The organism is Caballeronia sp. GAFFF1 (assembly GCF_023630705.1).
Lineage (GTDB): Bacteria > Pseudomonadota > Gammaproteobacteria > Burkholderiales > Burkholderiaceae > Caballeronia.
Genome location: NZ_JALQEM010000018.1, coordinates 170,656 through 226,492, shown reverse-complemented (window position 1 = coordinate 226,492; position 55,837 = coordinate 170,656). Strand labels below are relative to the sequence as shown.

55 protein-coding genes and 4 tRNA genes (2 of these 59 running past the window's edge) are annotated in these 55,837 nt (G+C 64.7%); 40 read left to right on the top strand and 19 right to left on the bottom strand.

All coding sequences use genetic code 11. The annotated features are described in order from the left end of the window. Together NCR37_RS09420 and NCR37_RS09415 are read left to right on the top strand one after the other, a co-directional pair. Positions 1–1,138: the 3' portion of a lactate utilization protein B gene (locus NCR37_RS09420; RefSeq protein WP_250472752.1), read on the top strand. 254 nt of this gene lie to the left of the window's left edge; 1,138 of the gene's 1,392 nt are visible here — the last part of the coding sequence; its start codon lies beyond the left edge, outside the window; the stop codon is at positions 1,136–1,138. Continuing rightward, positions 1,135–1,716: a LutC/YkgG family protein gene (locus NCR37_RS09415; protein WP_250472751.1), complete on the top strand. Its 582-nt coding sequence runs from the start codon at positions 1,135–1,137 to the stop codon at positions 1,714–1,716. Before NCR37_RS09420 ends, NCR37_RS09415 begins: the two co-directional genes overlap by 4 nt. Here the strand turns inward: NCR37_RS09415 and lpxO are convergent. The 4 genes from lpxO to fdxA all read right to left on the bottom strand — a co-directional run bounded on the left by lpxO (position 1,710) and on the right by fdxA (position 3,427). After that, positions 1,710–2,612 carry a lipid A hydroxylase LpxO gene (lpxO, locus tag NCR37_RS09410; protein WP_250472750.1) on the bottom strand — a complete coding sequence of 301 codons (903 nt, stop codon included), beginning with the start codon at positions 2,610–2,612 and terminating at the stop codon, positions 1,710–1,712. The genes NCR37_RS09415 and lpxO overlap by 7 nt on opposite strands. 159 nt (positions 2,613–2,771) lie before the next feature. Beyond that, positions 2,772–2,847, bottom strand: a tRNA-Asn gene (locus tag NCR37_RS09405). A 62-nt stretch (positions 2,848–2,909) separates the two neighbouring features. Next, a tRNA-Asn gene (locus NCR37_RS09400) sits at positions 2,910–2,985 on the bottom strand. Positions 2,986–3,103: 118 nt separating this feature from the next. Further along, complete coding sequence (gene fdxA / locus NCR37_RS09395; RefSeq protein ID WP_175944513.1) at positions 3,104–3,427, bottom strand: ferredoxin FdxA; 324 nt, start codon at positions 3,425–3,427, stop codon at positions 3,104–3,106. A 275-nt stretch (positions 3,428–3,702) separates the two neighbouring features. Here fdxA and pncB point away from each other — a divergent pair, with 275 nt between their 5' ends. The 5 genes from pncB to NCR37_RS09370 all read left to right on the top strand — a co-directional run bounded on the left by pncB (position 3,703) and on the right by NCR37_RS09370 (position 9,554). After that, positions 3,703–4,893 carry a nicotinate phosphoribosyltransferase gene (pncB, locus tag NCR37_RS09390; protein WP_250472749.1) on the top strand — a complete coding sequence of 397 codons (1,191 nt, stop codon included), beginning with the start codon at positions 3,703–3,705 and terminating at the stop codon, positions 4,891–4,893. A gap of 130 nt (positions 4,894–5,023) precedes the next feature. Then, a complete protein-coding gene (locus NCR37_RS09385) occupies positions 5,024–5,695 on the top strand; it encodes a LutC/YkgG family protein (protein WP_250472748.1) in 672 nt (223 codons plus the stop codon). A 5-nt stretch (positions 5,696–5,700) separates the two neighbouring features. Further along, the gene (locus tag NCR37_RS09380; protein WP_250472747.1) at positions 5,701–7,110 is read left to right on the top strand and encodes a sodium:proton antiporter; all 1,410 of its coding nucleotides are present in this window, start codon (positions 5,701–5,703) and stop codon (positions 7,108–7,110) included. Between the two features lie 9 nt (positions 7,111–7,119). Next, on the top strand, positions 7,120–8,100 hold the full coding sequence (locus NCR37_RS09375) for a 2-hydroxyacid dehydrogenase (RefSeq protein WP_250472746.1): 981 nt from the start codon (positions 7,120–7,122) through the stop codon (positions 8,098–8,100). Next, positions 8,097–9,554, top strand: coding sequence for a DNA recombination protein RmuC (locus NCR37_RS09370; protein ID WP_250472745.1), 1,458 nt, complete (start codon positions 8,097–8,099; stop codon positions 9,552–9,554). Before NCR37_RS09375 ends, NCR37_RS09370 begins: the two co-directional genes overlap by 4 nt. Before the next feature lie 7 nt (positions 9,555–9,561). Here the strand turns inward: NCR37_RS09370 and NCR37_RS09365 are convergent, their stop codons facing one another. The 6 genes from NCR37_RS09365 to NCR37_RS09340 all read right to left on the bottom strand — a co-directional run bounded on the left by NCR37_RS09365 (position 9,562) and on the right by NCR37_RS09340 (position 17,104). Beyond that, entirely contained in the window at positions 9,562–10,050 is a 489-nt protein-coding gene (locus NCR37_RS09365) for a GNAT family N-acetyltransferase (protein ID WP_250472744.1), read from the bottom strand. Beyond that, positions 10,047–10,322, bottom strand: coding sequence for a hypothetical protein (locus NCR37_RS09360; protein ID WP_049655276.1), 276 nt, complete (start codon positions 10,320–10,322; stop codon positions 10,047–10,049). The genes NCR37_RS09365 and NCR37_RS09360 overlap by 4 nt, the downstream gene beginning before the upstream one ends. An 84-nt stretch (positions 10,323–10,406) precedes the next feature. Further along, positions 10,407–11,711: a molybdopterin molybdotransferase MoeA gene (moeA, locus tag NCR37_RS09355; RefSeq protein ID WP_250472743.1), complete on the bottom strand. Its 1,305-nt coding sequence runs from the start codon at positions 11,709–11,711 to the stop codon at positions 10,407–10,409. A 100-nt stretch (positions 11,712–11,811) separates the two neighbouring features. Beyond that, on the bottom strand, positions 11,812–12,366 hold the full coding sequence (mobA, locus tag NCR37_RS09350; RefSeq protein WP_250472837.1) for a molybdenum cofactor guanylyltransferase MobA: 555 nt from the start codon (positions 12,364–12,366) through the stop codon (positions 11,812–11,814). An 85-nt stretch (positions 12,367–12,451) separates the two neighbouring features. Beyond that, positions 12,452–13,558, bottom strand: coding sequence for a GTP 3',8-cyclase MoaA (gene moaA / locus NCR37_RS09345; protein ID WP_250472742.1), 1,107 nt, complete (start codon positions 13,556–13,558; stop codon positions 12,452–12,454). 189 nt (positions 13,559–13,747) lie between these two features. Then, positions 13,748–17,104 (bottom strand): Rne/Rng family ribonuclease, encoded by a 3,357-nt coding sequence (locus tag NCR37_RS09340; RefSeq protein WP_250472741.1) that lies wholly within the window; start codon positions 17,102–17,104, stop codon positions 13,748–13,750. 894 nt (positions 17,105–17,998) lie between these two features. Here NCR37_RS09340 and NCR37_RS09335 point away from each other — a divergent pair. From NCR37_RS09335 to NCR37_RS09320, 4 genes are read left to right on the top strand one after another with little or no spacing between them, the layout of a single operon-like run. Next, positions 17,999–18,994 carry an RluA family pseudouridine synthase gene (locus NCR37_RS09335; RefSeq protein ID WP_250472740.1) on the top strand — a complete coding sequence of 332 codons (996 nt, stop codon included), beginning with the start codon at positions 17,999–18,001 and terminating at the stop codon, positions 18,992–18,994. Then, complete coding sequence (locus NCR37_RS09330) at positions 18,995–19,654, top strand: HAD-IA family hydrolase (protein WP_250472739.1); 660 nt, start codon at positions 18,995–18,997, stop codon at positions 19,652–19,654. Further along, complete coding sequence (locus tag NCR37_RS09325; protein ID WP_250472738.1) at positions 19,651–20,037, top strand: Rieske (2Fe-2S) protein; 387 nt, start codon at positions 19,651–19,653, stop codon at positions 20,035–20,037. Before NCR37_RS09330 ends, NCR37_RS09325 begins: the two co-directional genes overlap by 4 nt. A gap of 48 nt (positions 20,038–20,085) precedes the next feature. Beyond that, positions 20,086–21,054, top strand: coding sequence for a S49 family peptidase (locus NCR37_RS09320; protein WP_250472737.1), 969 nt, complete (start codon positions 20,086–20,088; stop codon positions 21,052–21,054). Positions 21,055–21,067: 13 nt separating this feature from the next. On the opposite strand, the gene NCR37_RS09315 is transcribed toward NCR37_RS09320, so the two are convergent. Both NCR37_RS09315 and NCR37_RS09310 read right to left on the bottom strand, forming a co-directional pair. Further along, complete coding sequence (locus NCR37_RS09315) at positions 21,068–21,787, bottom strand: SAM-dependent methyltransferase (protein WP_250472736.1); 720 nt, start codon at positions 21,785–21,787, stop codon at positions 21,068–21,070. After that, entirely contained in the window at positions 21,784–22,395 is a 612-nt protein-coding gene (locus NCR37_RS09310; protein ID WP_250472735.1) for a Maf-like protein, read from the bottom strand. Before NCR37_RS09310 ends, NCR37_RS09315 begins: the two co-directional genes overlap by 4 nt. A 304-nt stretch (positions 22,396–22,699) precedes the next feature. Between NCR37_RS09310 and NCR37_RS09305 the strand changes: the two genes are divergently transcribed. From NCR37_RS09305 to nagZ, 22 genes are all read left to right on the top strand, one after another. Then, positions 22,700–23,317 carry a DUF177 domain-containing protein gene (locus tag NCR37_RS09305; RefSeq protein WP_250472734.1) on the top strand — a complete coding sequence of 206 codons (618 nt, stop codon included), beginning with the start codon at positions 22,700–22,702 and terminating at the stop codon, positions 23,315–23,317. 133 nt (positions 23,318–23,450) lie between these two features. Beyond that, positions 23,451–23,630, top strand: coding sequence for a 50S ribosomal protein L32 (rpmF, locus tag NCR37_RS09300; protein WP_159836666.1), 180 nt, complete (start codon positions 23,451–23,453; stop codon positions 23,628–23,630). 139 nt (positions 23,631–23,769) lie between these two features. Further along, positions 23,770–24,930, top strand: a complete 1,161-nt coding sequence (gene plsX / locus NCR37_RS09295) for a phosphate acyltransferase PlsX (protein ID WP_250472733.1) — start codon at positions 23,770–23,772, stop codon at positions 24,928–24,930. Further along, positions 24,930–25,919, top strand: a complete 990-nt coding sequence (locus NCR37_RS09290) for a beta-ketoacyl-ACP synthase III (protein ID WP_250472732.1) — start codon at positions 24,930–24,932, stop codon at positions 25,917–25,919. The genes plsX and NCR37_RS09290 overlap by 1 nt, the downstream gene beginning before the upstream one ends. A 133-nt stretch (positions 25,920–26,052) precedes the next feature. Continuing rightward, positions 26,053–26,985, top strand: coding sequence for an ACP S-malonyltransferase (gene fabD, locus NCR37_RS09285; RefSeq protein ID WP_250472731.1), 933 nt, complete (start codon positions 26,053–26,055; stop codon positions 26,983–26,985). An 11-nt stretch (positions 26,986–26,996) separates the two neighbouring features. After that, positions 26,997–27,737: a 3-oxoacyl-ACP reductase FabG gene (fabG, locus tag NCR37_RS09280; RefSeq protein ID WP_250472730.1), complete on the top strand. Its 741-nt coding sequence runs from the start codon at positions 26,997–26,999 to the stop codon at positions 27,735–27,737. Between the two features lie 239 nt (positions 27,738–27,976). Then, on the top strand, positions 27,977–28,216 hold the full coding sequence (gene acpP / locus NCR37_RS09275) for an acyl carrier protein (RefSeq protein ID WP_004197638.1): 240 nt from the start codon (positions 27,977–27,979) through the stop codon (positions 28,214–28,216). 146 nt (positions 28,217–28,362) lie between these two features. Continuing rightward, a complete protein-coding gene (fabF, locus tag NCR37_RS09270; protein WP_250472729.1) occupies positions 28,363–29,601 on the top strand; it encodes a beta-ketoacyl-ACP synthase II in 1,239 nt (412 codons plus the stop codon). Between the two features lie 20 nt (positions 29,602–29,621). After that, on the top strand, positions 29,622–30,095 hold the full coding sequence (locus NCR37_RS09265; RefSeq protein WP_250472728.1) for a protein YgfX: 474 nt from the start codon (positions 29,622–29,624) through the stop codon (positions 30,093–30,095). A gap of 95 nt (positions 30,096–30,190) precedes the next feature. Next, entirely contained in the window at positions 30,191–30,790 is a 600-nt protein-coding gene (rpoE, locus tag NCR37_RS09260; protein ID WP_159836660.1) for an RNA polymerase sigma factor RpoE, read from the top strand. Between the two features lie 83 nt (positions 30,791–30,873). Next, positions 30,874–31,518, top strand: coding sequence for a sigma-E factor negative regulatory protein (locus tag NCR37_RS09255; RefSeq protein WP_250472727.1), 645 nt, complete (start codon positions 30,874–30,876; stop codon positions 31,516–31,518). Positions 31,519–31,575: 57 nt separating this feature from the next. Further along, positions 31,576–32,562, top strand: coding sequence for a MucB/RseB C-terminal domain-containing protein (locus NCR37_RS09250; protein WP_250472836.1), 987 nt, complete (start codon positions 31,576–31,578; stop codon positions 32,560–32,562). A 23-nt stretch (positions 32,563–32,585) separates the two neighbouring features. After that, the gene (locus NCR37_RS09245) at positions 32,586–34,145 is read left to right on the top strand and encodes a DegQ family serine endoprotease (protein WP_250472726.1); all 1,560 of its coding nucleotides are present in this window, start codon (positions 32,586–32,588) and stop codon (positions 34,143–34,145) included. Between the two features lie 37 nt (positions 34,146–34,182). Further along, entirely contained in the window at positions 34,183–34,416 is a 234-nt protein-coding gene (locus tag NCR37_RS09240; RefSeq protein WP_250472725.1) for a glutaredoxin family protein, read from the top strand. A gap of 124 nt (positions 34,417–34,540) precedes the next feature. Next, positions 34,541–36,331: a translation elongation factor 4 gene (gene lepA, locus NCR37_RS09235; RefSeq protein ID WP_244846913.1), complete on the top strand. Its 1,791-nt coding sequence runs from the start codon at positions 34,541–34,543 to the stop codon at positions 36,329–36,331. A 57-nt stretch (positions 36,332–36,388) separates the two neighbouring features. Then, a complete protein-coding gene (gene lepB, locus NCR37_RS09230; RefSeq protein WP_250472724.1) occupies positions 36,389–37,282 on the top strand; it encodes a signal peptidase I in 894 nt (297 codons plus the stop codon). Positions 37,283–37,421: 139 nt separating this feature from the next. Continuing rightward, a complete protein-coding gene (gene rnc / locus NCR37_RS09225; RefSeq protein ID WP_250472723.1) occupies positions 37,422–38,516 on the top strand; it encodes a ribonuclease III in 1,095 nt (364 codons plus the stop codon). 73 nt (positions 38,517–38,589) lie between these two features. Continuing rightward, positions 38,590–39,489: a GTPase Era gene (gene era, locus NCR37_RS09220; protein WP_250472722.1), complete on the top strand. Its 900-nt coding sequence runs from the start codon at positions 38,590–38,592 to the stop codon at positions 39,487–39,489. A 16-nt stretch (positions 39,490–39,505) separates the two neighbouring features. After that, positions 39,506–40,390 carry a DNA repair protein RecO gene (gene recO / locus NCR37_RS09215; RefSeq protein WP_250472721.1) on the top strand — a complete coding sequence of 295 codons (885 nt, stop codon included), beginning with the start codon at positions 39,506–39,508 and terminating at the stop codon, positions 40,388–40,390. After that, on the top strand, positions 40,387–41,160 hold the full coding sequence (gene pdxJ, locus NCR37_RS09210; RefSeq protein ID WP_250472720.1) for a pyridoxine 5'-phosphate synthase: 774 nt from the start codon (positions 40,387–40,389) through the stop codon (positions 41,158–41,160). The genes recO and pdxJ overlap by 4 nt, the downstream gene beginning before the upstream one ends. Before the next feature lie 8 nt (positions 41,161–41,168). Further along, on the top strand, positions 41,169–41,573 hold the full coding sequence (gene acpS / locus NCR37_RS09205; RefSeq protein ID WP_250472719.1) for a holo-ACP synthase: 405 nt from the start codon (positions 41,169–41,171) through the stop codon (positions 41,571–41,573). Positions 41,574–41,623: 50 nt separating this feature from the next. Beyond that, the gene (gene nagZ, locus NCR37_RS09200; protein ID WP_250472835.1) at positions 41,624–42,652 is read left to right on the top strand and encodes a beta-N-acetylhexosaminidase; all 1,029 of its coding nucleotides are present in this window, start codon (positions 41,624–41,626) and stop codon (positions 42,650–42,652) included. 73 nt (positions 42,653–42,725) lie between these two features. On the opposite strand, the gene NCR37_RS09195 is transcribed toward nagZ, so the two are convergent. From NCR37_RS09195 to earP, 4 genes are all read right to left on the bottom strand, one after another. Then, positions 42,726–44,117, bottom strand: a complete 1,392-nt coding sequence (locus NCR37_RS09195) for a sigma-54-dependent transcriptional regulator (protein ID WP_175944445.1) — start codon at positions 44,115–44,117, stop codon at positions 42,726–42,728. A gap of 185 nt (positions 44,118–44,302) precedes the next feature. Beyond that, a complete protein-coding gene (locus NCR37_RS09190; protein ID WP_250472718.1) occupies positions 44,303–44,635 on the bottom strand; it encodes a BON domain-containing protein in 333 nt (110 codons plus the stop codon). Positions 44,636–44,934: 299 nt separating this feature from the next. Continuing rightward, entirely contained in the window at positions 44,935–45,492 is a 558-nt protein-coding gene (efp, locus tag NCR37_RS09185; RefSeq protein ID WP_175944441.1) for an elongation factor P, read from the bottom strand. A 240-nt stretch (positions 45,493–45,732) separates the two neighbouring features. Continuing rightward, complete coding sequence (gene earP / locus NCR37_RS09180; protein WP_250472717.1) at positions 45,733–46,899, bottom strand: elongation factor P maturation arginine rhamnosyltransferase EarP; 1,167 nt, start codon at positions 46,897–46,899, stop codon at positions 45,733–45,735. Positions 46,900–47,020: 121 nt separating this feature from the next. Here earP and uvrC point away from each other — a divergent pair, with 121 nt between their 5' ends. The 5 genes from uvrC to NCR37_RS09155 all read left to right on the top strand — a co-directional run bounded on the left by uvrC (position 47,021) and on the right by NCR37_RS09155 (position 50,896). Then, a complete protein-coding gene (gene uvrC, locus NCR37_RS09175) occupies positions 47,021–49,183 on the top strand; it encodes an excinuclease ABC subunit UvrC (protein ID WP_250472716.1) in 2,163 nt (720 codons plus the stop codon). A 118-nt stretch (positions 49,184–49,301) separates the two neighbouring features. Next, positions 49,302–49,898 (top strand): CDP-diacylglycerol--glycerol-3-phosphate 3-phosphatidyltransferase, encoded by a 597-nt coding sequence (gene pgsA, locus NCR37_RS09170; protein WP_250472715.1) that lies wholly within the window; start codon positions 49,302–49,304, stop codon positions 49,896–49,898. Positions 49,899–50,056: 158 nt separating this feature from the next. Further along, positions 50,057–50,132, top strand: a tRNA-Gly gene (locus tag NCR37_RS09165). A gap of 80 nt (positions 50,133–50,212) precedes the next feature. Then, positions 50,213–50,286, top strand: a tRNA-Cys gene (locus NCR37_RS09160). Between the two features lie 115 nt (positions 50,287–50,401). Continuing rightward, positions 50,402–50,896, top strand: coding sequence for a GNAT family N-acetyltransferase (locus NCR37_RS09155; protein WP_250472714.1), 495 nt, complete (start codon positions 50,402–50,404; stop codon positions 50,894–50,896). On the opposite strand, the gene NCR37_RS09150 is transcribed toward NCR37_RS09155, so the two are convergent. Then, positions 50,891–51,754, bottom strand: coding sequence for a cytochrome c oxidase assembly protein (locus NCR37_RS09150; RefSeq protein ID WP_250472713.1), 864 nt, complete (start codon positions 51,752–51,754; stop codon positions 50,891–50,893). The genes NCR37_RS09155 and NCR37_RS09150 overlap by 6 nt on opposite strands. 2 nt (positions 51,755–51,756) lie before the next feature. Then, positions 51,757–52,389: an SCO family protein gene (locus NCR37_RS09145; RefSeq protein ID WP_250472712.1), complete on the bottom strand. Its 633-nt coding sequence runs from the start codon at positions 52,387–52,389 to the stop codon at positions 51,757–51,759. 287 nt (positions 52,390–52,676) lie between these two features. Here NCR37_RS09145 and otsB point away from each other — a divergent pair, with 287 nt between their 5' ends. Further along, the gene (gene otsB / locus NCR37_RS09140) at positions 52,677–53,429 is read left to right on the top strand and encodes a trehalose-phosphatase (protein WP_250472711.1); all 753 of its coding nucleotides are present in this window, start codon (positions 52,677–52,679) and stop codon (positions 53,427–53,429) included. After that, entirely contained in the window at positions 53,426–54,808 is a 1,383-nt protein-coding gene (gene otsA / locus NCR37_RS09135) for an alpha,alpha-trehalose-phosphate synthase (UDP-forming) (protein ID WP_250472710.1), read from the top strand. The genes otsB and otsA overlap by 4 nt, the downstream gene beginning before the upstream one ends. Before the next feature lie 56 nt (positions 54,809–54,864). Here the strand turns inward: otsA and NCR37_RS09130 are convergent, their stop codons facing one another. Then, positions 54,865–55,837, bottom strand: partial view of an ABC transporter ATP-binding protein gene (locus NCR37_RS09130; protein WP_250472709.1) — the 3' portion only. Its footprint extends 908 nt past the window's final position; 973 of the gene's 1,881 nt are visible here — the last part of the coding sequence; its start codon lies beyond the right edge, outside the window; it ends in the stop codon at positions 54,865–54,867.

Genomic DNA, 55,837 nt, shown 5'->3' with positions numbered 1-55,837 from the left:
CGCGGCGGACGCGGAAGAGCACAACGCGCTCGTCTACAAACTGATGAGCGAGCGCGGCATGACCACGCTCGTCAAAAGCAAGTCGATGCTGACCGACGAATGCTACATGCGCGATTATCTGGAGCCGCGCGGCATCACGGTGATGGAAACCGATCTGGGCGAGCGCATTCAGCAGCTCGATCATCAGGACCCGAGCCATATGGTCGTGCCGGCCGTCCACAAGCTGCGCGCGGACGTGGCCGAACTGTTCGGCAAGACCATTGGCACCGATCCGAAGAACAGCGACATCCACTATCTGGCGGAAAGCCAGCGCATGAACACGCGGCCGTACTTCGTGCGCGAAAAGACGGCGGGCATGACGGGCTGCAACTTCGCGGTCGCGGAGACGGGCACGGTCGTCGTCTGCACGAACGAGGGCAACGCGGATCTCTCCGCGAACGTGCCGCCGCTGCATATCGCGTCCATCGGCATTGAGAAGCTGATTCCGACGATTGCCGATCTCGGCGTGTTTGTGCGCATGCTCTCGCGCAGCGCGCTCGGCTCGCCGATCACGCAATACACGTCGCACTTTCGCGCGCCGCGGCCGGGGACGGAGATGCACTTCATCCTCGTCGACAACGGGCGCTCGGAGCGGCTCGCGCTCGACGACTTCTGGTATTCGCTCAAGTGCATCCGCTGCGGTGCGTGCATGAACACGTGTCCGGTTTATCGGCGAAGCGGCGGGCTGTCGTACGGGGGCACGTACTCGGGGCCGATCGGCGCGATCATCAACCCGACCTACGACCTGAAGCGCTACAGCAGCCTGCCGTTCGCCTCGACGCTCAACGGCAGTTGCACGAACGTCTGCCCGACGAAGGTCAACATCCACGAGCAGATCTACAAGTGGCGCGCGGTGATCGCGGAGCGCCACGAAGTGCCGTTCGTGAAGCAGGAAGTGCTGAAGATGGCGGGGCGTCTGCTCGCGAGTCCGACGCTGTATCGCGCGACGGTCGCGTCGCTCGGCGGCGCGTTGAAGCGGCTGCCGAACTTCGTGCTGTACAACCCGCTCAACATCTGGGGACGCGGGCGCGACCTGCCCGAAGCGCCGGCCGAGACCTTTCACGAGTGGTACAGGAAAAACCGGAAGCCCGCCAAATGACGACCCGTGACGCCTTTCTCGCGAAGATTCGCGCCGCGCAGCCCGCAGCGCGTCCGCGCCCTGAACTGCCGATTTTCCCGTCGCCTGAAGGTGATCTGCAGACGCGCTTCATCGCCGCGCTGACCGCGATGGGCGGCACGACGGCGCATGCGCACAGCCTGGACGAAGTGAAGGAGATGATCGCCGCGCGTTTCGGCGCGGATGCGGTGGTGGCCTCCGCCGTGCCGGGTATCGAAGGCACGCGTGTCCTCTCGCCGGATACGGCCCCCGCGTCGCTACAGAATGTCGATGTGGGCGTCGTGCGCGGGCGCTTCGGCGTCGCGGAGACGGGTTCCGTCTGGTTCAGCGAAGAGGAGTACGTCGTCAATTCGATCGGCTATCTCGTGCAGCATCTCGTCGTGCTGCTCGATCCCGCGCAACTCGTCGACGGCTTGCAGCAGGTGTATCGACGGCCCGACTTTCAGTCGGCGCGCTATGCCGTGCTGGTGACAGGTCCGTCCGCGACGGCGGATATCGAAGGCGTGCTGATTCGCGGCGCGCAGGGCGTGCGTTCGCTGACCGTCGTGTGGATTCAGTAGCGCCAGAATATTGCCACCGCGATGCCGCCGAACAGCAGCCACTTCACGATGTAATACACGGTCCGGTTCCACGTCTTCAGCCGCTTGCCGACGAGCCGGATCGAATAGAGATACTTGAACGCGCGATTCAAGCCGCCCGTGCGGTCGCCGGTTTCGTTCGGCGAGGCCGCCGCGCGCATCAGAAAGCCGCCGACCGCGTTGTTCACCGCCTGCGCCCAGCGGTACTTCATCGGCCGCTCGATGTCGCAGAACAGAATGATGCGGTCTTCGTCCGTCCTGTTTTCGGCCCAATGCAGATAGGTTTCGTCGAAGACGACTTCCTCGCCGTCGCGCCACGAGTACCGCTCGCCATCCACGACGATCGCGCAGCCGTCGTCGTTCGGCGTCACGAGCCCGAGGTGATAACGGAGCGACCCGGCATACGGATCGCGATGCAGCGTGAGCGTCCCGCCGGGCGGCAGCATGGCGAACATTGCGGCTTTGACGCTCGGAATGTTCTGGAGAATGGAGAGCGTCTTTGGGCAAACGGCGACCGCCGACGGATGCGGCCGGTCATACCACTTCAGATAAAAGCGCCGCCAGCCGCGCCGGAAGAACGAGTTGAAGCCGATGTCGTTGTACGCGCCGGCCGCCTGAATCTTGCTCGCTTCGTGTAAGGCGAGGGCTTCGGCGCGAATCGTCTGCCAGTGCGCCTTGATCGGCGCCAGGTCCGGAAAGAGGGAAGGGCGAAGGTACGGCGTGGACGGCACGCGCGAAAAAAGATACACGAAGCCGTTTACCGGCGACATGAACGTCGAGTGGTCGGATAGCTGCCGAAAGAAACCGTGGCGGACCTTGCCCCGCCAGTGCGTGTACGCGGCACACGCGATGAACAGCATGAGAATCAGCCAGCGCATCTGCGTTCCCCTTGCGTCACTGTCGCCGTTAGCGTCAACAAAACGTGACGAAATTATCGAACGGAAACGCAGTGTCTGCTTAAACCGCGCGTTGAGGCACGAGGATGGCCACAAAGCAAAAAGCCCAGTCGCATGACTGGGCTTTTTGCTTTGTGACTTTGGCTCCCCGACCTGGGCTCGAACCAGGGACCTACGGATTAACAGTCCGGCGCTCTACCGACTGAGCTATCGGGGAACATCTACTACAGTGAAGCTGACTAAAAAGCCCAGTGACTGACTGGGCTTTGCTGAATTTTTTGGCTCCCCGACCTGGGCTCGAACCAGGGACCTACGGATTAACAGTCCGGCGCTCTACCGACTGAGCTATCGGGGAACATCTACAGCAGAGAAGCGGAATTATAGGGAGCGGCTCTTACCCTGTCAACGCCGATTCTTCACTCAAAACACCTTTTTGCACTGACGCGAACTCGTCCTAATGACGTGCGTGTGCCTCAACGCTCGAGCAGATTCAGCTTGTCCTTCACGTCCTTGAATTCGTCGGCTTCGGGCAGCGGCGCCTTCGTCTTCGTGATGCTCGGCCAGTTGCGCGCGAGATCGGCGTTCAGTTCGATGAACTGCTGCTGGTCGCCGGGCACGTCTTCTTCGGCGTAAATGGCATTCACCGGGCACTCGGCCACGCACACGGCGCAGTCGATGCACTCGTCAGGATCGATCGCGAGAAAGTTGGGACCTTCACGGAAGCAATCCACCGGGCACACATCCACACAGTCGGTGTAGCGGCACTTGATGCAGCTTTCGGTCACAACGTGAGTCATTCAGGCTCCTGCATGCGTAATTCGTGAGGGCGGCGTCCGGCAGCCTGCGTGGGCCAATGCGGGTACGCGCGCCGAAACGCGTATTGTAGCGTAACGGTCAAAACCGGCGCGACCGCCGCGGGACGTGCCTTATATCGTTTTGCAATGTATGTATGCGCGGTTGCCAAAAACGGTCAGCGAGCGTCTTGCCGGTCCGCGCATTCGGGTAACATGGCCCCAAGGCACGCCGCGGCAAGACGGCGCGCGGTCTCATCGCTCGATGTTCCAGCCAAACCATGATCATCAATTCGCTGCTCGATACCGACCTCTACAAATTCACGATGATGCAGGTCGTGCTGCATCACTTCCCGGCTGCGCACGTGGAGTATCGCTTCCGTTGCCGCACGCCGAATGTCGATCTCGTGCCGTACATCGACGAGATTCGCGACGAAGTGCGCCAGCTCTGCAATCTGCGCTTCCGTGAAGAAGAGCTCGACTATCTGCGGCGCATGCGTTTCATGAAGAGCGATTTCATCGACTTTCTCGCGCTCTTTCATCTCAACGAGAAGTCCATCCAGATTTCGCCGTCGCCGAAGAACAACGGCGAGATCGACATACTGATCGAAGGGCCGTGGCTGCATACGATCCTGTTCGAGATTCCGGTGCTCGCAATCGTCAACGAGGTCTACTTCCGCAACACGCAGCGTCAGCCGGAGTACGAGACCGGACGCGGGCGCCTGCGCGACAAGATCAAGCTGCTCGCCACGCCGCCCGAGTATTCCGATTGCAAGATCGCCGATTACGGCACGCGGCGCCGTTTCTCGAAGCAGTGGCACGAGGAAGTGGTGCTGACGCTCAAGGAGCGGCTCGGCGCGCAGTTCGCGGGCACGAGCAATGTGTTCTACGCGATGAAGCACGGCCTGCGGCCGCTCGGCACGATGGCGCACGAGTATTTGCAGGCGTGTCAGGCGCTGGGACCCCGCCTGCGCGACTCGCAGATTTTCGGCTTCGAGATGTGGGCGAAGGAATATCGCGGCGACCTCGGTATCGCGCTGTCGGACGTGTACGGCATGAAGGCGTTTCTGCGCGACTTCGACATGTACTTCTGCAAGCTCTTCGACGGCGCGCGCCACGATTCGGGCGATCCGTTCGACTGGGGCGAGCGCCTTATCCGGCATTACGAAGAAAATCGCTGCGATCCGCGCACGAAGGTGCTCGTTTTTTCGGACGCGCTCGACATTCCCAAGGTGCTGCAACTCTACGAGCGTTTCCGTGGCCGCTGCCAGCTTGCGTTCGGCGTCGGCACGAATCTCACGAACGATCTCGGCTATCAGCCGCTGCAGATCGTCATCAAGATGGTCCGCTGCAACGGGCAGCCGGTGGCGAAGCTCTCCGATTCGCCCGGCAAGAACATGTGCGACGACAAGGCGTATCTCGCTTACTTGCGTCAGGTGTTCGGGATCGAGCAGCCGGTCGAGGAAAGCTGACACTGCATGCGGCCTATGCCGTTCGGCCGAGGTCCGTCCCGCGGGGACCGGTCGATATAATCGGTTTCAGCTTCACGTCGCGCATCCATCGCCGCGACTTCTCCACGCATGCATCGACGAGGACGGCACCATGGACACATCGGCCGCGCGCCGCAACATTCTCGCGCGCATTCGCAGCGCGCAGGGCAGGAAAGGCGCGCCGACGGAGGCCGAGCGTGCCGCCGTCGACGAGTATCTCGCGCGTCATCCCGCCGGTCCGCGTCCGCCGCTTCCCGCCACGCGCGACGAACTGATCGCGCGTTTTCGTCTGGAGGCGGAGCGACTTTCGACGAGCGTCGCCGAAGTCGAGGCGCTCGCCGACGCCCCCGCCGAAGCGGCCCGCTATCTCGACGCGCTCGGTCTGTCGCGCGATGTCGTCGCGTGGCCCGCGCTCGCCGATCTGCCGTGGATGCAAGCGGGCATCGCCGCGTCGCTGCGCAAGCCCGTCGATGCGGACCTCGTCGGCATCACCGGCTGCTTTTGCGCGGCGGCGGAGACCGGCTCCATCGTGCTGTTGTCGGGACCGGAGACGCCCGCGTCCGGCGCGCTTCTGCCGCAGACGCACATCGCCATCGTGCCGGCGTCGCGCATCGTCGCCGCGCACGAAGACGCCTTTGCGCTTATGCGTGCCGAGCGGGGCGAGCTGCCCCGCGCCGTGAACTTCGTGTCGGGGCCGTCCCGCACCGGCGATATCGAACAGACCATCGTGCTCGGCGCGCATGGCCCGTATCGTGTTCACGCCATCATCGTGCGGGGAGCGTAAGGCCAGTGCCGCGTTTCGTTTTGGGCTTTCTGCTATCGCTTTGCGCCATCTGTGACGCTTCGGCCGCCGCGCTCGACGGCGCGTCGCTGTCGGCGGCGTGGGGCGTTCCGTTCATCGGCATCCTGCTGTCCATCGCGGTGTTTCCGCTCGTCGCCGGCAAAGTGTGGCATCACCATTTCGGCAAGATCGCGGCGGCCTGGGCGCTGGCGTTCCTCGTGCCGTTCGCGTTCGCATTCGGCATCGGCACGGCGTTCGGCGTGCTCGTCCACGCGATGCTCGATGAGTACGTGCCGTTCATCGTCTTGCTCGCCGCCCTCTATACGGTGGCGGGCGGCATCTGCGTTCACGGCAATCTGCACGGCTCGCCGCGCGTGAATACCGCGTTGCTCGCGCTCGGCACCGCGCTCGCCAGCATCATGGGGACGACGGGCGCGGCCATGCTGCTGATCCGTCCGCTATTGCGCGCCAACGATAATCGCAAGCATGTCGCGCACGTCGTGGTGTTCTTCATCTTTCTGGTGGCGAATGCGGGCGGTTCGCTGTCGCCGCTCGGCGATCCACCGCTCTTTCTCGGCTTCCTGAACGGCGTCGGTTTCTTCTGGACGACGCTGCATCTGGCGCTGCCGACGCTCTTCGTCTGCGGCGTGCTGCTCGCGCTCTTCTACGCGCTCGACAGCTACTACTGGCACGGCAAGGGCGAGTCGCGGCGGCCGTTTCTCGATCCGACGCCGGATACGCCCACGCTCGGCGTCGACGGCACGATCAATTTCGCACTGCTCGCGGTCATCATCGGGCTCGTGCTGATGAGCGGCTTGTGGAAGCCGGGCGTTGCATTCAATGTGTCCGGCACGCACGTCGCGTTGCAGAACATCGTGCGCGATGCGGCACTCGTGCTCGTTCTCCTTGCCTCGCTCGCGCTCACGCCGAAGCGCGCCCGCGCGGGCAACGCATTCAACTGGGCGCCGATGATCGAAGTCGCCAAGCTCTTTGCGGCCATCTTCGTCACCATCGCCCCGGTCATCACCGTCCTGCGTGCTGGCGAGGCGGGCGCGTTTGCCGGGATCGTGCGCGCGGTATCGGATGCGAACGGCGAGCCTGCTCATCTCGCCTATTTCTGGGCGACAGGGCTGCTCTCGTCGTTTCTCGACAATGCGCCGACCTACCTCGTGTTCTTCAATCTTGCGGGCGGCGACGCACAGACACTGATGACCACGGGCGCCACGACGCTCGCCGCCATCTCGGCGGGCGCCGTCTTCATGGGCGCGAACTCATATATCGGCAATGCGCCGAATTTCATGGTGAAGGCGATCGCGGAATCGCGCGGCGTGCGCATGCCGGGTTTCTTCGGCTACCTCGGCTGGTCAAGCGTCGTGCTGTTGCCGCTTTTCGCCGTCACCGGCTGGCTATTTTTCTAGGAGCATGAGATGAAGAAAGTGCTTGTGGCTCGCCCTACGTTTCCTGATGTGATCGAGCGCCTGAAACAGTATTTCGAAGTCGACGTGAACCTGGGCGACGTGCTGCCGCAAGACGAGTTCGCGCGCCGGCTCGCCGATAAGGACGGCGCGTTCACGGCCGGCGAGATGGTCGGCGAGAAGGAACTGGCGGGCGCGCCGAACCTGAAAGTGGTGGCCAACATGGCGGTCGGCTACAACAACTTCGACATGCCGGCGTTCGACGCGCATAAGGTGCTCGGCACCAACACGCCGCATGTGCTCAACGAAAGCACCGCCGATTTCGGCTGGGCGCTGATGATGGCGGCGGCGCGCCGCGTCACCGAGTCGGAGCACTTTCTGCGCGCGGGCAAGTGGCAGAAGTGGTCCTACGATTCGTTTCTCGGCGTCGACGTGTACGGCTCGACGCTCGGCGTGATCGGCATGGGACGCATCGGGCAGGCGCTCGCGCGGCGTGCGAGCGGCTTCAACATGCGCGTGATCTATCACAACCGCTCGCGCGTCGCGCCAGAAATCGAGGCGCAGCTCAACGCGGAATACGCGTCGAAGGAGGACCTGCTCAAGCGCGCGGATCACGTCGTGCTCGTGCTGCCGTACTCGAAGGAAAGCCACCATACGATCGGCGCGGCCGAGCTTGCGCTGATGAAGCCGACGGCCACGTTGACGAACATCGCGCGCGGCGGAATCGTCGATGACGCGGCGTTGATCGAAGCGCTGCGCGAGAAGCGCATCGCGGCAGCGGGCATCGACGTGTTCGAAGGCGAGCCGAATCTGAATCCCGGTTTCCTCGCGCTGGAGAACGTCGTGCTCACGCCGCATATCGCGAGCGCGACGGAGACGACGCGTCGCGCCATGGCGAACCTCGCCGCGGACAATCTGATCGCCGCGCTGGGCGAAGGCCCGCGCGCAGGCAATCCGCCGAACCCGATCAACCCTGGCGTGCTCGGCTCATGATCGAATTGCTGTACGGCGCGCTCGCGTTGCTGGCGGTCGCGCTGGTCATCGCGTTGGTCGCGCTCGTCGCTGTCATGCGGCGTGCTGCGAACGTCGATATCGACGAGGAATTCGCCGCGCTCACCGATCGCGTGAACGACATGGGCGAGGCGCATGCCCGCGCGCAGGAGCGGCTCGAACGCGGACTGCGCGGCGATATCGCGGAACATGCACGCGTCTCGCGCATGGAATCGCAGGGCGGCTTCGCGCAGTTTCATCAAACGCTCGCGACGCAACTGGCGAGCACGTCGAGCGTGCAAAACGCGCAGTTCGACGCGCTCGCCCAGCAACTCGCGCAGCAAAGCCAGCAGGCGCGCGAGGATCAAAGCAACGCGCTCAAGCGTTTCGCCGATTCCATGACGCTGCATCTCGCGCAACTTTCGGAAGCCAACGACCGGCGCCTGGCGGAAGTGCGGGCGACACTGGAGGCGCGCCTCAAGGACATCGAAGCGAACAACGCCGCGAAGCTCGAAGAAATGCGCCGTACGGTCGACGAGAAACTGCACGCGACGCTGGAGCAGCGGCTCGGGGAATCGTTTCGGCTGGTGTCGGAACGGCTGGAGCAGGTGCATCGCGGACTAGGTGAGATGCAGTCGCTGGCCGCGGGCGTCGGCGATCTCAAAAAGGTGCTCACCAACGTCAAGACGCGCGGCATCTGGGGCGAAGTGCAGCTCGAATCGCTGTTGGAGCAGTTGCTCACGCCCGATCAGTACGCGAAGAACGTCGCAACCGTGCCGCACAGCAACGAACGCGTCGAGTTCGCAATCAAGCTGCCGGGCCGGCATGACGCGCCCGGTATCGCCGGTTCATCGGGCGATGTCGCGACGCCGGTGTGGCTGCCCATCGACGCCAAGTTTCCGCGCGAGGACTACGAGCGTCTCATCGACGCGCAAGAGCGCGCCGATCCTGTTGCGGTGGAAGAGGCGTCGCGCGCGCTCGAAGGGCGCTTGCGCGCCGAGGCGCGGGCGATCGCGCAGAAGTACGTCGCGCCGCCTTATACGACGGATTTCGCGTTGCTCTTCCTGCCGACCGAAGGCTTGTACGCCGAAGTGCTGCGTCGCCCGGGCTTGAGCGACTTTTTGCAACGCGAGCACCGCGTGAGCGTGGCTGGCCCGACGACGCTCACCGCGCTGCTCAACAGTTTGCAAATGGGATTCCGGACGCTCGCCATCGAGAAGCGGTCGAGCGAAGTATGGCAAGTGCTCGGCGCGGTCAAGACGGAGTTCGGCAAGTTCGGCGACGTGCTCGCGCGCACCAAGGCGCAGCTGGAAACCGTCACGCGGTCGATCGAGGCGGCGCAGACGCGCACGCGTCAGATGGGCAAGCGCCTGCGCGACGTGGAGGCGCTGCCGCACGAGAAGGCGGCAGGCGTTCTGGGAGATTTATCGTCGCCCGAGAGCGACGACGAATTGTGAAGCGCGCTCAGGCGGCGTCAGCCGCGAGGCGATCCAGCGAATCGCCGGTAATACGCACGACGCGCCAGTCCGGCAGCACGGTCGCGCCCATCTTCTCGTAGAAGTCGATGGCGTTCTGATTCCAGTCCAGCACCGACCATTCGAAGCGTCCGCACTGACGCTCGACGGCGAGCGCGGCGAGCTTTTTCAGCATCATCGTGCCGACGCCGCTGCCGCGCAGCGCAGGGCGCACGTAGAGGTCTTCGAGATAGAGACCGCGCTTGCCGAGAAAGGTCGAAAAGTTGTGGAAGAAAAGGGCATAGGCGACGACTTCGCCTGCCTGTTCCGCGACGAGCGCCTCCGCTGCCGGGCGCGCGCCGAAGAGCGCGTCGCGCAAGCCGTCCTGCGTCACGACAAAGAGATGCGTGAGCTTCTCGAACTCCGCGAGTTCGAGCATCAGGCCGTAGATGGCGCCGATATCGGCGGGCGTGGCGGGCCGAATGGATGCGGCGCTCATGCTTCTTCCGGTGCGTCGGACAGCACGATTTCGATGCCGCCGAAGCGCGACGCCACCCAGTTATACGCGTGGCAGGCAATCCACAGCAGCACGAAACCGAGGATCGCGTTGAGCAGCAGCGCGCTCGTGACCGTGCTCACCTCGACCGAGCCGTAGCGCACGAACGCGACCACGACGCCGAGCAGCACGATCGGCACGCTGAAAGTCAGATACACGAGGATCAGCGCCTTGGCCGTCTGTCCCGGTGCGATGGATGAGATCTGCTTTTTCATGGGAGGAGAACCCCGTCTATCGATAGTTGGAATGTGGGTCGCCGCGGCTTCGTGCATGATGAGTTCGCTATTAACTGTTAGCTGTCAGATGAGGCCGTCGAACGGCACGATGTTCACTTCGTCGCCCGCGTCGATATCGGCGCGGTCGTGTTCCAGCACGATGAAGCAGTTCGCCTCGCTCATCGAACTCAGCACCCCCGAGCCCTGCGGGCCCGTCGTCGCGACGGTCCACTGGCCGGCCTGGTCGCGCGTGGCGATTCCGCGCTGAAACTCGGTGCGGCCCGCGCGCTTTCGGATCGGCTCGCTGCAACGCGCCCGGATCACGATCGGCGCTTGCCGCGCGGCGCCGGACATCGCCAAGAGCGCCTCGCGCACGATGAAGTAGAAGGTCGCCATGACCGCGACCGGATTGCCCGGCAAGCCGAAGAAGAGCGCCAACTTGCCGGTGCCCGCACGCGGACCGGACCACAGACGGCCGAACGCAAGCGGCCGGCCGGGGCGCATCGCAATTTTCCAGAAGGCGATGTCACCGAGCGAGTTCATCAGTTCGCGCGTGAAGTCGGCGTCGCCCACTGACACGCCGCCCGAGCTGATGACCACGTCCGCCGCAACCGTCGCCTCGCGCAGCGCTTTTTCCAGCGACGCGCGATCGTCGCGGACAATGCCCAGATCGACGGTTTCGACATTCAGCCGGCGCAGCATCGCGAAAAGCGTGTAGCGATTGCTGTCGTACAGCGTGCCGGGCGTCAGCGGTTCGCCGACGGAGCGCAGTTCGTCGCCCGTCGAAAAGAACGCGACGACGAGGCGCTTCTGCACGTCGACCTCCGCAATGCCGAGCGACGCCAGCAAGCCGAGATCGGACGCGCGCACGATGCGGCCCGCGCGCAACGCCGGCTTGCCGCGCGCGAGGTCTTCGCCCGATAGCCGCCGGTTTTGGCCTGCGCGGACGGCGTCGGCGGGGAAGCGAATGGCGTCGCCTTCGCGGGTGACGAGTTCTTGCGGCACGACGGTGTCGCAGCCCTCCGGCATCAGTGCGCCGGTCATGATGCGCACGCATTCGCTCGGCGCTGGACGACCCTCGAACGGCCGTCCGGCGAGCGCGGCGCCAGCGACTGCGAGCGTGCAAGACTGCGCTGCCGACGAGAGCGCCGCGCCGGAGAACGCATAGCCGTCCATCGCGGAGTTGTCGAACGCCGGCACATCGATGGGCGAGACGACGTCTGCGGCGAGCACGCGGTTCAGCGCATCGAAGAGGGCGACGCGCTCCACCTGCTGCGCCTGCCCGCGCGGCATCGCCCATTGACGCACGATTTCCTGCGCCGCCTCGACGGGCAACGCATTCGGATCGTACTGAGCGACGCAACCGGACAGTGGCTTCAACGTGGTCATGAACAGGCGTGAGGCGCGACGCGCGCGAGAAGCGGCAGCCGCCGCGTGACGAAAGGCCGCCGCTGGGCTGGCGCAACGCTGTGCGAGCGCCGGCGTCTCGTTACCGGCGCTCCAGCTCGGCTAGCTGGCGTAAATCATTGATATTGTAAAACGCGCGATCCTCGTGAAATGGCACTTGCACCGCCTTGTGGCGCGCGTACCACGCGCGAACTTTGCGCTCGCCGGCCGCGAGCCGGGCGTCGAGATCGTCGGCGAGGGAGGCGCGCACGAGCGCGAAAACCGGATGCGCGATGCGCTCGCCGGCCGGTTCGATCGTCGCGGCATAGGCGATGTCGGCGTTTTCGGCGTCGAGTGCTTCGCCGAGCAGCAGGGCGAGCCGTTCATCGACGAACGGGGCGTCGCACGGCGCGATCAGCACGAACTCCGTGTGTGCCGCGCGCAGAGCGGCCGCGATGCCCGCGAGCGGGCCGGGGTAGTCGCCAAGCGTGTCCGCGATCACGCGGGCGCCGAACGGCGCGGCAAGTTGCGAATAGGCCTCGATGTTCCGGTTGGCGCTGATGAGCATGGCGCTCACTTGCGGCGCGAGGCGGCGCAGCACGTGCAGCGCGAGCGGTTCGCCGAAGAACGGCTGCATGCCTTTGTCGACGCCGCCCATGCGCGAGCCACGCCCGCCCGCAAGCACGAGTCCGGTGACGTTCGATGCTGGAGCGGCGGGCGCAGTTGCAATCACGTCAAAAAACTCAGCCGCCGATGTACGACATTTCCACGCGCGGGCCGTCTTCGCGCGAGGCCGCCGACGCGCTGCCGCGCAACTGCGAGTAGCGGTCGCCGCGCGCTTCCCAGATGCGGGCGATGGCCGTGGCCACGTCTTCATCGGTCGCACCGCCGCGGATCAGGGCGCGCAGGTCGTGGCCTGCGGACGCGAAAAGACACAGATAGAGCTTGCCTTCGGTGGAAAGCCGGGCGCGCGTGCACGAGCCGCAGAAGGCGCGCGTCACGCTGGAAATCACGCCGATTTCGCCGCTTCCATCGCAATAGCCCCAGCGTTGCGCGGTTTCTGCGGCGGTGTGCGCTTCGAGAGGCGCGAGCGGGAAGTGCGCCGCGATGCGCTCGACCACCAGGGCGGACGGCAGCACTTCGCTCATGTTCCAGCCGTTGGACGCGCCGACATCCATGTATTCGATGAAGCGCAGAACCACGCCGCTGCCTTTGAAATGGCGGGCCATCGGCACGATTTCCTGGTCGTTCGTGCCGCGCTTGACGACCATGTTGACCTTGATCGGCGCGAGGCCGGCCGCTTGCGCCGCCGCGATGCCGTCCAGCACGTCGGCCACGGCAAAATCGGCGTCGTTCATGCGGCGAAAGAGGGCGTCGTCGAGCGCGTCGAGACTGACCGTGACGCGCGAGAGGCCCGCGTCCTTCAACGACCGAGCCTTGCGCGCCAGCAGCGAACCGTTGGTCGTGAGCGTGATGTCGAGCGGCCGGCCCTCGGGCGTGCGTAGCTGCGCGAGCCGGTCGATCAGGAATTCGATGTTCTTGCGCAGCAGTGGCTCGCCGCCCGTCAGGCGAATTTTCTCGACGCCGTGCGCGACGAACACGCGTGCGAGCCGCTCGATTTCCTCGAACGACAGCAGCGCGGAATGGGGGAGAAACGGATAGTCCTTGTCGAAGACATCGCGCGGCATGCAGTAGACGCAGCGGAAGTTGCAGCGATCCGTGACCGAAATGCGCAAGTCGCGCAGGGCGCGCGCGAGTGTGTCCGTCAGCAAGCCGGATGGCGCTGCGGCGGCGCCGGCGAAATCCGGGATCGCGCTGACATCGGCTAACGGGATGATGCGTCGGGACATGGCTGCTCGGGACTTCGGTCGAAAAGGCGATCAGCCCATTTTAGCGGAAGCGGGCAAGTCCGGCCGGGCACAGCCGGGCTCGGCGGACCGGGCTTTCCACTAGTGCGGAAAGAAAAAACGCCATCGACCCGAGGTCGATGGCGTTTTGCGTGCTACATCGCGCGGCCTGACAAGTGGCCGCGCAACCGGTCAGTGCGCGCTCTTGCCGGTTTCCACCTGCTGCATCGGGGCGGTGTCGAGCGGCGGAAGCGGCTTGCGCTCGCGCGGCACGCGTACCGGCGCCGGTTCCTGCGCGGCGGCGGCATTGGCCGCGCGCAGCTTGTCGGCGTCCGTGTTCACCCAGACGAGGCCGGCGGTGTCGAGCATCGGCTTCAACGCGTCCGTTCCCGTCGACGATGCGGCGGGCGTCGGTTGCGTCGCGGCAGGCTTCACCGGCTCGGACACGACCGGAACCTGCGGCTGTGTCGTCACTTCGGGCTGCGCCATCGGCGCGGCTTCCGACTGGATCGGCTCGACGGCGGTCGCAGCCGGCGTCGAAGCGATCGCGGCGGTTTTCACCGGCTCGGAGATCACAGGCGCTTCCGGCGGTGTTTCCGCCTGGCTTGCAGCTTCGACGGGCTTCGGCTCGTCGACTACCACCGGCGCGAACGGATCGACCGGTTCCGTTTCCGCGACCTTCGGCGACGGCCCGAACGGGTTCTCGACGGCCGGCGCCCCTGCGGGCTTCGCGAAGATGTCCGGCGCAGGCTGGGAATCCGCGTTGGCTTCTACCTTCGCTTCTTCGCTCGCTTGCAACGGCTCGGCTTGCGCGGCCGGCGCTGCTACCGGCGCGGCTTCCTGCGGCTGCGCCTGGCGGCTGGCCTCAACCGGCTCCGACTCGGCTGCAACCGGACGCGTTTCACGGCGTGCGGCGGCTTCCTGCGCGGCTTCGGCGTCGAAGACACCGGCCTGCGCCGACGTGCTCTCGGCTGCGCCTTCGGCTTCCGCGACATCGGCGGCGTGGTTCACGGTCATGCCTTCTTCATCGCGATCACGGCGACCGCCACGGCGACCCCGGCGACGGCGGCGGCGCTCTTCGCCTTCGCGCGCGGCTGCGGCCTGATCGGCGGAGACGGCATCGACGTCTTGCTCCAAAGCGTCGGCATTGAGCGGCGTGGTGTCCGCGATATCCGGTGCTGCCGTCTCACCTTGCGTCAATGCCTCGACGGCGGCTTCCGGCTGCGGCTTGCGGCGCTCAGCGCGTTCGGGGCGCTCGGCACGTTCGGGACGCTCCGCGCGCTCCGTCCGTTCGGCGCGTTCGCCGCGGTCCGCGCGCTCGCCACGGTCCGGACGCTCGCGGCGTTCCTGACGCTCGGCGGCTTCCGGACGCGGTGCGCGCTCGGCGCCACGTTCCTGACCGCGATCGCGCGGCTCACGCGGCTCACGAGCCTCGCGAGCCTCGCGCGGTTCGCGGGCTTCACGCGGTTCGCGCGTCTCGCGGGGTTCACGCGCCTCGCGCGGTTCCCGGGCTTCGCGCGGCTCGCGGACTTCGCGCAGTTCACGGCCTTCGCGTCCTTCGCGCGGCTCGCGGCCTTCACGCGTGCCACGTCCTTCGCGATCTTCGCGACGGGCAGGCTGACGGCTCGCACCGTTGCCGGTGGCCGCCGCGCCATTCGCGGCCGCGCCTTCACGGCCCGCGCCGCCGCGACGATTGCGATTGCGGTCGCCGCCGCCCGTGCGCTCGCCGCGTTCGGTGCGCTCGCGCTGCGGGCGCGCTGCCGGCTGCGCTTCGACGGGTGCCGGCGCAGGCTTCACTTCAGGATGAATGCCGAAGAGGTTCTTGATCCAGGCGATGAAACCGCCGGTCGCCGGCACGGGAGTCGGCGCGGGGGCGGGCGCGGGCGCCGCTTCGACAGGCGCGGGCTTGACCGGCGCGCTCGGCGCCGGCTTCTCGGGCGTGATGCCCTTGACCGCCGCTTCCTGCTTCGGCTTCACTTCCTCGGCGCGCTTGCTGTAGCCGGTCTCGGATTCGAGTTCGCTCGCCGCTTCGACGGCCATCTTCCACGAGGCGCGCGGGTCGTCCAGACGCGCATCGTCGTGACGCAGGCGCTCCAGCTTGTAATGCGGCGTCTCCAGATGCTTGTTCGGAATCAGAACGACGTTCACTTTGAAGCGCGACTCGATCTTGTTGATTTCCGAGCGCTTTTCGTTCAGCAGGAAGGCGGTCACCTCGACCGGCACCTGGCAATGAATCGCCGCGGTGTTTTCCTTCATCGCTTCTTCCTGAATGATCCGCAGCACTTGCAGCGCGGACGATTCGGTATCGCGGATATGGCCCGTGCCGTTGCAGCGCGGGCAGGTCACGTGGCTGCCTTCGGACAGCGCCGGACGCAGGCGCTGACGCGACAGTTCCATCAACCCGAAGCGCGAGATCTTGCCCATTTGCACGCGCGCGCGGTCGTGCTTGAGCGCGTCTTTCAGGCGCTGCTCGACTTCGCGCTGGCTCTTGGCCGACTCCATGTCGATGAAGTCGATCACGATCAGGCCGCCCAGGTCGCGCAGGCGCAACTGGCGCGCGACTTCGTCGGCGGCTTCGAGATTGGTGCGCGTGGCCGTTTCCTCGATATCCGCGCCCTTGGTGGCGCGCGCCGAGTTCACGTCGATGGCGACGAGCGCCTCGGTGTGATCGATCACGATCGCGCCGCCCGAGGGAAGCGGCACCGTGCGCGAGTACGCCGTTTCGATCTGATGCTCGATCTGGAAGCGCGAGAAGAGCGGCACGTCGTCGTGATAGCGCTTCACCTTTTGAAGGTTGTCGGGCATCACGATATCCATGAAGGCGCGCGCCTGGTCATGGATTTCGGTCGTGTCGATGAGGATTTCGCCGATATCCGGCTGGAAATAGTCGCGAATCGCGCGGATGACGAGGCTCGATTCGAGATAAATGAGCATCGGCTGGCCAGCGACGCCGCTTTGCGACGCGGCTTCGATCGCGCGCCACAGTTGCATCAGGTAGTTCAGGTCCCACTGGAGCTCTTCCGCCGAACGGCCGATGCCGGCCGTGCGCGCGATGATGCTCATGCCTTCGGGCAGTTCGAGCTGCGCCATGGTTTCGCGCAGTTCCTGCCGCTCGTCGCCTTCGATTCTGCGGGACACGCCGCCGCCGCGCGGGTTGTTCGGCATCAGCACCAGATAGCGGCCGGCCAGCGAAATGAACGTGGTCAGCGCCGCGCCCTTGTTGCCGCGCTCTTCCTTTTCGACCTGAACGATGAGTTCCTGGCCTTCGCGCAGCGCATCCTGGATGCGCGCGGAGCGCATCTCGACGCCGTCGCGGAAATACTGGCGGGCGACTTCCTTGAACGGCAGAAAGCCGTGGCGGTCCTCGCCGTAGTTGACGAAGCAGGCTTCGAGCGACGGCTCAATGCGGGTGACGACTCCCTTGTAGATGTTGCCTTTGCGCTGTTCGCGCCCGGCGGTTTCGATGTCGATGTCGATGAGCTTCTGTCCATCGACGATGGCGACGCGCAGTTCTTCTTGCTGCGTCGCATTGAACAGCATGCGTTTCATTGAACGGCTCCAGAGCGGCTTTGACCCTTCCTCGTCTGGCGAATCGGCGCGGATTCGAACATCGGCGCGAAGCGGGAGGGCGGGCGTGCCACGCTTTTTGTGTTGTCACAAAAGCACGCCGGAGCGGATTTTAGGCGGGAGAATTGCCGAAAGCTGGCATCGGGCCGACGAATGCGGCGGCCGGGCCAAGGGGCACATGCGACAACGGCAGCGCGCAGAGGCGATGCGGCCCGTGGCAAGGACGAACGGCGGCGCGGGGCTTTCCGCGTCTCGAAATGGACGCACGGAAAGCCGCAGCGCTCTTTCAACAGAGCCTTTCCCTCCCGACGGCGTTCGCGAAAGGAAGAGCGGTGTCGCGCGAACCGGCGCGATGCTTCGTTACCGATCTTCGTCTTCGCGGACGTGCCGCGCCGGCAGCCGCGGGCTACGTGCTCCCGCCTGCTTGCCGTGTCTCGCCTCGTTGCGGCGTTTTTTTGCGTCTCGCGCTTCGCAGGAATCAGCGCAGCAGCGAGATGCGTCGCCGTTGTTCGCAAATCGGCGAGCCCCGATGTGCCGTCTTCGCCCCTTGCTCGATGGCAGGGCGGAATCGGGCAGGCAGCCGGTTAAACGCCCGGATGCCATCAGTTCTCGCCGATGAAATTCTTTTTGACCAAAAATCCGTTACCGATCGGCGATCGACCCGACCGAACGCGCCTGTGGGCTCCGTCCCTGCCGGTGATATCGCCGTGCGTGCAACTCGTTGCTCGATTTTCCGGGCGAGCAACCGGCCCTGGGCGCAAGTAAAATAACGGTTTATCGCTTGCACCTGTACAGTCTAATGAATCGCGCCGTAGCTCCTCATGGGTAACTGAGTCGAGTCCGGCCTTTTCAGGCTGCTCGCAAATTATATTCAGAATGAATGAGTTAGGCAAAACATCCCATAAACAAGTTGCGAGCGAGCGCACGTCGATGATCGAAGTCGATGAAACCGCTGCCGGACAGCGCATCGACAACTTCCTTCTCCGCGTCTGCAAGGGCGTGCCCAAGAGCCATATTTACCGGATTCTCCGCAGCGGCGAAGTGCGCGTGAACAAGGGCCGCATCGACGCCGCGTATCGGCTGGAGCTGGGCGATCTCGTGCGCGTGCCGCCCATTCGCATCGCGCAGGCCGACGAAGCGCCCGTGTCGTCGAATGCGCCCGCCGCCGAATTCCCGATTCTTTTCGAGGACGAGCACCTGATCGTCATCGACAAGCCGTCGGGCGTCGCGGTGCACGGCGGCAGCGGCGTGGCGTTCGGCGTCATCGAGCAAATGCGCAATGCGCGGCCGACCGCGAAGTTTCTGGAACTGGTGCATCGGCTGGACCGGGAAACGTCCGGCGTGCTCATGCTTGCCAAAAAGCGCGCGGCGCTCGTCAATCTGCATGAGCAGATTCGCGAAAACCGCGTCGACAAGCGCTATTACGCGCTCGGACACGGCGACTGGCCGAGCGACTGGGGCCGGCGGCGTATCGTGAAGGCGCCGCTGCACAAATACGTGGCGGCGGACGGCGAGCGGCGCGTGCGCGTTCAGGAAAACGGGCTGGCGTCGCATACGGTCTTCAATCTCATCGAACGCTGGCCGGATTACGCGTGGGTCGAAGCGGAACTCAAGACCGGCCGCACGCACCAGATTCGCGTGCATATGCAAAGCATCGGCCTGCCGATTGCGGGCGACGCGAAGTACGGCGACTTCGCGCTGAACAAGGAACTCGCGCGGCCGAGCGCGATGCCTTCGCTCAAGCGCATGTTTTTGCACGCGTATCGGCTAAAAATTACGCATCCCGCGACGGGCGCGCCGCTGCAGTTCGAAGCGCCGCTGCCCGCCGAGTGCAAGCGCTTCATCGAACAACTCAAAAACCGAGAGACATAAATGGCGCGGCAGCAATTCGATCTGATCGTTTTCGACTGGGACGGCACGCTCATGGATTCGACCGTCCATATCACGCGGAGCATTCAGGCCGCGTGCCGCGATCTCGGCCTGCCCGTGCCCGCGGACGAATCCGCGAGCTACGTGATCGGCCTGGGCCTGAAAGACGCGCTGCAAATCTGCGCGCCGACGCTCGACACGAAGGACTATCCGCGCCTCGCCGAGCGGTATCGCTTCCATTTCCTGACGATGGGCCAGCAAACCGAGCTCTTCGCCGGCGTGCGCGAACTGCTGCAGGAACTGCGCGACGAAGGCTATTTTCTGGCGGTGGCGACGGGCAAGAGCCGCGTCGGGCTGAACCGGGCGCTGGATCAGTCGCGCTTGACGAGCCTTTTCGACGGCACGCGCTGCGCCGACGAAACCTTCTCGAAGCCGCATCCGGCGATGCTCCACGAACTCACGCGCGAATTGGGGCAGGACCTTTCCCGCACGCTGATGATCGGCGACACCACGCACGACCTGCAAATGGCGATCAACGCGGGCGCGGCGGGCGTGGGCGTCGCGTACGGCGCGCATCCGGCGGCTTCGCTCACCGCGTTGCAGCCCCGTTTCTGCGCGGATAGCGTCGCGTCGCTGGCCGGCTGGCTGCGGGAGCACGCATGACCGAGCCGACACGAGAAGCGGTGCGCGTCTGCGCGTCGGAGGAACTGGTCGATGGCGGCGCGGGCGTGCGGCTTGGCGCGCAGGAGGCAAGCGGCGAGGCGGTCGTTTTCTTCGTCCGATACGACGGCAAGCCGTACGGCTATCTGAACCGCTGCGCGCACGTGCCGATGGAACTGGACTGGGCCGAGGGCCAGTTCTTCGAAAGCTCGGGCCTATACTTGATGTGCGCGACGCACGGCGCGATCTACGAGCCGGACACCGGCAAATGCGTCGGCGGCCCGTGCCGCGGCGCGCGGCTTCGGCCTCTGGCGGTCGAGGAACGCGAGACGCCGGAAGGCCGCGCAGTGTTCTGGCTGCCCGACGACGCGCTTCGCCCCGCCTGATTTCCCTTTTCCATTCTTTGACGCGGCTGCACGCCCGGAAGACCACGCATGTCCGATAACCTTTCGCCCAACCCACGCGGCAACGACAACTGGGAGCGCGACGCGCTGGAACGCGTCGCGCTTGCCGCCATTCGCGAGCAACGCGCGGCGCGCCGCTGGCGCATCTTTTTCCGCTTCGTCTTTCTCGCGGTGCTCGCGCTGATTGCGTGGGGCGTGTTCGATTTCACCGGCGATCACGTCGCCAAATCCGGCAAGCACACGGCGCTGATCGACCTCCAGGGCGAAATCTCCGCGAACGGCGACGCGAGCGCCGACAACATCGACGGCGCGCTCGAAAGCGCGTTCGAAGACGACGGCACGGCGGGCGTGATCCTGCGCATCAACAGTCCGGGCGGCAGTCCGGTGCAGGCGGGCATCATCAATCGCGAGATTCGCCGGCTGCGCGCGAAGTATCCGAAGACGCCGCTGTACGTGGTCGTCGACGACATGTGCGCGTCGGGCGGCTATTACGTCGCGGCGGCGGCAGACCGCATTTACGTGGATCGCGCGAGCATCGTCGGGTCGATCGGCGTGCTGATGGACGGCTTCGGCTTCACGGGCCTGATGGACAAGCTCGGCATCCAGCGCCGCATGCACACGTCCGGCGCGAACAAGGGCGCGTTCGATCCGTTCTCGCCCGAAACGCCGCAGATGACCGCGCACGCGCAAGCCATGCTCGACGAGATTCACACGCAGTTCATCGACGCCGTGAAGCAGGGCCGCGGCAAGCGCCTGAAGGACGATCCGGATCTCTTCTCCGGCATGTTCTGGACGGGCGAGAAGAGCGTTCAGCTCGGTCTCGCGGACGGCTTCGGCGACGCGAATTACGTGGCGCGCGAGATCATCAAGCAGCCGGATATCGTCGATTACACGCAGAAGGAAAGCATCAGCGAGCGCGTGGTGCGGCGCTTCGGCGCTTCCGTGGGCGATGCCGCCGTGCGCGCGCTGACGCTCGGCGGCAAGGTGCAGTTGCGCTGATTCGGAACGCTTTTTACGACGCGAGCAGCAGAAAAATAGCCGGGCGCTTGTGCAGGTCCGGCGCGGTTTCTTTCTTCCAGTCCGCCGCCGTGCGCGTGACGATTTTTTCGCCCGGCAGCGTCAGATCGACGGCCACGCAAATCAGCGTCGAGGGCGCGCAGGCCGCGACGAGCGTGTCGAGCATCGCGCGGTTGCGGTACGGAGTCTCGATGAAAATCTGCGTCTGATTCGCCTTGCGCGACAACTGTTCGAGCTCGCGCAGGCGCTTGCCGCGTTCCGCTGCATCCACCGGCAGATAGCCGTTGAACGCAAAACTCTGGCCGTTCATGCCCGAGGCCATCAGCGCGAGCAGGATCGAACTCGGACCGACGAACGGCACCACTTTCACGCCGCGCTCGTGCGCTCGCCGCACCAGCAGCGCGCCTGGATCGGCGACGGCGGGGCAGCCTGCTTCGGACACGAGGCCGGCGTCGGCGCCCGCGAGAATCGGCGCAAGGAGCCGGTCGATTTCGGCGCGCGGCGTGTTCACGTTCAGCTCGCGTATCTCGATTTCCTGAATCGGCCGTTGGGTGCCGACTTTCTTCAGAAACGCCCGCGTGGTTTTCGCGTTTTCGCCGATGTAGTAACCGAGCGCCGCAGCCTGTGCGCGCACCGGCTCGGGAAGCACGGACGCGAGCGCGGCGGCGTCGCCTTCGCCGAGCGTATTCGGAATCAAATAGAGAACGCCGCTCATGCTGCCCCCAGAACCGGGAAGCCGGCCGCGCGCAGCATCTTCGTCAACGCGATGAGCGGCAGGCCGATGAGCGCCGTCGGGTCATCCGAGTCGATCGCGTCCAGGAGCGCGATGCCCAGCCCCTCGGATTTCGCGCTTCCCGCGCAGTCGTAGGGCGTTTCAGCGCGCAGATACGCTTCGATTTCGGCGTCGGAATAATCGCGAAAGCGCACGCGCGTGACGATATCGGCGGATTGCACGTCGCCCGTGCGCGTGTCGAAGAGGGCGAGTGCAGAGTGGAATTCGACGCTGCGGCCACGCATCGACCGAAGCTGTGCGACGGCGTTGTCGTGCGTGCCAGGCTTGCCGAGTTGACGGCCATCGAAGGTCGCGACCTGATCCGAGCCGATCACGAGCGCGCCCGCCGCGTCCTTCATGCGCTGCGCAGCGGCGCGCGCCTTCGCGATCGAAAGCCGCACGGCGGTGGCTTCGGGCGTTTCGCCTTCGAGCGGGGTTTCGTCGATATCGGGCGAAACGACGTCGAACGGAATGCGCAGGCGTTGCAGCAACTCGCGCCGATACGGCGAACTGGACGCCAGCACGAGGCGCGGCGCTTGAGGAATCGACATATTCAAAACCGGTGAAATGGGTGGATAAGCCACAGACCGCGTTCGCGGCCTTAACTATTTGACTCGAAAGAATAAAGCCTATATGATTTTGGGCTTTTCATCGGCTGCCACGGCATTGGCGCGTGGCGAGGCCGCGAGCACCGAGCTACGGCAACGCAAATCAACGCGTGCCCGGCGTGCTCTAAGCCGGCGGGCAGTGCATACTGAGCGCACGGATCACCGGCCGCTTGTATCCAAGCAAGCACGGAAAGCGCTGCATCGGCCGATGAAAGAACGAACAACCCGGCATAAGGCAGGAGCGCGCATGACTCAGAATCCTGGCAAACCTGCGAGCCTCGCTGATCTGCGCGCGCTCGACCTTTACGACTTCGCCGAGAACAAACGGCAGGCAGCGGGCGCGTTGCGTACGACGCAAATGCCGCGCATGTTAGCCGAAGTACCGGCGGACGCGCCAGAGGACGACACCGTCTTCACGTGGCAGGGCGAGGGCTCGACCCAGCCGGAATTGCAGGACGACGGCACGGAAGCGCCGCAGCCGTATCTGCGCCTCGCGGTGCACGGTTCGGTGTGGCTCACGTGCCAGCGCTGTCTTTCGCCGTATTCGCAACATCTCGACGTCGACGCGACGTATCGGATCGTCGCGACGGAGGAAGAAGCAGACGAGTATCCGCTCGACGAAGATGAAATCGAAGTGATCGTCGGCTCGCGCCAGTTCGATCTCATCGACTTGATCGAAGAAGAGTTGTTGCTTTCCTTGCCGCTCGTGCCGAAGCACAGCGTCTGTCCGGAAGTGCATGAAAGCCTGCTCGCAGGCAGCGCGGAGGACGAGGCCGACGAAGGCGGCGAGGAAGCCGAGAAACCGAATCCGTTTGCCGTTCTGGAAAAGCTCAAGACGAGCGGTTCGGACGGCAAGAAGCATTGATGGCGCGGTGCGGCGAATCTTCGCCGCACGCAATCTCCCGCTTCGAGCGGTGGGCCGGGACGGCCGGAGTTTTCCGCGAACGCGGAGACAGGCCGCCCTGTGTTAGAATTCGCAAAATTTTTCTGGAGTAATCATGGCAGTTCAGCAAAACAAGAAGTCGCCGTCCAAGCGCGGCATGCACCGTTCCCACGACTTCCTCCCGACGGCGCCGCTGGCTGTCGAACCGAGCACGGGTGAAGCGCACCTGCGTCACCACGTGAGCCCGAACGGCTACTATCGTGGCAAGAAAGTCGTCAAGACGAAGAACGACTAAGCGTTCGTTCTGCGCTTTGCCGCGTGCGCATCGCCGTCTTGCGGTGGCTCGCGCCTGGCACGCTGTTGACACTTTCCCGGTACGACAAGAAGGCGGCATTTCACTGCCGCTTTTTTGTGCCTGAAATTCGTCGCTTTCCATGACCGTAAAGATAACCATTGACTGCATGGGAGGCGACCACGGTCCGGCCGTGACCGTTCCCGCCGCTGTCAATTTCGTGCGCTCGCATCCCGACGCGCACCTGATGCTCGTCGGCATCGAACAGGCGATCCGCGCCCAGCTGAAAAAGTCGAAGGCGCTCGACGAGTCGCGTCTGACCGTCGTTCCAGCAACCGAAGTCGTCGCCATGGACGACCCGGTCGAAGTCGCGCTGCGCAAGAAAAAAGATTCGTCGATGCGCGTGGCGCTCAACCTCGTGAAGGAAGGCGAGGCGCAGACCTGTATTTCCGCAGGGAATACGGGCGCGCTCATGGCGGTGTCGCGCTATGTGCTGAAAACGCTCGCAGGCATCGAGCGGCCGGCCATCGCCTTCGCCATGCCGAGCCAGAAGGGCTATACGACCGTGCTGGATCTGGGCGCGAACGTCGATTGCGAGCCCGAACATCTGTTGCAGTTCGCCGAAATGGGCCACGCGCTCGTGTCCGCGATCGAAGGGCGCGAGCGGCCGACCATCGGGCTGCTCAACATCGGCGAAGAAGTCATCAAGGGCAACGAAACGATCAAGCGCGCGGGCGAATTGCTGCGCGCGAGCACGCTCAACTTCTACGGCAACGTGGAAGGCAACGACATCTACAAAGGCACGACCGACGTGGTCGTGTGCGACGGCTTTGTCGGCAATGTGGCGCTGAAAACGTCGGAAGGGCTCGCCAAGATGCTCTCCGACATGATCAAGGAAGAGTTCACGCGCTCGCTTTCGAGCAAACTGATGGCGCTCGTCGCCATGCCCGTGCTCAAGCGGTTCAGAAAGCGCGTCGATCCGGCGCAATATAACGGCGCGGCGCTCCTCGGGCTGCGCGGGCTCGTGATCAAAAGTCACGGCTCCGCGGAAGCGTACGGCTTTGAGTGGGCGATCAAACGCGGGTATGATGCCGTCAAAAATGGCGTGCTCGAACGCCTCGTGCGCGCGATGGAGGAAAATGCGTTGTCCGCGCCGTCCGCGCCGTCCGCGCCAGAGGCGGGCACGAGCGCACCGGCTGCCGATGCGTCCGCCGACGCGCTCGCGCTTCAGCCGAATTCCTCGCCTAACCCCTCGCCTAACCCGCCGGACGCGTCCGGCACCGCGCAACACACGAAGGCATAATGGCTCAATCCAATCTCTACGCTCGCGTGCTCGGCACTGGCAGCTATCTGCCGTCCGAGCGCATCTCGAATCAGGCATTGGCGGACCGTCTCTCGCAGCAAGGCGTCGAGACGAGCGACGAATGGATCGTCGCGCGCACGGGCATCCACGCGCGGCACTTCGCGGCTCCCGATCAGACCACGAGCGATCTCGCGCTCATCGCTTCGCAAAAGGCCATCGCGGCGGCGGGCATCGATCCGCAGTCGATCGACCTCATCATCGTCGCTACGTCGACGCCCGACTTCGTGTTTCCGAGCACCGCGTGCCTCTTGCAGAACAAGCTGGGCATCAAGAACAACGGCGCGGCGTTCGACGTGCAGGCCGTGTGCTCGGGCTTCGCGTACGGCATGGCGACGGCGGACAGCTTCATTCGCAGCGGCATGCATCGCACGGCGCTGGTCGTCGGCGCGGAGACGTTCTCGCGCATTCTCGACTTCAAGGACCGCACGACCTGCGTGCTGTTCGGCGACGGCGCCGGCGCAGTGGTGCTGCAGGCGTCGGAAGAACCGGGCGTGCTCGCGAGCGCGCTCCACGCGGACGGCAGCTACGCCGACATTCTCTGCACGCCGGGCAACGTGAACGGCGGCGTCGTGAGCGGCAGCGCGTTCCTGCACATGGACGGCCAGGCGGTGTTCAAGCTCGCCGTCAACGTGCTCGAAAAGGTCGCGATCGAAGCGCTCCAGAAGGCGCACCTCACGCCGCAGGAAATCGACTGGCTCATTCCGCATCAGGCGAACATCCGCATCATGCAGAGCACCTGCCGCAAGCTGCACTTGCCGCAGGAGCGCATGGTGGTGACGGTCGGCGACCACGGCAATACCTCGGCGGCGTCGATTCCGCTCGCGCTCGACGTCGCGGTGCGCGACGGCCGCATCAAGCGCGGACAGAACGTGCTGATCGAAGGCGTCGGCGGCGGCTTCACGTGGGGCGCGTCGGTTTTCCGCTACTGATTCTTTCATCCGTCTCCCTCCATTAATCTGCAACTGATCCGCTGTCGATGAAGCTGCGCGCCGGGTGCGCAACCGGCGACGCCGCGCGCGCCCTCGACGCCTACGCAGATCATTCCAATCCAACGAGGACGATATGAAATTTGCGTTCGTTTTCCCGGGCCAAGGCTCGCAATCGATCGGCATGCTCAACGCATTCGCCGATCACGCCGTGGTGCGCGAGACGGTGCAACAGGCATCGGATGCGCTCGGGCAGGATCTCGCCAAGCTGATCGCCGAAGGCCCGGCCGAAGACCTCAATCTGACGACGAACACGCAGCCCGTCATGCTCACGGCGGCGTACGCCATCTACCGCGTATGGGAAAAGGAAACCGGCCTCGCGCCCGCGCTGGTCGCGGGCCACAGCCTCGGCGAGTACACGGCGCTGGTGGCGGCCGGCGCGCTCGCTTTCGCGGATGCCGTGCCGCTCGTGCGCTTTCGCGCGCAGGCAATGCAAAGCGCGGTGCCGGTCGGCGAGGGCGGCATGGCGGCGATTCTCGGCCTCGACGACGACACCGTGCGCGCGGTGTGCGCCGAGAGCGCGTCGGCGGGCGTCGTGGAAGCGGTGAACTTCAATGCGCCGTCGCAAGTGGTGATCGCGGGCGCCAAGGCGGCTGTCGAAAAGGCGTGCGAAGTGGCGAAGGCGAAAGGCGCGAAGCGCGCGTTGCCCCTGCCGGTTTCCGCGCCGTTCCATTCGTCGTTGCTGAAGCCCGCATCGGACCAACTGCGCGACTATCTCGCGAACGTCCGCATCGAGCCGCCGCGCATTCCGCTGATCAATAACATCGACGTCGCGCAGGTCTCCGACCCCGCCGCGATCAAGGACGCGCTCGTGCGTCAGGCCGCGGGTCCGGTGCGCTGGGTGGAGTGCGTGCAGGCAATGGCGCGCGAAGGCGTCACGCATGTGTTCGAATGCGGTCCGGGCAAGGTGCTCGCGGGTCTGACCAAGCGCATCGACGGCAATCTTGTCGGCGGCGCCGTGTTCGATCCCGCCTCGCTCGAGGAAACGCGCAAACTGATCGCTGGATAAGAGGCAACGACATGAACTTGGACAATCAGGTAGCTATCGTCACGGGCGCGTCGCGCGGCATCGGTCGAGCCATTGCGCTGGAACTGGCTCGTCAGGGCGCGACGGTCATCGGCACGGCCACGAGCGAAAGCGGCGCGGCGGGCATCAGCGAAGCGCTGGCGCAGGCGGGCGGCAAGGGCCGCGGCGCGGTGCTGAACGTGAACGACGCCGCAGCGGCCGACGCGTTCATCGATGCCACGGTGAAGGAGTTCGGCGGCCTCAACGTGCTCGTGAACAACGCGGGCATCACGAAAGATCAGCTCGCGATGCGCATGAAGGATGACGAATTCGACGCCGTCATCGACACGAACCTGCGCGCGGTGTTCCGCCTGTCGCGCGCCGTTCTGCGCCCGATGATGAAGGCGCGCGGCGGCCGCATCATCAACATCACGTCGGTGGTGGGCTCGTCGGGCAATCCCGGTCAGGCGAACTACGCGGCGGCCAAAGCCGGCGTCGCGGGGATGACGCGGGCGCTGGCGCGCGAGATCGGCAGCCGCGGCATTACCGTGAACTGCATTGCTCCGGGTTTTATCGACACCGACATGACGAAGGTGCTGCCGGAAGAGCAGCGCACCGCGCTGACCGCGCAGATTCCGCTCGGACGGCTGGGCAGTCCGGAAGACATCGCCCATTCGGTGGCGTTCCTGGCGTCGCCGTTTGCCGGTTACATCACGGGCACGACGCTGCACGTGAACGGCGGCATGTACATGTAATAGGCATTTCGCCGAATATCGCTTAATATCCGCGCGGCAGACGGGCGCGCAAAATGCTCTTACCGGCATGCGCGCCCCGTACAGCGCGGCAGCAACGAACGATGCGGGCCGTCTGCCAGCGCCTTGATGAAGCGCAGCAGGCGGCGAAGCACGGAACTGACGCGCCGTATTTTGCGGGTACAAACCTGATAAAATGCGCGCACTCGTATTCTTGAACTTTTATTCCCTCGGAGGGCTGCATGGACAACATCGAACAGCGCGTGAAGAAGATCGTCGCCGAACAACTGGGCGTGGCGGAAGCCGAAATCAAGAACGAAGCGTCGTTCGTGAACGATCTGGGCGCTGACTCGCTCGACACGGTGGAACTGGTGATGGCGCTGGAAGACGAGTTCGGCATGGAAATCCCCGATGAAGAAGCCGAGAAGATCACCACGGTTCAGCAAGCGATCGACTACGCTCGCGCCAACGTCAAGGCCTAAGGCCGGACGCGCCAGCGACCCGTCGCTCTTCGAGCTTGAAGCATCGTCGCTGCAAAGACCGATTTAACAGCCACAGGGCACACAGGGCGGTTTCCTGTGGCCGCTGTGGCTTTTGCTTTTCGTCATTCTATGGATAAGGGGTTAACGTGAGCCGTCGTCGAGTTGTTGTTACAGGCCTTGGGCTCGTTTCGCCTGTCGGCAATACCGTTGCCGACGGCTGGGCCAATCTGGTGGCGGGCAAGTCGGGCATCGCCAACATCACGAAGTTCGACGCCGCGAACTTCTCCACGCGTTTCGCGGGCGAGGTGAAGGGCTTCAACATCGAAGACTACATGCCCGCCAAGGAAGCGCGCCACATGGATACCTTTATCCATTACGGCTTCGCGGCAGGCGTTCAGGCAATGCAGGACAGCGGCCTTACGATTACCGACGAAAACGCGGAGCGCGTGGGCGTCGTGGTCGGCTCGGGCATCGGCGGGCTGCCGATGATCGAAGTCACCCAAACCGAGCTGCTCAATCGCGGTCCGCGCCGCATTTCGCCGTTCTTCGTGCCCGCGTCGATCATCAACATGATTTCCGGCCATCTGTCGATCCGCTTCGGCCTGAAGGGCCCGAATCTGTCGATGGTTACGGCGTGCACCACCGGCCTGCACTGCATCGGTGAAGCGTCGCGTCTCATCGAATACGGCGACGCCGACGTGATGGTCGCGGGCGGCGCGGAAGCGACGGTTTCCCCGCTCGGCATCGGCGGCTTCGCGGCGGCGCGCGCGCTTTCGCAGCGCAACGACGACCCCGCGACGGCCAGCCGCCCGTGGGACACGGACCGCGACGGCTTCGTGCTCGGCGAAGGCGCGGGCGTCATGGTGCTCGAAGAATACGAGCATGCCAAAGCGCGCGGCGCGAAGATCTACGCGGAAGTGCTCGGCTACGGCATGAGCGGCGACGCTTACCACATGACCGCGCCGCCCGAAGACGGCGACGGCGGCCGCCGCGCGATGATCAACGCGCTGAAGAACGCGAAGGTCAATGCGGACCAGGTCAACTACGTGAACGCGCACGGCACGTCCACGCCGCTTGGCGACATCGCGGAAACCATCGGCATCAAGCGGGCGCTCGGCGATCACGCGAAAAGCGTCGTCGTGAACTCCACGAAGTCCATGACCGGGCATCTGCTCGGCGGCGCGGGCGGGCTGGAGTCGGTGTTCACCGTGCTGGCCGTGCATCATCAAATCTCGCCGCCGACCATCAACATCTTCAATCAGGACCCGCAGTGCGACCTGGATTACTGCGCGAACACGGCGCGGGAAATGAAGATCGACGTGGCGGTGAAGAACTCGTTCGGCTTCGGCGGCACGAACGGCTCGCTCGTCTTCAAGCGTCACTAAAGCACGGCGCGCTCGTCGAGATGGGGGACACGATGACGGGCGCGCATGTGAATCGGCCGCATGGGGAAGCGGGCACACCGCCGCGCATCCCCATGCGGCCTTCGCGTCTTCTGCTCGGGGCGCTCATCGGTTTTGTCGTTCTGGCGGACGCGGCCGTCTTCCGGGCGGTCCTTGCGCAATTCGGGCCGCTTCACGCGACCGTGGCCGCGCTCGCGTGTCTAGCGTTCCTCGCGCGCGCGGGCGTGCGTTGGACGCTGCGCCAACCGGCCGCCATCGCCCTGCACGCGGACGGCCTCACGGTGTGGAACCGAGCGGGCGAGGCGCACTACCGGCGCATCGTCGGCTGCGCGCAATGGGGCGTGGTCGTTGCGCTTACGTTGTCATCGGAGAAAGGCAGGCCGCGGGCGCTTCTCGTGGCAGCGGATTCCATCGATTCCGACACCTTCCGCCAGCTTGTCGTCCGCGCCCGCCGCGCGGCGAGCGCCTACCTGTAACGACTGTAACGGTCGATGAGCATCCGGGATAACGCGAAGTCCGTGACGCTACAATACCCGTCCGCGCAACAGCCCCAAGTCAAACGGATTCCCAGGTGAGCGAAAAAGAAATCGACCAAGTACTGGTCGAACGCGTGCAAAAGGGCGACAAAGCCGCGTTCGAACTGCTGGTCGCCAAATACCACCGCAAGATCATTCGACTGATCTCGCGCCTCGTGCGCGATCCCGCAGAAGTCGAGGACGTCGCCCAGGACGCCTTCATCAAGGCCTACCGCGCGCTGCCGCAGTTTCGCGGCGAATCGGCGTTCTACACCTGGCTGTACCGCATTGCCGTCAACACGGCGAAAAACTACCTCGCGACGCAGGGACGCCGCGCTCCCACTTCTACCGAAGCAGATGCGGAAGAAGCGGAAACTTTCTCCGACGCCGACCAACTAAGGGATATCAACACGCCCGAGTCGATGTTGATGAGCAAGCAGATCGCTCAAACGGTCAATGCTGCGATGGCGCTGCTGCCCGAGGAATTGCGCACTGCCATCACGCTCCGGGAAATCGAAGGATTGAGTTACGAGGAAATCGCGGAGATGATGGACTGCCCGATCGGCACCGTCAGATCGAGAATTTTCCGTGCTCGGGAAGCCATTGCGGCAAAATTGCGTCCGTTGTTGGACACACCCGAAGGCAAACGCTGGTAAGACGGCTAAAACTTCGGGACAGGGACGCGATATCTGGGTTAGGTGGTGTCACTACGGCTGGTTTCGAAGGATTGGGGAGCATCATGGGGTCGGTCTCGATGCAGGCGCAGGGAAATTCGCAGGCAAGCTCGCGCGGGGAGCGCATGTCGGCGTTCGTCGACGGTGAATCGCTCGGCGAAATCGGAAACATCGGTCAGTTCCTGGCGGAACTGTCCAGCGAGGACCGCGCGGCGTGGTCCGACTATCACCTGATCGGCGACGCGCTGCGCTCCGACGATCTCGCCGAAAGCCCGGCGCGCGGCCGCGCGTTCATGGCGTCGTTCGCTGCGCGCTTCGAGGCCGAAGCGCACGTGCTGGCGCCAGCGGCCCTGCCTGCGGCATCGGCGCAAAAGACGCGCAACGGCATGCTGCGCAGGCGCGTGGTTCCGGCGTTCGCGGTGGCCGCCGCCGCGGCCACGCTCGCGTGGATCGTCGTGCCGCAGATGCAGGGCGTCGGCGTGCATTCGGGCGCGCAAGTGGCGAGCGTCGCGCAGCCGGATTCGGTGCAGCGTGTCGCGCTGGCGTCGGTGCCGGCCGTGACCACCGCCGCGCCGGTCGTCGAGGCGAACATCATCCGCGACGCGAATCTCGATCAATACCTCGAAGCGCATCAGCAGTTCTCGCAGCAGCCTGCGATGCCCGGCGCCATGCCACTGATTCGCGCGGCGGTGGCAACGCAGAGCCAATAACTGAAGGCAGGTGTGCGGTTGACTAAAACTAGATATTGGGGGCGGCTGCCGGCATTGATGGTTTGCGCAGCCGCGTTGTTGTGCGCGGCATCCGCATCGTTCGCTGACAGTGGCCACGCGCCGGATCGCAAAACCGCCGCCAACCTGCTCAACCGCATTCAGGAAGCGGCCCAGCAGCAGAACTACGAAGGCACCTTCCTTTATCAGCGCGGCGCGACGGTGCAGTCGTCGCGCATCACGCACGTCGCCACCCACGGCGACGGCGACTACGAATCGCTCGAAAGTCTCGACGGCGCGCCGCGCCGAATGCTGCGCCACGACGACGACATGCTCACGTTCGTGCCGGAGCGGCATCTGCTCGTCATGGAACATCGGCAAAGCAAGGATTCGTTTCCGTCGCTGCTCGCCACGAGCGGCGATCAGGTGCTCGCAGTGTACGAGCCGAAGCTGCTCGGCACGGACCGCGTCGCCGGCATCGAGAGTCAGGTGATCGAGCTCGATCCGAAAGATTCCTATCGTTTTGCCTACAAGCTGTGGGCTGACGCGAAGACCGGTCTCTTGCTGCGCGCGCAGACGCTCGATCCGGACGGCCAGGTGCTCGAACAGCTTTCGTTCTCGCAGGTCCGTATCGGCGGAGCAATCGATAAAGCCTCGATCGCGAACGGCATGCGCGCCACGGCGGGCTGGAACGTCGTGCGCCCGCCGGTGCAGCCGGTCGACTTGCAGGCGCAGGGCTGGCAGATCAAGCCGACCATCCCCGGCTTCAGGCTGATCCGCGAACTTCGCCGGCCCATGGCGTCGAGCGAGCAGGGCCAGCCGCCGATTCCGGTCGATCAGGCGGTGTTCTCGGACGGCCTTGCCGCGATTTCCGTGTTCGTCGAGCCGATCGAAAAGAATTCCCGCAAGGAAGGCGCGGGCAATAACGGCGCGACGCATGTGCTCGTGAAGCGTCGCGGCGATTTCTGGATTACTTTGCTGGGTGAAGTGCCGCAAGCCACGTTGCAGCAATTCGCTTCTACCATAGAATACAAGCCTTCCAAGTAATCGAATCCCTCGGCCTTCCATCCATGAGCAATTACTCGCTGCGCAAGTTCATCGCGGCCGCGGCGCTCGCCGTGTGCCTGCCGTTCATCTCGCACGCGGCGGCGGCAGCGCCCACGGTGAATCTGCCGGACTTCACCTCGCTCGTCGACAAGGTCGGGCCTTCAGTCGTGAACATCCGCACGACCTCGCGCGTCGGCTCGTCGGGCGAAATGCGCGGCTTGCCGCCGGGCCTCGACGAAGGCGACATGTCGGAGTTCTTCCGGCGCTTCTTCGGCATTCCGATGCCGGGACAGCCGGGCTCGCCGCGCGGCAACGGCGGTGGCGGTGGCGGTGGCGGTGGCGGCGGTGGTGGTGGTGGCGGAGGCGATCAGGGCAAGGGCGGCAGCCGCAGCCTCCCGCCCGATGACAGTCAGGACAACTCGGAGCAGAGCAGCGGCGTCGGCTCGGGCTTCATCCTCTCGACCGACGGCTACGTGATGACCAACGCGCACGTCGTCGACGACGCGGACACCATCTACGTCACGCTCACCGACAAGCGCGAGTTCAAGGCGCGGCTCGTCGGCGTCGACGAGCGCACGGACGTCGCGGTCGTGAAGATCAGCGCGTCGAACCTGCCGGCCATCACCATCGGCGATTCGAACAAGGTGCGCGTCGGCGAATGGGTGCTCGCCATCGGTTCGCCGTTCGGGCTCGACAACACGGTGACGGCGGGCATCGTCAGCGCCAAGGGCCGCGACACGGGCGACTACCTGCCGTTCATCCAGACCGATGTCGCGGTGAATCCCGGCAACTCGGGCGGTCCGCTCATCAACATGGCGGGCGAAGTCATCGGCATCAATTCGCAGATTTATAGCCGCACCGGCGGCTTCATGGGCATTTCGTTCGCGATTCCGATCGACGAGGCGATGCGCGTGGCGGATCAACTGAAGACGTCGGGGAAGGTCACGCGCGGGCGCATTGCGGTTGCAATCGGCGAAGTGACGAAGGACGTGGCCGATTCGCTCGGCTTGCCGAAGGCGCAGGGAGCGCTCGTCAGCAGCGTCGAGGCGGGCGGTCCGGCCGACAAGGCGGGCATCCAGCCGGGCGACATCATTCTCAAGTTCAACGGCGCGAACGTGGACACGGCGACCGACCTGCCGCGCATGGTCGGCGACAGCAAGCCGGGCATGAAAGCGACGATCACGATCTGGCGCAAGGGGCAGTCGCGCGATCTGCCGATCACCATCGCGGAAATGCAGCCGGACAAGGTCGCGAAGACCGAGCAGCGCCGCGCGCCGCAGCCGAAGGAGCGCGCGAGCAATTCGCTCGGGCTCGCGGTGAGCGACATTCCGGCCGACCAGAAAAAGGCGCTGAAGCTCAACGGCGGCGTGCAGGTGGATGCCGTCGAAGGGCCGGCGGCGCGCGCGGGCTTCCAGAAGGGCGACATCATCATGCGGATCGGCGACACGGACATCACCAGCGCGAAGCAGTTCGAATCGGTCGCGCAGGGTCTGGACGCGAGCAAGATGGTCGCGGTTCTCGTGCGCCGTGGCGACAACACGCAGTTCGTCCCGCTGCGCCCGCGCGTGCCGGCGCAGAAGTGACGGCCGCGCGATGAGGGCAGACCACGCCGCGCATTTCATGCTGTACGGGCGCGCGTGGTGCCATCTGTGTGAAGACATGCGCGCCGAACTGGAGCCCATCGCGCAACGCTTCGGCGTGGCGATCGAGTGGATCGATATCGACGACGATCCGCTGCTGGAGGCGCGCTACAACGAGCGCGTCCCGGTGCTGATGCTGGATGGCGCCGAGGTGTGCGAGCACCGGCTCGACGCGAATGCCGTCCTGGCGGCGCTCGCCTCGCGCCGTTCATAGGCTGCCGAACGCCGAAAACGCCTGTCCACCCCCTTTTCGGCTAAAATGCAGAAGTTTTCCCCCAAATTTTCAAGGCGTGCTCCGCATGTGTGAGGGCGCGCCTTTTTCGCTTGATCGGCACTGAATGAATCATATTCGTAACTTTTCGATCATTGCGCACATCGATCACGGCAAGTCCACGCTTGCGGACCGCATCATCCAGTTGTGCGGCGGGCTGTCCGATCGTGAGATGGAAGCGCAGGTGCTCGATTCGATGGACCTGGAACGCGAGCGCGGCATCACGATCAAGGCGCAGACGGCGGCGCTCACCTACAAGGCGCGCGACGGCCAGGTCTACAACCTCAATCTGATCGATACCCCCGGACACGTCGACTTTTCGTACGAAGTCAGCCGTTCGCTTTCCGCTTGCGAAGGTGCGCTGCTCGTCGTCGACGCGAGCCAGGGCGTCGAGGCACAGACCGTTGCGAATTGCTACACGGCAATCGAACTGGGCGTCGAAGTCGTGCCGGTGCTGAACAAGATCGACTTGCCGGCCGCGAATCCGGAGAACGCGATCGCCGAGATCGAAGACGTGATCGGCATCGACGCGACGGACGCCGTGCATTGCAGCGCGAAGACCGGCCTCGGCGTGGAAGACGTGCTCGAATCGCTGATCGCGAAAGTGCCGCCGCCGAAGGGCGATCCGGACGCGCCGCTGCAGGCGCTGATCATCGACTCGTGGTTCGACAACTACGTCGGCGTCGTGATGCTCGTGCGCATCTTCAACGGCACGCTGAAGCCGAAGGACAAGATCAAGATGATGGCGACCGGCGCTCAATATCCGGTCGAGCATCTCGGCGTGTTCGCGCCCAAGTCGACGAACCTGTCGCAACTGTCGGCGGGTCAGGTCGGCTTTGTGATCGCGGGCATCAAGGAACTGACGGCCGCGAAGGTCGGCGACACGGTGACCGTCGCGAATCGTCCGGCCGCCGAGCCGCTGCCAGGCTTCAAGGAAGTGAAGCCGCAGGTTTTCGCCGGGCTGTATCCGGTCGAAGCGAATCAATACGACGCGCTGCGCGAATCGCTCGAAAAGCTGAAGCTCAACGACGCCTCGCTGCAATTCGAGCCGGAAGTCTCGCAGGCGCTGGGCTTCGGTTTCCGTTGCGGCTTCCTCGGCCTTCTGCACATGGAGATCGTGCAGGAACGGCTGGAGCGCGAATTCGACATGGACCTGATCACCACCGCGCCGACGGTGGTGTACGAAGTCGTCCAGCGCGACGGCAGCACCATTCAGGTCGAGAACCCGGCGAAGATGCCGGAGCCGTCGAAGATCGAGGAAGTGCGCGAGCCGATCGTCACGGTGAATCTGTACATGCCGCAGGAGTATGTCGGGTCCGTCATCACGCTCTGCACCAACAAGCGCGGCCAGCAGATCAACATGCAGTACCACGGCCGTCAGGTGCAGTTGACCTACGAAATTCCGATGGCGGAAATCGTGCTCGACTTCTTCGACCGCCTGAAGTCGACCTCGCGCGGCTACGCGTCGATGGATTACGAGTTCAAGGAATACCGCGCGGCGGATGTCGTGAAGGTGGACATGCTCATCAACGGCGACAAGGTCGATGCCTTGTCCGTCATCGTTCACCGCTCGCAAAGCCAGAGCCGCGGCCGCGAAGTCGCGTCGAAGATGCGCGAACTGATTCCGCGCCAGATGTACGACGTGGCGATTCAGGCGACCATCGGCTCGAACATCATCGCGCGGGAAAACATCAAGGCGCTGCGCAAAAACGTGCTCGCGAAGTGCTATGGCGGCGACATCACGCGCAAGAAGAAGCTGCTCGAAAAGCAGAAGGCGGGCAAGAAGCGCATGAAGCAGGTCGGCTCTGTCGAGATTCCGCAAGAGGCTTTCCTCGCCATCCTGCGCGTGGACGAGTGACGTTCGCGCGCCGCCGGGCGCAGAACAACAACCGACGATAACAACCGGAAGCGATTGATGAATTTCGCATTGATTCTCTTGATCCTCGTCGTGGTGACGGGTATTGCATGGGTGCTGGACAAACTGGTGTTCGTCAAACAGCGCCGTCGCGCGGCGGACACCGCCGTGGCCGAGTTCGACCGCCAGCAGGAACGCGTCGGCGAGCGTTTTGCCGATGAAAACGCCGATGAAACCCGCGCGCGCCTGCGCAACGAGGCGCTGCGCCAGCCGTGGTGGCTCGAATACACGGCGAGCTTCTTCCCGGTGATTCTCGCGGTGTTCGTCGTGCGCTCGTTCATCGTCGAGCCGTTCAAGATTCCGTCCGGGTCGATGGTGCCGACGCTGCTCGTCGGTGACTTCATCCTCGTGAACAAATACGAGTACGGCCTGCGCCTGCCGATCAGCAACACGAAGCTGACGCAAGGCAAGCCGCTCACGCGCGGCGATGTGGTCGTGTTCCGCTATCCGAAAGACGAATCGGTCGACTACATCAAGCGCGTGATCGGCCTGCCGGGCGATACCGTCGCGTACGAAAACAAGCAGCTTACGATCAACGGAAAGCCGGTGCCGGAAACGCCGCAGCCGGACTACTTCGACGACGAGCGCATCGGCTACGCGAAGCAATTCATCGAAGATCTCGACGGCCGCAAGAACGCCATCCTCAACAATCCGCAAGTGCCGCCGTTCGTCGTCGGCGCGGACGACTTTCCGTACCGCGACAACTGCGTCTACAACGCGCAAGGCGTGACGTGCAGGGTGCCGCCGGGCCACTACTTCATGATGGGCGACAACCGCGACAACAGCGCCGACAGCCGCTACTGGGGCTTCGTGCCGGACAACAACATCGTCGGCCGCGCGTTCTTCATCTGGATGAACTTCAGCAACCTGAAGCGCATCGGCTCCTTCGAGTGATCCATCGCGGTGCCGCCGCGCTCGCGTCGACACTGCTTCGAAACGGCGTGAAGAAGCGCGGCTAAGACCGTCTCGCCACGCGTTTTCCCGGCTCGCCGGGCGGAATCGGCCGCCCGCGCGGGCGCGTTATACTCTGTCCATGCCATCTTCTCCGTTGGAAAGCCGGCTGCAGTACGAATTTCGCAATGCGGAATTGCTGCGCCAGGCGATGACCCACCGCAGTCACAGCGCCACGCACAACGAACGGCTCGAATTTCTCGGCGACTCCGTTCTCAATTGCGTGGTGGCGGCGCTTTTGTTCCAACGATTCAGCAAGCTCGACGAAGGCGATCTCTCCCGCGTGCGGGCGAATCTCGTCAAACAGCAGTCGCTTTACGAAATCGCGCAGGCGCTCAACGTCTCCGAAGGCTTGCGTCTGGGCGAGGGCGAATTGCGCAGCGGCGGCTTCCGGCGCCCGTCGATTCTGGCGGACACGCTCGAAGCGATCTTCGGCGCGATCTTCCTCGACGGCGGCTTCGACGCCGCGTTCGCCGTCATCAAGCGTCTCTACACGCCGGTGCTGGATCACATCGATCCGCGCACCATCGGCAAGGACGCCAAGACGCTGCTTCAGGAATATCTGCAGGGCCACAAGATCGCGCTGCCGACTTACACCGTGGTCGCCACTCACGGGGCCGCGCACAACCAGCAGTTCGAAGTCGAATGCTCGGTGCCCAAGCTCGACGTGAAAGTGTCCGGCTCCGGCGCGAGCCGGCGCGCGGCGGAACAGGCCGCGGCCAAGAAGGCGCTCGATGAAGTCATGGCTGCGGCACCCACGCTCGGCGTGAAGCCGAAGCGCAAGGGCGCGCGCGCCGCCAAGCTCGCGCAGGTGGAAGTGGTGCCGGGCGTGACCGGCGTGCAGGCCGCGCTCGACTTGCGCTCGCCGGAGCGCCGCGAGCGCGATCGTCAGCGCAACCATTCCGCCGATGGGAGCGCGTCCGCCGAGCAGACGCCCGCCGCGCCGCTTGCCGTCATTCGGGCAACGCACGTCGAGCCGTCCGCCGCGTCATACGCAGCCGCTGAGAAATCGGAGCGGCACGTCATTCATCGCCCGGAGAAGGCGGTGAAGAGCGAAGCGGCGCAAACGCCGGATGCCAGCGCCGGCAGCGCGCCGCCCGCCGACGACGGGCGCAGCACCGCCAGCGACGACGCCCCGGCCAGCCGCGTCGTGCGCGCCGCCGACGCCGGCCACTGACGCGCCTTCAGCCGCACATGCGCCATCGCGCCCTCGCAACATCGCGCTCAACGAACCTTCGCCGCACATCACTATGAACGCTCCCACATCTCCCGGTTTCCGCTGCGGCATGGTCGCCATCGTCGGCCGGCCCAACGTCGGCAAGTCGACGCTCATGAACGCGCTCGTCGGCCAGAAGGTGAGCATCACGTCGCGCAAGGCGCAGACGACGCGCCATCGCATTACCGGCATCAACACGGTCGACGACGCGCAGTACATCTTCGTCGATACGCCCGGCTTCCAGACGCGTCACAGCGGGGCGCTCAACCGCTCGCTGAATCGCGCGGTGACGTCCACGCTGACGTCGGTCGATGCAATCCTGTTCGTGATCGAAGCCGGCCGCTTCGGTCCGGACGACGAGAAGGTGCTCGACCTGATTCCGGCCGGCACGCCGACGCTTCTGATCGCGAACAAGCTCGACCGCGTCGGCGACAAGGATTCGCTCTTTCCGTTCATGCAGCAGATGTCCGCGCGGCGCGACTTTCGCGAAATCGTGCCGCTCTCGGCGAAAAATCCGGACGACATCAAGCGCCTCATGTCGGTCGTGAAGCCGTATCTGCCGGAAGGCGAGCCGATTTACGGCGAGGACGATCTGACCGACCGCAGCGAGCGCTTCCTCGCAGCCGAAATTCTGCGCGAGAAAGTGTTCCGCTGGACCGGGGACGAACTGCCGTACACCAGCACCGTGCTTATCGACAAGTTCGAGACCGAAGGGCGCCTGCGCCGCGTGTTTGCGACGATTCTCGTAGAACGCGACGGCCACAAGGCGATGATCATTGGCCAGAAGGGCGCGAAGCTCAAGCAGATCAGCACCGAGGCGCGGCTCGACATGGAAAAGCTCTTCGACGGTCCCGTGTATCTGGAAACCTTCGTCAAGGTGAAAAGCGGCTGGGCCGACAACGAAGCGGGCCTGCGCGCGTACGGCTACGAGTGAGGCCCGGACGACGCTCATGGACGCCGGCTCGAACGACGCGTGGATGACCCCGCCCGCCGACGATCGTCCCGAGGACGACATCGGCGCGAGCGAGCGCCCGGCGCCGAAGCGGCGGCGGGCGTCGTCGTCCGCCGCTGCCGGAACGAGCGGCACGGGCACCGGCGCGCAACGCCCGCGCCCGCGCTCCGACTTTCGCGTCAGCGAGCAGCCGGGCTTCGTGCTGCATAGCTATCCGTATCGCGAGACGAGTCTCATCATCGACGTGTTCTCGCGCGATCACGGGCGCATTGCGCTCGTCGCCAAGGGCGCGAAGCGGCCGCATTCCGCGCTGCGCGGCGTGCTGCAAACCTTCCAGCCGCTCGGCCTTTCGTGGACCGGCAAGGGCGAAGTCCGCACGCTGACCACCGCCGAATGGGTCGGTGGCATGCTGCCGCTGCGAGGCGACGCGCTGCTGTGCGGCTTCTACGTCAACGAACTGCTCGTCAAGTTCTGCGCGCGCGAGGACCCGCATCCCGCGCTCTTCAATCACTACGTGCTCACGCTGTCGCGGCTCGCGCACGATGAACCCGCCATTCAGGTATTGCGCTCGTTCGAACGCGTGCTGTTGCGCGAAACCGGCTACGCGATGGCGCTCACGCGCACTGTGGCGCGCCAGGCCGTGCTGCCCGAAGGCCGCTATACCTTCGATCCCGAGCGCGGCGTGCGCGAAGCCTCCGACGATCTTCCCGCGCAATGGCCGGTCATCGCGGGCCAGACGTTGATCGACATGGAGCGCGACGACTACACGAGCCCGCAGACCGGCGCGCAGAGCAAGACGCTGATGCGCTTTCTGCTCAACTACCATCTGGGCGGCGCGCCGCTCGCCACCCGTCAGATTCTGATCGACCTGCAAAATCTATGAGCTTCTTTCTCTCATCGCCCGCGAGCGTGATCGATCTCGGCGTGAACATCGATCACGTCGCCACGCTGCGCAACGCACGCGGCACGTCGTATCCCGATCCGATTCGCGCCGCGCTCGCCGCCGAAGAAGCGGGCGCGGACGCCATCACGCTGCATCTGCGCGAGGATCGCCGTCATATCGTCGATGCCGACGTGCGCACGCTGCGTCCGCTTCTGAAAACGCGCATGAATCTGGAATGCGCCGTCACGCGCGAAATGCTCGATATCGCGTGCGAAATCAAGCCGCACGATGTCTGCCTCGTGCCGGAAAAGCGCCAGGAATTGACAACCGAAGGCGGACTCGACGTCGCCGGCCAGTTCGAAGCGGTGAAGGCCGCGTGCGCGCAGCTCGCGGGCGCGGGCAGCCGCGTGTCGCTTTTCATCGATCCCGACGAGACGCAGATTCGCGTGGCGAAGGAAGCCGGCGCCCCGGTCATCGAACTGCATACCGGTCGCTATGCCGAAGCGCACGACGAAGCCGAACAGCAGCGCGAATTCGAGCGCGTCGCGAGAAGCGTCGAGTTCGGCAATTCGCTCGGCCTGAAAGTAAACGCGGGCCACGGGCTGCATTACACCAACGTGCAGCCGATCGCCGCGCTGGATGGCATCGTCGAATTGAACATCGGGCACGCAATCGTCGCGCACGCGATCTTCGCGGGCTGGGACAACGCGGTGCGCGAGATGAAAGCGATCATGGTCGCTTCGCGTCTCGCCGCGCAGACGAAGCGTTAAGCACAGCCATGGCGATCTACGGAATCGGCACGGACCTCGTGCAAGTTAGCCGCGTCGCGGGCGTCATGGAGCGCACCAACGGGCGCTTCGCCGAGAAAGTGCTCGGCCCGGACGAACTGCGCATCTATCACGCGCGGCGCGCGCGCTCCGAAGTGCGCGGGCTCGCGTTTCTCGCCACGCGCTTTTCCGCGAAGGAAGCGTTCTCGAAGGCGATCGGCCTCGGCATGCGCTGGCCCATGACCTGGCGCGCGCTGCAAACGCTCAACGAGCCGAGCGGCAAGCCGGTGATCGCGGCATCGGGCGAACTGGCCGAATGGCTCGCCCAACGCGGCATCACGGCGCAAGTGACGCTCAGCGACGAGCGCGACTACGCGGTGACGTTCGTTATCGCGGAAATCGCGGACAAGGCGTAACCACGCCGAATCATCACACTCACATCACAACAAGAAGCCAATTGAATCCGATGAAACGCATTCCCGGCCCCGTCATGTTCGACGTCGCCGGCACGACGCTCAACGACGCGGATATCGAGCGCCTTTCGCATCCAATGACGGGCGGCATCATTCTCTTCGCGCGGCATTTTCAGGACCGCGCGCAACTGGTCGCGCTCACCGACGCGATCCGCGCGGTGCGCGACGACATTCTGATCGCGGTCGATCACGAAGGCGGGCGCGTGCAGCGTTTTCGCGCTGACGGCTTCACGGTGCTGCCCGCGCCGGGCAAGCTCGGCGCGTTGTGGGACCGCGATGTTCTGGCCGCGAGCAAGGCGGCGACGGCGTTCGGTTATGTGCTGGCTTCCGAACTGCGCGCGTGCGGCATCGACATGAGCTTCACGCCGGTGCTCGATCTGAACTACGGGCAATCGCAGGTGATCGGCGACCGCGCGCTGCATAGTGATCCGCGCGTGGTGACGATGCTCGCGAAGAGCCTGAATCACGGTCTTGCGCTCGCCGGCATGGCGAACTGCGGCAAGCATTTTCCGGGGCATGGCTTCGCGGCGGCGGACTCGCATGTCGCGTTGCCGACGGATGATCGCACGCTCGACGAGATTCTCGCCGCGGACGTGCGTCCGTACGACTGGCTCGGGCTGTCGCTCGCGTCGGTCATTCCGGCGCACGTCATCTACACGCAGGTCGACGACAAGCCCGCCGGTTTCTCGCGCATCTGGCTGCAAGACATTCTGCGTGGCAAGCTCGGCTTCAACGGCGCCATTTTCAGCGACGATCTCTCGATGGAAGCCGCCCGCGCGGGCGGCACGCTCACCGAAGCCGCGACGGCCGCGCTCACGGCGGGTTGCGACATGGTGCTGATCTGCAATCAGCCGGAAGAGGCGGGCAAGGTGCTGGAACAGTTGCGCTTCACGCCGACGAAAGCTTCGCAGCAGCGCATCAAGCAGATGCGTCCGCGCGGCAAGGCGCTGCGCTGGAGCAAGCTGCAAAGCCAGCCGGAGTATCAGGCTGCGCGCCAGCTCGTGAAAACCGCGCTGGGCTGAACGGCTCGCCCGAATGACAAAACGCCACGGCACTTGCTTGCCGTGGCGTTTTCATTTGGCGACTCGCGCCGCTTTACGACGATTCCAGCTTCATGCGCTGAAGCTTGTTATAGAGCGTCTTGGGACTGATACCGAGCAGCGTCGCCGCCCGATGCCGCGTGCCGCCCACCGCTTCGAGCGTCGCGCGAATCAGCATGTCCTCGACATCGGCGAGCGCGGTGCCCACCGTCACCTGCACGCTGCTGCCGTTTAGCCCGCGTCCGCCGATTCCGCCCGGCTCGTCGACGCGCAACGTCTCGATGGTCTCGCCCGACGCGTGATACGCGCGGCGCACGCGCTCGCGCATTTCGCGCACATTGCCCGGCCATTCGTTCGCGAGACATTCGCGCAGGAAAGCCGGGCTGATGCGCTTGGGCGACCCGCTCGTGATGCCCGCGATGTGATTCTCGCGGTTCAGTTCGTCGACGAACTGCTCGGCCATGAGCGCGATGTCGTCGTCGCGTTCGCGCAGCGGCGGCAAGACGATGGACGACGCCGACAGGCGCTGGAACAGGTCTTCGCGCAGCGCGCCGCTCGACACTGCATCGCGGGCCGGCGCGCGCAACGCGGCGATCAGGCGGAAGTCCGTCATGATGCGATTGCTGCCGCCGACGCGCATGAACGTCTGCGAGTCCAGCGCGCGCAAGAGCGCTTCCTGCTGCGCCGCGGGCAGCGAGTCGATCTGATCGAGGAACAGCGTGCCGCCGCCCGCTTGTTCGAGCAGGCCTGGCTCACGGTTTTCCGCGCCGGCGAACGCGTTGCGCTCATGGCCGAAGAGGACGCTGTCCATCGAACGGTGCGCGCCTTCTTCGCGGATCGTCGAGCAATCGAAGCTGATGAACGGCCCCTTGCGACGGCGGCTCAGCTGATGGATCGTGTGCGCCGCGAGCTTCTTGCCGGTGCCCGGCTCACCGCTGATGAGCACGGCGGCTTCCGTCGGCGCGGTGTGCTCGATCTGGTCGTAGACGTGCTGCATCGGCACGCTGCGTCCGAGCATGTCGCCGAAATGGCCCAGCTCGCGCAGCGTCGAGCGCAGCGCCTGCACTTCTTCCGTCAGCTCGTAAGGACGCGGAATGCGCGCCAGAAGGCTGCGCAGACGCGGAATGTTGACGGGCTTCAGCAAGTAATCCCAGATGCCGTGGCGCAGACCTTCGATCGCGCTTTCGACCGTCGCATTGCCCGTCATCACGATAACGGGGAGCGCGCCGTCGGGCGGTTGCGAAGGCAAGCTCGGCAAGAGGTCGAGGCCGCTGCCGTCGGGCAGGTTCAGGTCGATCAGCACGACGTCCGGAATGAAGCGCGTCAATGCGGAACGAGCTTCAGCGAGCGTCGTCGCGGTGTCGACCGAGAAGCCGTCGGCGGACAAGATCGCGGACAGGCCGGAAAGGCTATTGGGATCGTCTTCGACAATCAGAGCGTGTGGCATGGCAGACACAACGTATCAAAATGGACTGTAATTGCCGTTGCCGCATGCGTCGCCAGGCGAGGGCGGCGCTTGAAACTCGGGCGCTCGTGGGCGGGCTGCGGCGTCTCGTCCCGGTCGAACGTCGGATCGGCGTGGCATCCCGCTGCGGTTTTCTTTTTGTCCTGCGATTGGATGGGGCTATTGCGTCATTGCGGCTTCACGTGCAGATCGTTGTTGACGGATTGCACCCCCGACACGCTGCGAGTTACTGCGACGGCCTTCCGAATCTGTTCCTCCGAGTTCACGTTTCCGGACAGCACCACGACGCCGCGATACGTCGACACACTTACCGCGAGCGACTTCAATCCCGGGTCGGCCAAGAGCGCCGTTTTCACGCGCGCGGTCACCGAGGCATCCGACGCGTAATCTCCGGCGGACTCGGTGGTTGGTGACGACGCGCATGCCGCCACGAGCAAGGCGGGCAAAGCGAGCGTCGCGACGATCACCCATCGGCCGACGAGAGAGGGCGAGTTGCGCATGTCGTGTTGTTTAGTCCGTATCAAGCAAACTTAGCAGAAACTATGCCAAGCGCTTATTGCCGAACTGCCGTTCAAACGCGCGCTTGATTTCTCAGGGAAAAGGGGCGCGAAGAACAGGCGTACAGAGCGCGCAACAACCACAACAGTTGCAACAATGACCGGTAAAGTTTGCCTGAAATTGTCAAAAACTTCATGCAAAAGAAAAAGCGCCCGCGATGGGGCGCTTTTTTGTGACAGCGGCTGGAGGCGGTTTCGGAACCGCCGCCCCGCGTGCGGCGCAAGGGCGTAATCGTTACGTCTTACGCGCGGCTGCGGTACTCGTTCGTGCGCGTGTCGATTTCGATCTTGTCGCCGATGTTGCAGAAGAGCGGCACTTGCAGTTCGAAGCCGGTGTGCAGCTTGGCGGTCTTCAGCACCTTGCCCGACGACGTATCGCCCTTGACCGCCGGTTCCGTGTAGACGATCTCGCGAACCAGCGTGGTCGGCAGTTCGACCGAGATGGCCTTCTCGTTGTAGAACACGACTTCGCACGCCATGCCGTCTTCGAGGTAGTTGAGCGCGTCGCCCATCATTTCGGCTTCGACTTCGTACTGGTTGTAGTCGGCGTCCATGAACACGTACATCGGGTCGGCGAAGTACGAATACGTCACTTCCTTGCGGTCGAGCACGACGACATCGAACTTGTCGTCCGCCTTGTAGACGGTTTCCATGCCCGCGTTCGTCAGCAGGTTCTTGAACTTCATCTTCACGACCGCTGCGTTACGGCCGGACTTGTTGTATTCGGCGCGCTGCACGACCATGGCATCGTTGCCGATCATGACGACGTTGCCGACGCGGAGTTCTTGTGCGGTCTTCATAAAACTGGATCCTTACGAATGAATATGGCCAAGACTTGGCTAATTGGTGTTGATAGTGGCTGATCGGATTCGCGGCGCTGTCAGAACGTTTTCGTCATGGGCCGCGACAGATTCGCGCGACGGAAAGCGGCTTGCTCATCGGATAACCGCTTATTTTAACTGAGTTTTTGCTTATTTGGCGAGCCGGGAGGACGCCGCGCCCGCTTCCGTGCGATACGGCAGACGGCGCTCTGGCCCGCGTCACGCCGCCATGCGGGCACTCACATGCGAGACCAGATTGCCGGTCAGATCGCCCACGCTCGCCAGTTCATCCGCCCAGGCAGAAGCCCGCGACTCGAAATTGCCCCGATGCCGCCAGAAGTCCGCCCAGTCCGGCGTGCCCGCGCCGTTCCATGCGTGCCAGAAGCGGCTGATCGACTGCTCCGCCGCTGGCGACAGGCCGCGGGTGATGTGCGCGAGCGCGGCATCGAGTTTCGGCAGATGCGCGTCGTCGGCCTGCGGATAGATCTGCCAGACGAAAGGCTTTCGCGCCCACTGCGCGCGCACGAACGAGTCTTCGCCGCGCACGAAGTTGATATTGGACGCCCACAGCAGTTCGTCGAAACGCGGTTGTTCGACGAACCCGAGCGAGTGCGCCTGAAGCGCGCCCGCCCGCGCCGATGTGCCCGCCGCGAACCTGGGCAGCCCGAAGAAACGCGCGAGCGCGCCGGAAATGCGGCCTTCGGGCACAAGAAGAACGATGGGCGCCGCGCCGTCGCGCCATTGCGCGAGTAGCGCATCGACGGCGGGATTTTCGTACGCGAAGAGGGAAACGACCGTCGAGCCGTCGTCCGGACGCGCAATGCCCACGCGTTCTCGCCACCACGCCGCTGCATCGAAGCGCGTGCGCGCGGTGTCGAGATCGCGCTCCTTCAACACGCCACCCGTGCCCGCGCCGAGGCCCGGAAAGAAGAAGGTCTTGTCGAGCGGATAGCGCGGATGCGGCGAGGGCCGCAGATGGAAGTCCGCGACCCAGTCCTCGCCGCTCAGATATTCGAGATTGATCCACACGGGCTTGCGCTCGCGCCGCGCCATCGCCGCGATGTACGCGTGCGGCAGCTCGCACGCGAAGGCCTCGACGACGACATCCGCGATCTCGATCGTATCGCCGGCGTGCGCCGGCTCTCGCCAGTGCTCGATGACGACGCCCGCAGCCTCCTGCCGCGCGAGCGACGCATCCACGGCGGGGCAGAGCGCGTGAAACACCGCGAGGTCATCGACGAAAAGCCGCACGCGCCAGCCATATTCCGCGCGCAATTGACGCGCGAGCCGCCAGCACACGCCGATATCGCCGAAGTTGTCGACGACCGCGCAGAAGATGTCGCAGGCGAATTCCGCACAGGAGGATGTCGTGGAGGCGGTGGACATGGCAAGAGGGCGGTCGGCGGGACCGCGCCGTAATGATCTAAACTGGCGATTCTAAGATACCGTCCGCCCCACGGCTCGCCGCCGCCCTTGTCCCTTCGCGCTTCGTCGCGATATTCGCTGCATGACTCAGACCGACGCCCCCGAATCCCATTTCGACCCGAAGAAGACGCTCGCGCAACTGCCGCATCTGCCGGGCGTGTACCGCTATTACGACGGCGACGGCAACGTGCTCTACGTCGGCAAGGCGCGCAATCTGAAAAAGCGCGTGTCGAGCTACTTCACGAAGACGCTGCATTCGCCGCGCATCGCGATGATGGTCACGCGCATCCGCAAGATCGAGACGACGGTGACGCGCTCGGAAGCCGAAGCGCTGCTGCTCGAAAACAATCTGATCAAGGCGCTCGCGCCGCGCTACAACATCCTGTTTCGCGACGACAAGTCGTATCCGTTCCTCAAGCTCACCGGTCATCAGTTTCCTCGCATGGCGTACTACCGTGGCGCGGTGGACAAGAAGAACCAGTATTTCGGGCCGTTTCCGAGCGCGTGGGCCGTGCGCGAGAGCATCCAGATTCTGCAGCGCGTGTTTCAGTTGCGCACGTGCGAGGACTCGGTGTTCAGCAACCGCACGCGTCCGTGTCTCCTGCATCAGATCGGGCGATGCACCGCGCCCTGCACCGGCCTCATCACCGAGGAGGATTACGCTCGCGACGTGGCGAACGCGTCGCGCTTTCTGCTTGGGCGGCAGGGCGAGGTGATGAAGGAACTGGAGCAGAAGATGCACGCGTTTGCCGCCGACCTCAAGTTCGAGCAGGCAGCGGCCGTGCGTAACCAGATGAGCTCGCTCTCGACCGTGCTGCATCAGCAGGCGATCGAAGTCGGCAGCGACAGCGACGTGGACATCCTCGCGGTCGTCGCGCTGGGCGGCAAGGTGTGCGTGAATCTCGCGATGGTGCGCGGCGGGCGGCATCTGGGCGACAAAGCGTATTTCCCGGCGCATGTGGAGAGCGCGGTGGCGCTCGGCGGTGACGAAGACGACATCGAGGATGGAGAGCCGGGGGAAGTGGCGGTCGAAGGCGACGTTGGCGCGGATGTGGAAGTGTCGGCGAGCGTGGAAGCGAGCGCGAACTCTGACATGAACGCCGACGCCAACGCCGAAGCCGAAGCCGAAGCGGAGATCGAAGCCGAAGCGCCACCCGACGCCAGCGCAGAGACAAAAGCCACCCCGGAACCGCGCGAAGGCACCCTCGAATCCGAAGTGCTCGAAGCCTTCATGGCGCAGCATTACATCGGCAATCGCGTGCCGCCGGTGCTGATCGTGACGCATGCGCCGAGTCGCGAACTCGTCGATCTGCTTATCGAACAGGCGGGGCACAAGGTCGCGCTCCTGCGTCAGCCGCAGGGTCAAAAGCGCGTATGGCTTTCGATGGCCGAGCAGAACGCGAAGCTCGCCCTCGCGCGACTGCTCTCCGAGCAGGGCTCGCAGCAAGCACGCACGCGCTCGCTGGCGGAAACGCTCGGACTCGACATGGACGATCTCGCGCTGATGCGCATCGAATGTTTCGACATCAGCCACACGATGGGCGAGGCGACGCAGGCGTCGTGCGTCGTCTATCACCATCACAAGATGCAGACGGGCGAATACCGCCGCTACAACATCAACGGCATCACGCCCGGCGACGACTACGCCGCGATGCGCCAGGTGCTCACGCGCCGCTACGAGAAGATGGTCGCGCAGGCGGCCGCCAACGCGAACGAGGAAGCGGCGGCCCTGCAACCCGAAGACGCCGCCGATCCGAACGTCACGCCCGATGCCGCGCCCGCGGTCGCGGCGGGCGGCACGCTGCCGAACATCGTGCTGATCGACGGCGGGAAGGGGCAGGTCGAGATCGCGCGGCAGGTGTTCTCCGAACTCGGGCTGGATCACGGCATGCTCGTCGGCGTGGCGAAAGGCGAAGGGCGCAAGGTCGGCCTGGAGACTTTAATCTTCGCGGACGGGCGGCCGGCGCTCGAACTCGGCAAGGAAAGCGCCGCGCTGATGCTCGTCGCGCAGATTCGCGACGAAGCCCACCGCTTCGCGATCACCGGCATGCGGGCGAAGCGCGCGAAGGCGCGTCAGACGTCGCGCCTGGAGGAACTGGAAGGCGTCGGCGCGAAACGGCGTCAGCGGCTGCTGTCGCGCTTCGGCGGATTGCGCGGCGTGCAGGCGGCGAGCGTCGAAGACCTGGCGAGCGTCGAAGGCATTTCGCTTGCGCTCGCGCAGCAGATTTACCGGCAGTTGCATTGACGAGCTCCGCCGCGCGGCCCGCTGCGAGCCGCGCCGCGCGGGGCGCGCGCCTTGTGAGCGGGAGAGCGACACGGCACAATGGCGGCTCCCTTACATGTCCTTCACTCGCTGATCGCCCATGCCGTTCAACTTACCGATCTTTCTGACGTGGTTGCGAATCGTGCTGATTCCGCTCGTCGTGGGCGTGTTCTATCTGCCGGACATGATGTTGAGCCTGGACCATCGCAATCTGCTCGCGATGATCATCTTCGTGCTCGCCGCGCTCACCGATTGGTTCGACGGCTTTCTCGCGCGCAAGCTCGATCAAACCTCAGCGTTCGGCGCGTTCCTCGATCCGGTCGCGGACAAACTGATGGTGACGGCCGCGCTCCTCGTGCTCGTGCAGCTTTCGCGTCTGAACGCGGTGATCGCGCTCGTGATCGTCGGCCGGGAGATCACCATTTCGGCGCTGCGCGAATGGATGGCGCAGATCGGCGCATCGAAGAGCGTGGCAGTGAATTCGCTCGGCAAGTTCAAGACCGTCTGCCAGATGGTCGCCATTCCGATGCTGCTGTTCTACGGCCCGCTGCGCATCGCGGGCACGCAGTGGGTCATGGATACGCGCGTGTGGGGCTTGTGGCTCATCGACGTCGCGGCCTTTCTCACCGTCTGGTCGATGCTGTACTACATGAAGCTCGCGTGGCCGCAGATCCGGGAGCGCGGCGGCATGTTGTGAGGCGGTGTCGCAATGCAAGAACGAGATGCAAAAAACTGCGTCGAATGCGCATAAATGGCTGGCGAGGCAGTTGACAGGCGGCTTTTCCTTCTACATAATCTCGTTTCTCTGATGCGCGACGCAAAGCAGCAAGCGAGGCGGTCAGGAAGGAAGTCCATGCGGGAGTAGCTCAGTTGGTAGAGCGCAACCTTGCCAAGGTTGAGGTCGCGAGTTCGAGACTCGTCTCCCGCTCCAGTCAAAGGGGAAGCAACGCTTCCCTTTTTGTTTGGTGAGTCAGCCGGCGTCGTTCGACCGGCGCGCACCACACCGCTTTCGGCGCGATAGCAAAGCGGTTATGCAGCGGCCTGCAAAGCCGTTTAGACCGGTTCGACTCCGGTTCGCGCCTCCACTTGAAAAGCCCTGACCCGTCAGGGCTTTTTCTTTATCCGCGCTTCATTCGACACCGATTCAACCGGCCGCGCGGCATAATCGCAGAACGCCCGTGCGATCCGATACTTATTCCCATGACCGACCGACTCACCGACATTCAATGGCGCTGGAAGCCCTTCGACGACCTGACGCCCGCTGAAGTCTACGACATGCTCGCCGCCCGCAGCGCGGTGTTCGTCGTCGAGCAGAATTGCGTGTATGGCGATATCGACGGGCTCGATACGAACGCGTGGCATCTGCTGGCTTACGGGGAAGGGGGCAAGCGTCCGCGCCTGGCAGGCTATCTGCGCGTGCTGCTGCCGGGCAATCCGGACGCTAGCGAGAAAGACGTGCGCATCGGCCGCGTGCTGACGACCGTCGGCTTTCGCGGCATCAAGCTCGGCAACGCCATGCTCGAACGCGCGCTGAAACACATCCTCGAACAATGGCCCGACGAGCCCATCAGCCTGCACGCGCAGGCGCACTTGCAACGGTTCTACGGCGCATTCGGCTTCGTGCCCTCGTCGGGCGTGCATGACGAAGACGGCATCCCGCATGTCTGGATGCGCCGTCCCGGCTTCGGCTCATGAGGCCGTCGCGCGCACCGGCTTGACCGGCGTCGCGCGCTCCTGACGCAGCCGCGAGCGCGCCGACAGCCGCAGCCAGTGGCGCAGCGCGATCAACGCGCCGATCACGCTCATCATCGAGCCGGGAATCCACAGTAACAGACCGCCGATCTGCTGATCGCGCATCGGCGTGATCCAGGTGAACGCGCGCCCGCAGATCGAATAGATCGGATACAGCTCGTGCGGCGTGAAGAAGATAAACGCGCCGAGAATGATCTGCGGCGGAATCGCGGCGATCACGACGAGAATGCGTCGTCCCGGCGCGAGCCGAGCGGGCGGCGCGGGCCGCGGGTCCAGCACGAGCCACCAGAACAGCAGCCCGTCGATCACCATGCTCCAGTTCATCACGCGATAGAGCCGGGCATCGAGCATCGCCTTGAAGTGGATAGGCGACAGCAGCCAGAAGTAGATCAGCCCGACGAACAGCAGCACGGCGACGGCCGGATTGAACACGATATCGAAGAACATGCGCGCCGCTCGCGTTTCGGTGAGCGGGCGCAGCCAGCGTTGCCGCCACGCGAACGGCACTCCGGCGCGCAGCGCCGCGCCGGGATACGACAGCGCGATCAAGAACGGCCCGAGGTGATGCAGCACCAGATGTTGCAGCCGATGCATGAAGAACTCGTGCTCGAAGAAGTAATCGAGCCGCGTGTGCAGCGCCATGTACAGCGCGCCCAACCCCAGCCAGAACGCAATGTGCCGCGAGATCGACACCCGCGCATGCCGCGCGCCGCGCACGAACAGAATTGCGGCGACGAGCACGGCGATCACGACCGTCGGCGACGGCTCCCACGGGTCGAGCCAATACAGGAGCGTGCCCATGCTCAAGCGTCCTTCGAGCGGATGATGCGGCGCAGATCGGCCGCGATCGCGTCGATCGAATCGCGGTCCGTCGCAAGCAGGCGCGCGTGGCCTTCGCGATCGAAGATATAGACGCCTGAGCTGTGCGAGACCTCGTAGGCGCCGCGCGGATCGCGTTTTTCCATTTGATACGCAATGCGATACCGCTGCGCGACCGCTTCGATGGCGCGGTCGCTGCCGGTCAGGCCGACGGCATGCTTCTCGTCGAACGCGCGTACGTACGCGCGCAAGAGCGGCGGCGTGTCGCGCGCCGGATCGACGGAGACGAACAGAATGCGCGCATTGTCCGCGTCCGGTCCGACGCGCTGTAAAACCTGCATCAGGCGCGCCATCGTTTCGGGGCACACGTCCGGACAATGCGTGTAGCCGAAGTACACGAGCGTCGTGTGGCCCTCGAACGAGCGTCCGGTCACGGGCGCGCCGTTGTCGGCGGTGAGCGAGAAGTTCAGGTCGGGCAAGTGTCCCGAGACGTCCGTCAAATGCCACGGCTCACCCGGCCGCGAGCACGCGGCGAGCGCCAGAAAAGCAAGCGGAGCGGCAAAACGGCGCCAGCGCGCGGCCGGCGTTAGAGGCGAAGCAGGGAACGAAGTGTGCATCGGAAGGATCGGGCCGCGATAGGCGGCGGGCTTTGACGGCAGGGACATCTGTCGCAAAATACACGCCTTTGCGGACCGAGGTAGCGCATCATCTACGTTGCGAACCTTTTTTGAGACGATTTGCCGCACAATCGCCGCGTGCTGAAAGCTCCGTCGACGATGAACGGAAGGCTCGCCGAAGGCGTCCGTCAGTCACGCGGCTTTCCGGACCGAAAGCTGGCGCACGTAAGATGCGCAACACTTCGCGCGCCGCGCGCCGTCAAAGGGAAACCACAGGCCAACGACCGATGCAAATTCTTCCCGATTCCCTGTCTCTCGCCGAGACCGCATTTTTCTTCGATTTCGACGGCACGCTCGTCGAGCTCGCCTCCACGCCGGACGGCATTTTCGTGCCGCGATCGGTGCCCGACATTCTCGCTGCGCTCAGACGCGCGACCAACAACGCGGTCGCGGTCGTGTCGGGGCGGGGTATCGACAATATCGACTCGTTCTTGCAGATTCCGGATCTGCCCGTCGCGGGCATGCACGGCGCCGAGCGGCGCGACGCCAACGGCGATGTCCAGCGCATCGGCTTCAACGACGAGCGGCTCTTGCGCATGGAGCACGTGCTGGAGGGCGTGGTGAGCGCCAATCCCGGCATGCTGCTGGAGATCAAGGGCGCGGCGCTCGCGCTGCATTATCGCAACGCGCCCGACCGCGAGCCGGCCGCGCGCGCGGCGACCGAGCGGCTCGTGCACGACTACGCCGATGCCTACGTGCTCCAGCCCGGCAAGATGGTGTACGAGATCAAGCCGAAGGACGTGGACAAAGGCCGCGCGTTGCGCGCCTTCATGGCCGAACCGCCGTTCACGGGCAGAAAGCCTGTCTTCATCGGCGACGATCTGACCGACGAGAAAGGCTTCGCGGTCGTCAACGAGTTCGATGGTCTGTCCATCAAGGTCGGCCCGGGCGAGACGGTGGCGCGCTCACGCATCGAATCGGTGGAACTGCTGCTCGACTGGCTGCAAGTGATCGCGGGAACGGCGGGGAAGCACGCGTGAGCCGTCTGATTATCGTTTCAAACCGGGTCGCGCCGATTTCCGAGGGCGGTCCGGCAGCGGGCGGGCTGGCCGTCGGCGTCTACGACGCGCTCAAGGAAACCGGCGGCGTGTGGTTCGGCTGGAGCGGCGAAGTCCTCTCCACGCCGCCCGACGGCATTACGCTGGAGGAGCACGGCCCGGTGACGTTCGCCACCATCGGGCTCGTGCGGCGCGACTACGACCAGTATTACCGCGGCTTTTCGAACGCGACGCTGTGGCCCGCGTTTCACTATCGTCCGGACCTGATCGAGTTCGATCGCCACGAGTACGACGGCTACTGCCGCGTGAATCACTGGCTCGCCGCGCGGCTCGCGCCGCTGCTGCGGCCCGACGACGTCATCTGGGTGCACGACTATCACCTGATTCCGTTCGCGCAGGCTTTGCGCGCGCTCGGCGTCGAGAATCGCATCGGCTTCTTTCTGCACATTCCGTTTCCCGCGTCGCAGATTCTGTTGAGCGTGCCGCGTCACCGCGAACTGGTCGAGGCGCTTTGCGCGTTCGATCTGCTCGGCTTTCAGACGGAGCCGGACGTGCGCGCGTTCTGCGATTACATCGAAACGGAGGCGGGCGGGGCGCTCACGCGGCACGCTAAGGCGCCTGTCGAGATTCGCGCGTTCGGCCAGACGCTCAAGGCGGCGGCGTATCCGATCGGCGTCTACCCGGACGAAGTGCGCGCGCTCGCCAAGGATGGCGAGGGCGGGCGCGACGTGCAGATCGTCAAGGAGACGCTGCATCAGCGCAAGCTGGTGATGAGCGTCGACCGGCTGGATTACTCGAAGGGCCTCGTGGAGCGTTTTCGCGCGTTCGAGCGTCTGTTCGAGCACGATCCGCAGCAGCGCAACAACGTGTCGTTGCTACAGATCGCGCCGCCGACGCGCACGGACGTCGACGCTTACCGCGACATTCGCCAGCAACTCGAAGCCGAATCGGGGCGCATCAACGGGCGCTATGCGGAGCTGGACTGGACGCCGATTCGCTATATCCATCGCCAGTACGAGCGGCCGGTGCTCGCCGCGCTCTTTCGCGAGGCGCATGTCGGTCTCGTGACGCCGCTGCGCGACGGCATGAACCTGGTCGCGAAGGAGTACGTCTCCGCGCAGAACCCGGAGGATCCCGGCGTGCTCGTGCTCTCGCAGTTCGCGGGCGCGGCGCGCGAACTGACGGCGGCGCTCATTGTGAATCCGCTGGACATCGACGGCATGGCGGATGCGCTCGCCACCGCGCTCGCGATGCCGCTCGACGAGCGCCGGGCCCGGCACCAGGAGATGTATGCGCTCTTGCGCGACAACAACGTATCCGTGTGGCGCGACAACTTCCTGCGCGACCTGAAAGCGCGATAGACGCAAAAAAGCCGCGTTTCCTTAAACAGAAACGCGGCTTTTTCGTGACTCGCTTGTCAGGCCGGCTGCTTGTGCGGCGTCGCGACGATGGAAGGCAGCTTGCCATGTTGCTTGGCGAGCAACTCGCGATACAGCCCCGGCCGCTCGCGCAGCTCTTGCGGCGAGCCGTCGTCGATCACGCGGCCCGCGCTCATCACGATGATCCGGTCGAAGTTCTGCAGCGTCGAGAGCCGGTGCGCGATGGCAATGACCGTGCGGCCGATCATCAGCCGGTCGAGCGCCTGCTGGATCGCTTCTTCGGACGCGCTGTCGAGCGCCGAGGTGGCTTCGTCGAGCAGCAGGATCGGCGCGTTCTTCAGAATGGCCCGCGCGATGGCGATGCGCTGGCGCTGGCCACCCGACAACTTCACGCCGCGATCGCCGACGATCGTATCGAAACCTTCCGGCATCGCCTCGATGAAGTCCGTGCAGCGCGCCTCGCGGGCGGCGGCGAACACTTCCTCGCGGCTCGCGTCAGGACGCCCATACGCGATGTTCTCGAACACCGTGCGATGGAACAGCGAAATATCCTGCGGCACGAGCGCGATGGCGTGACGCAAGCTGTCCTGCGTGATGGCGGCGATATCCTGGCCGTCGATCTTGATGCTGCCTTTCTGCGTCTCGTAGAAGCGTTGCAGCAGGGCGAGCACCGTGGACTTGCCCGCGCCCGACTTGCCGATCAGGCCGACGCGCTGCCCCGGTTCGATATGCAGATGGAAGTTGTCGAGAATCGGACGGCGGCGCGGATACGCGAACGTCACGCCTTCGAAATCGACGCGCCCGCCTTGCGGCACGAGTTCCGTCGCGTCCGACCGGTCCGGCATGCCGTGCGGCTCCAGCAGTGTCTGAACGGCTTCGGCGAGACGCGCGACGTGCTGCGTCACATCGACGAGGGCGACGGCGAGATCGCGCGTGCCGTGCAGAATGGTGAAGCCGAGCGAGCTGACGAGCACGATATCGCCCGAGGTCGCGCGGCCTTGCGACCATAGC

Excerpts from the sequence above, each read along its gene's own strand:
- NCR37_RS09255 (WP_250472727.1), top strand. The coding sequence starts at position 30,874 with ATGGGGTCGGTCTCGATGCAGGCGCAGGGAAATTCGCAGGCAAGCTCG.
- NCR37_RS09330 (WP_250472739.1), top strand. The coding sequence starts at position 18,995 with ATGGCGCGGCAGCAATTCGATCTGATCGTTTTCGACTGGGACGGCACG.
- lepB (WP_250472724.1), top strand. The coding sequence starts at position 36,389 with ATGAATTTCGCATTGATTCTCTTGATCCTCGTCGTGGTGACGGGTATT.
- fdxA (WP_175944513.1), bottom strand. The coding sequence starts at position 3,427 with ATGACTCACGTTGTGACCGAAAGCTGCATCAAGTGCCGCTACACCGAC.
- NCR37_RS09385 (WP_250472748.1), top strand. The coding sequence starts at position 5,024 with ATGGACACATCGGCCGCGCGCCGCAACATTCTCGCGCGCATTCGCAGC.
- otsB (WP_250472711.1), top strand. The coding sequence starts at position 52,677 with ATGCAAATTCTTCCCGATTCCCTGTCTCTCGCCGAGACCGCATTTTTC.
- NCR37_RS09240 (WP_250472725.1), top strand. The coding sequence starts at position 34,183 with ATGCTGTACGGGCGCGCGTGGTGCCATCTGTGTGAAGACATGCGCGCC.
- NCR37_RS09415 (WP_250472751.1), top strand. The coding sequence starts at position 1,135 with ATGACGACCCGTGACGCCTTTCTCGCGAAGATTCGCGCCGCGCAGCCC.
- moaA (WP_250472742.1), bottom strand. The coding sequence starts at position 13,558 with ATGTCCCGACGCATCATCCCGTTAGCCGATGTCAGCGCGATCCCGGAT.
- NCR37_RS09145 (WP_250472712.1), bottom strand. The coding sequence starts at position 52,389 with ATGCACACTTCGTTCCCTGCTTCGCCTCTAACGCCGGCCGCGCGCTGG.
- efp (WP_175944441.1), bottom strand. The coding sequence starts at position 45,492 with ATGAAGACCGCACAAGAACTCCGCGTCGGCAACGTCGTCATGATCGGC.
- NCR37_RS09315 (WP_250472736.1), bottom strand. The coding sequence starts at position 21,787 with ATGAGCGGCGTTCTCTATTTGATTCCGAATACGCTCGGCGAAGGCGAC.
- NCR37_RS09265 (WP_250472728.1), top strand. The coding sequence starts at position 29,622 with ATGGGGGACACGATGACGGGCGCGCATGTGAATCGGCCGCATGGGGAA.
- plsX (WP_250472733.1), top strand. The coding sequence starts at position 23,770 with ATGACCGTAAAGATAACCATTGACTGCATGGGAGGCGACCACGGTCCG.
- rnc (WP_250472723.1), top strand. The coding sequence starts at position 37,422 with ATGCCATCTTCTCCGTTGGAAAGCCGGCTGCAGTACGAATTTCGCAAT.
- moeA (WP_250472743.1), bottom strand. The coding sequence starts at position 11,711 with ATGACCACGTTGAAGCCACTGTCCGGTTGCGTCGCTCAGTACGATCCG.
- earP (WP_250472717.1), bottom strand. The coding sequence starts at position 46,899 with ATGTCCACCGCCTCCACGACATCCTCCTGTGCGGAATTCGCCTGCGAC.
- NCR37_RS09335 (WP_250472740.1), top strand. The coding sequence starts at position 17,999 with ATGAATGAGTTAGGCAAAACATCCCATAAACAAGTTGCGAGCGAGCGC.
- fabD (WP_250472731.1), top strand. The coding sequence starts at position 26,053 with ATGAAATTTGCGTTCGTTTTCCCGGGCCAAGGCTCGCAATCGATCGGC.
- recO (WP_250472721.1), top strand. The coding sequence starts at position 39,506 with ATGGACGCCGGCTCGAACGACGCGTGGATGACCCCGCCCGCCGACGAT.
- NCR37_RS09375 (WP_250472746.1), top strand. The coding sequence starts at position 7,120 with ATGAAGAAAGTGCTTGTGGCTCGCCCTACGTTTCCTGATGTGATCGAG.
- NCR37_RS09305 (WP_250472734.1), top strand. The coding sequence starts at position 22,700 with ATGACTCAGAATCCTGGCAAACCTGCGAGCCTCGCTGATCTGCGCGCG.
- lepA (WP_244846913.1), top strand. The coding sequence starts at position 34,541 with ATGAATCATATTCGTAACTTTTCGATCATTGCGCACATCGATCACGGC.
- NCR37_RS09340 (WP_250472741.1), bottom strand. The coding sequence starts at position 17,104 with ATGAAACGCATGCTGTTCAATGCGACGCAGCAAGAAGAACTGCGCGTC.
- NCR37_RS09320 (WP_250472737.1), top strand. The coding sequence starts at position 20,086 with ATGTCCGATAACCTTTCGCCCAACCCACGCGGCAACGACAACTGGGAG.
- pdxJ (WP_250472720.1), top strand. The coding sequence starts at position 40,387 with ATGAGCTTCTTTCTCTCATCGCCCGCGAGCGTGATCGATCTCGGCGTG.
- NCR37_RS09360 (WP_049655276.1), bottom strand. The coding sequence starts at position 10,322 with ATGAAAAAGCAGATCTCATCCATCGCACCGGGACAGACGGCCAAGGCG.
- NCR37_RS09150 (WP_250472713.1), bottom strand. The coding sequence starts at position 51,754 with ATGGGCACGCTCCTGTATTGGCTCGACCCGTGGGAGCCGTCGCCGACG.
- NCR37_RS09365 (WP_250472744.1), bottom strand. The coding sequence starts at position 10,050 with ATGAGCGCCGCATCCATTCGGCCCGCCACGCCCGCCGATATCGGCGCC.
- NCR37_RS09195 (WP_175944445.1), bottom strand. The coding sequence starts at position 44,117 with ATGCCACACGCTCTGATTGTCGAAGACGATCCCAATAGCCTTTCCGGC.
- nagZ (WP_250472835.1), top strand. The coding sequence starts at position 41,624 with ATGAAACGCATTCCCGGCCCCGTCATGTTCGACGTCGCCGGCACGACG.
- NCR37_RS09310 (WP_250472735.1), bottom strand. The coding sequence starts at position 22,395 with ATGTCGATTCCTCAAGCGCCGCGCCTCGTGCTGGCGTCCAGTTCGCCG.
- lpxO (WP_250472750.1), bottom strand. The coding sequence starts at position 2,612 with ATGCGCTGGCTGATTCTCATGCTGTTCATCGCGTGTGCCGCGTACACG.
- uvrC (WP_250472716.1), top strand. The coding sequence starts at position 47,021 with ATGACTCAGACCGACGCCCCCGAATCCCATTTCGACCCGAAGAAGACG.
- NCR37_RS09290 (WP_250472732.1), top strand. The coding sequence starts at position 24,930 with ATGGCTCAATCCAATCTCTACGCTCGCGTGCTCGGCACTGGCAGCTAT.
- NCR37_RS09370 (WP_250472745.1), top strand. The coding sequence starts at position 8,097 with ATGATCGAATTGCTGTACGGCGCGCTCGCGTTGCTGGCGGTCGCGCTG.
- acpS (WP_250472719.1), top strand. The coding sequence starts at position 41,169 with ATGGCGATCTACGGAATCGGCACGGACCTCGTGCAAGTTAGCCGCGTC.
- NCR37_RS09325 (WP_250472738.1), top strand. The coding sequence starts at position 19,651 with ATGACCGAGCCGACACGAGAAGCGGTGCGCGTCTGCGCGTCGGAGGAA.
- pncB (WP_250472749.1), top strand. The coding sequence starts at position 3,703 with ATGATCATCAATTCGCTGCTCGATACCGACCTCTACAAATTCACGATG.
- mobA (WP_250472837.1), bottom strand. The coding sequence starts at position 12,366 with ATGGGCGGCGTCGACAAAGGCATGCAGCCGTTCTTCGGCGAACCGCTC.
- era (WP_250472722.1), top strand. The coding sequence starts at position 38,590 with ATGAACGCTCCCACATCTCCCGGTTTCCGCTGCGGCATGGTCGCCATC.
- NCR37_RS09245 (WP_250472726.1), top strand. The coding sequence starts at position 32,586 with ATGAGCAATTACTCGCTGCGCAAGTTCATCGCGGCCGCGGCGCTCGCC.
- pgsA (WP_250472715.1), top strand. The coding sequence starts at position 49,302 with ATGCCGTTCAACTTACCGATCTTTCTGACGTGGTTGCGAATCGTGCTG.
- NCR37_RS09155 (WP_250472714.1), top strand. The coding sequence starts at position 50,402 with ATGACCGACCGACTCACCGACATTCAATGGCGCTGGAAGCCCTTCGAC.
- NCR37_RS09190 (WP_250472718.1), bottom strand. The coding sequence starts at position 44,635 with ATGCGCAACTCGCCCTCTCTCGTCGGCCGATGGGTGATCGTCGCGACG.
- rpmF (WP_159836666.1), top strand. The coding sequence starts at position 23,451 with ATGGCAGTTCAGCAAAACAAGAAGTCGCCGTCCAAGCGCGGCATGCAC.
- NCR37_RS09250 (WP_250472836.1), top strand. The coding sequence starts at position 31,576 with ATGGTTTGCGCAGCCGCGTTGTTGTGCGCGGCATCCGCATCGTTCGCT.
- fabG (WP_250472730.1), top strand. The coding sequence starts at position 26,997 with ATGAACTTGGACAATCAGGTAGCTATCGTCACGGGCGCGTCGCGCGGC.
- acpP (WP_004197638.1), top strand. The coding sequence starts at position 27,977 with ATGGACAACATCGAACAGCGCGTGAAGAAGATCGTCGCCGAACAACTG.